At 50.7% G+C, this 57,671-nt stretch carries 51 protein-coding genes and 1 tRNA gene (1 of these 52 only partly in view); 28 read left to right on the plus strand and 24 right to left on the minus strand.

The annotated features are described in order from the left end of the window. Positions 1-979, minus strand: the 5' portion of a protein-coding gene (locus AMF_RS05565; protein WP_010267068.1) for a hypothetical protein. It extends 1,949 nt beyond the left edge of the window; only the first 979 of its 2,928 coding nucleotides appear in the window; it begins with the start codon at positions 977-979; the stop codon falls past the left edge of the window. Between the two features lie 143 nt (positions 980-1,122). Next, positions 1,123-1,851, minus strand: coding sequence for a phosphoribosylaminoimidazolesuccinocarboxamide synthase (gene purC, locus AMF_RS05570; RefSeq protein WP_010262772.1), 729 nt, complete (start codon positions 1,849-1,851; stop codon positions 1,123-1,125). A gap of 117 nt (positions 1,852-1,968) precedes the next feature. On the opposite strand from purC, the gene hisS reads away from it, so the two are divergent. Next, positions 1,969-3,261, plus strand: coding sequence for a histidine--tRNA ligase (gene hisS, locus AMF_RS05575; RefSeq protein WP_010262775.1), 1,293 nt, complete (start codon positions 1,969-1,971; stop codon positions 3,259-3,261). A 9-nt stretch (positions 3,262-3,270) separates the two neighbouring features. Here hisS and AMF_RS05580 read toward each other — a convergent pair whose 3' ends face one another. Next, positions 3,271-4,026, minus strand: coding sequence for a DsbA family protein (locus tag AMF_RS05580; RefSeq protein ID WP_012658824.1), 756 nt, complete (start codon positions 4,024-4,026; stop codon positions 3,271-3,273). A gap of 406 nt (positions 4,027-4,432) precedes the next feature. Between AMF_RS05580 and AMF_RS05585 the strand changes: the two genes are divergently transcribed. After that, the gene (locus AMF_RS05585) at positions 4,433-5,410 is read left to right on the plus strand and encodes a COX15/CtaA family protein (protein WP_241759980.1); all 978 of its coding nucleotides are present in this window, start codon (positions 4,433-4,435) and stop codon (positions 5,408-5,410) included. 34 nt (positions 5,411-5,444) lie between these two features. Then, the gene (gene panB, locus AMF_RS05590) at positions 5,445-6,278 is read left to right on the plus strand and encodes a 3-methyl-2-oxobutanoate hydroxymethyltransferase (RefSeq protein ID WP_012658825.1); all 834 of its coding nucleotides are present in this window, start codon (positions 5,445-5,447) and stop codon (positions 6,276-6,278) included. A gap of 141 nt (positions 6,279-6,419) precedes the next feature. Here the strand turns inward: panB and ccmA are convergent, their stop codons facing one another. From ccmA to AMF_RS05610, 4 genes are all read right to left on the minus strand, one after another. Beyond that, entirely contained in the window at positions 6,420-7,046 is a 627-nt protein-coding gene (gene ccmA / locus AMF_RS05595; protein WP_011114135.1) for a heme ABC exporter ATP-binding protein CcmA, read from the minus strand. 32 nt (positions 7,047-7,078) lie between these two features. Further along, positions 7,079-8,365, minus strand: coding sequence for a UDP-N-acetylglucosamine 1-carboxyvinyltransferase (gene murA, locus AMF_RS05600; protein ID WP_010267075.1), 1,287 nt, complete (start codon positions 8,363-8,365; stop codon positions 7,079-7,081). Position 8,366: 1 nt separating this feature from the next. Continuing rightward, entirely contained in the window at positions 8,367-8,924 is a 558-nt protein-coding gene (gene dcd / locus AMF_RS05605; protein ID WP_010262785.1) for a dCTP deaminase, read from the minus strand. 98 nt (positions 8,925-9,022) lie between these two features. Then, entirely contained in the window at positions 9,023-9,859 is an 837-nt protein-coding gene (locus AMF_RS05610) for an SDR family oxidoreductase (RefSeq protein ID WP_010267078.1), read from the minus strand. A gap of 395 nt (positions 9,860-10,254) precedes the next feature. Here AMF_RS05610 and AMF_RS05615 point away from each other — a divergent pair, with 395 nt between their 5' ends. Genes AMF_RS05615 through AMF_RS05625 form a run of 3 tightly spaced genes read left to right on the plus strand, consistent with a single transcriptional unit; the run spans position 10,255 to position 13,788 of the window. Beyond that, a complete protein-coding gene (locus AMF_RS05615; protein ID WP_010262787.1) occupies positions 10,255-10,530 on the plus strand; it encodes a cold-shock protein in 276 nt (91 codons plus the stop codon). A 41-nt stretch (positions 10,531-10,571) separates the two neighbouring features. After that, a complete protein-coding gene (locus AMF_RS05620) occupies positions 10,572-12,659 on the plus strand; it encodes a sensor histidine kinase (protein ID WP_011114139.1) in 2,088 nt (695 codons plus the stop codon). Further along, positions 12,640-13,788, plus strand: coding sequence for a ribonuclease D (locus AMF_RS05625; protein WP_240366685.1), 1,149 nt, complete (start codon positions 12,640-12,642; stop codon positions 13,786-13,788). Before AMF_RS05620 ends, AMF_RS05625 begins: the two co-directional genes overlap by 20 nt. A 130-nt stretch (positions 13,789-13,918) precedes the next feature. On the opposite strand, the gene ligA is transcribed toward AMF_RS05625, so the two are convergent. The 5 genes from ligA to radA form a co-directional block, all read right to left on the minus strand. Beyond that, entirely contained in the window at positions 13,919-15,940 is a 2,022-nt protein-coding gene (gene ligA / locus AMF_RS05630) for an NAD-dependent DNA ligase LigA (protein WP_010269427.1), read from the minus strand. An 8-nt stretch (positions 15,941-15,948) separates the two neighbouring features. Then, a complete protein-coding gene (gene grxD / locus AMF_RS05635; protein ID WP_010269432.1) occupies positions 15,949-16,281 on the minus strand; it encodes a Grx4 family monothiol glutaredoxin in 333 nt (110 codons plus the stop codon). After that, a complete protein-coding gene (locus tag AMF_RS05640) occupies positions 16,271-16,507 on the minus strand; it encodes a BolA/IbaG family iron-sulfur metabolism protein (protein ID WP_010269435.1) in 237 nt (78 codons plus the stop codon). The genes grxD and AMF_RS05640 overlap by 11 nt, the downstream gene beginning before the upstream one ends. A 143-nt stretch (positions 16,508-16,650) precedes the next feature. Next, positions 16,651-17,139, minus strand: a complete 489-nt coding sequence (locus AMF_RS05645) for a DsbE family thiol:disulfide interchange protein (RefSeq protein WP_010267090.1) — start codon at positions 17,137-17,139, stop codon at positions 16,651-16,653. 8 nt (positions 17,140-17,147) lie between these two features. Then, complete coding sequence (gene radA / locus AMF_RS05650) at positions 17,148-18,506, minus strand: DNA repair protein RadA (protein ID WP_010262808.1); 1,359 nt, start codon at positions 18,504-18,506, stop codon at positions 17,148-17,150. 258 nt (positions 18,507-18,764) lie between these two features. Here radA and AMF_RS05655 point away from each other — a divergent pair, with 258 nt between their 5' ends. The 12 genes from AMF_RS05655 (at position 18,765) to AMF_RS05710 (ending at position 31,976) form a co-directional block, all read left to right on the plus strand. Beyond that, positions 18,765-21,407, plus strand: coding sequence for a TRAP transporter fused permease subunit (locus AMF_RS05655; RefSeq protein ID WP_012658829.1), 2,643 nt, complete (start codon positions 18,765-18,767; stop codon positions 21,405-21,407). Positions 21,408-21,413: 6 nt separating this feature from the next. Then, positions 21,414-22,001, plus strand: a complete 588-nt coding sequence (locus AMF_RS05660; RefSeq protein ID WP_010262814.1) for a CvpA family protein — start codon at positions 21,414-21,416, stop codon at positions 21,999-22,001. A gap of 64 nt (positions 22,002-22,065) precedes the next feature. Further along, positions 22,066-22,395 carry a 30S ribosomal protein S6 gene (gene rpsF / locus AMF_RS05665; RefSeq protein WP_010262817.1) on the plus strand — a complete coding sequence of 110 codons (330 nt, stop codon included), beginning with the start codon at positions 22,066-22,068 and terminating at the stop codon, positions 22,393-22,395. Positions 22,396-22,407: 12 nt separating this feature from the next. After that, complete coding sequence (gene rpsR, locus AMF_RS05670; RefSeq protein WP_029209673.1) at positions 22,408-22,698, plus strand: 30S ribosomal protein S18; 291 nt, start codon at positions 22,408-22,410, stop codon at positions 22,696-22,698. A gap of 19 nt (positions 22,699-22,717) precedes the next feature. Next, a complete protein-coding gene (gene rplI, locus AMF_RS05675) occupies positions 22,718-23,380 on the plus strand; it encodes a 50S ribosomal protein L9 (protein ID WP_012658830.1) in 663 nt (220 codons plus the stop codon). Between the two features lie 26 nt (positions 23,381-23,406). After that, entirely contained in the window at positions 23,407-24,699 is a 1,293-nt protein-coding gene (gene glyA, locus AMF_RS05680; protein WP_010267094.1) for a serine hydroxymethyltransferase, read from the plus strand. A gap of 142 nt (positions 24,700-24,841) precedes the next feature. Then, positions 24,842-25,171, plus strand: a complete 330-nt coding sequence (locus tag AMF_RS05685) for a frataxin domain-containing protein (protein WP_010262830.1) — start codon at positions 24,842-24,844, stop codon at positions 25,169-25,171. A 7-nt stretch (positions 25,172-25,178) separates the two neighbouring features. Further along, positions 25,179-26,900, plus strand: coding sequence for an ABC transporter ATP-binding protein (locus AMF_RS05690; RefSeq protein ID WP_037349524.1), 1,722 nt, complete (start codon positions 25,179-25,181; stop codon positions 26,898-26,900). Between the two features lie 270 nt (positions 26,901-27,170). After that, positions 27,171-28,970 (plus strand): succinate dehydrogenase flavoprotein subunit, encoded by a 1,800-nt coding sequence (sdhA, locus tag AMF_RS05695; RefSeq protein WP_010267096.1) that lies wholly within the window; start codon positions 27,171-27,173, stop codon positions 28,968-28,970. 24 nt (positions 28,971-28,994) lie between these two features. Then, positions 28,995-29,783 (plus strand): succinate dehydrogenase iron-sulfur subunit, encoded by a 789-nt coding sequence (locus AMF_RS05700; RefSeq protein ID WP_012658832.1) that lies wholly within the window; start codon positions 28,995-28,997, stop codon positions 29,781-29,783. Next, positions 29,784-30,659, plus strand: a complete 876-nt coding sequence (gene thyX / locus AMF_RS05705; RefSeq protein WP_010262847.1) for an FAD-dependent thymidylate synthase — start codon at positions 29,784-29,786, stop codon at positions 30,657-30,659. 135 nt (positions 30,660-30,794) lie between these two features. After that, a complete protein-coding gene (locus AMF_RS05710; protein WP_010262851.1) occupies positions 30,795-31,976 on the plus strand; it encodes an MFS transporter in 1,182 nt (393 codons plus the stop codon). A gap of 141 nt (positions 31,977-32,117) precedes the next feature. Here the strand turns inward: AMF_RS05710 and ruvB are convergent, their stop codons facing one another. The 3 genes from ruvB to ccmC are packed head-to-tail and all read right to left on the minus strand — an operon-like array spanning position 32,118 to position 34,431. Then, the gene (ruvB, locus tag AMF_RS05715; RefSeq protein ID WP_010262857.1) at positions 32,118-33,113 is read right to left on the minus strand and encodes a Holliday junction branch migration DNA helicase RuvB; all 996 of its coding nucleotides are present in this window, start codon (positions 33,111-33,113) and stop codon (positions 32,118-32,120) included. After that, positions 33,110-33,682 (minus strand): Holliday junction branch migration protein RuvA, encoded by a 573-nt coding sequence (gene ruvA, locus AMF_RS05720; protein ID WP_010267102.1) that lies wholly within the window; start codon positions 33,680-33,682, stop codon positions 33,110-33,112. Before ruvA ends, ruvB begins: the two co-directional genes overlap by 4 nt. Continuing rightward, on the minus strand, positions 33,679-34,431 hold the full coding sequence (gene ccmC / locus AMF_RS05725; protein WP_011114153.1) for a heme ABC transporter permease CcmC: 753 nt from the start codon (positions 34,429-34,431) through the stop codon (positions 33,679-33,681). Before ccmC ends, ruvA begins: the two co-directional genes overlap by 4 nt. Before the next feature lie 316 nt (positions 34,432-34,747). Between ccmC and gmk the strand changes: the two genes are divergently transcribed. From gmk to AMF_RS05755, 6 genes are all read left to right on the plus strand, one after another. Then, positions 34,748-35,350 (plus strand): guanylate kinase, encoded by a 603-nt coding sequence (gene gmk, locus AMF_RS05730; protein WP_029209674.1) that lies wholly within the window; start codon positions 34,748-34,750, stop codon positions 35,348-35,350. Between the two features lie 125 nt (positions 35,351-35,475). After that, positions 35,476-36,588, plus strand: coding sequence for a polysaccharide deacetylase family protein (locus AMF_RS05735; protein WP_010269448.1), 1,113 nt, complete (start codon positions 35,476-35,478; stop codon positions 36,586-36,588). Positions 36,589-36,737: 149 nt separating this feature from the next. Next, positions 36,738-37,637 (plus strand): bifunctional 5,10-methylenetetrahydrofolate dehydrogenase/5,10-methenyltetrahydrofolate cyclohydrolase, encoded by a 900-nt coding sequence (locus AMF_RS05740; RefSeq protein WP_010262876.1) that lies wholly within the window; start codon positions 36,738-36,740, stop codon positions 37,635-37,637. A gap of 27 nt (positions 37,638-37,664) precedes the next feature. After that, positions 37,665-37,740: transfer RNA gene (locus tag AMF_RS05745), tRNA-Val, on the plus strand. A gap of 367 nt (positions 37,741-38,107) precedes the next feature. Next, entirely contained in the window at positions 38,108-40,378 is a 2,271-nt protein-coding gene (gene msp1b, locus AMF_RS05750; protein WP_012658833.1) for an adhesin MSP1 subunit beta, read from the plus strand. A gap of 483 nt (positions 40,379-40,861) precedes the next feature. Next, positions 40,862-43,258: an AM185 family type 4 secretion system effector protein gene (locus AMF_RS05755; protein WP_012658834.1), complete on the plus strand. Its 2,397-nt coding sequence runs from the start codon at positions 40,862-40,864 to the stop codon at positions 43,256-43,258. Between the two features lie 38 nt (positions 43,259-43,296). Here the strand turns inward: AMF_RS05755 and msp1b (AMF_RS05760) are convergent, their stop codons facing one another. The 9 genes from msp1b (AMF_RS05760) to aspS form a co-directional block, all read right to left on the minus strand. Then, positions 43,297-43,746 carry an adhesin MSP1 subunit beta gene (msp1b, locus tag AMF_RS05760; RefSeq protein ID WP_010267114.1) on the minus strand — a complete coding sequence of 150 codons (450 nt, stop codon included), beginning with the start codon at positions 43,744-43,746 and terminating at the stop codon, positions 43,297-43,299. Further along, the gene (locus tag AMF_RS05765) at positions 43,701-44,042 is read right to left on the minus strand and encodes a DUF1194 domain-containing protein (protein WP_010267117.1); all 342 of its coding nucleotides are present in this window, start codon (positions 44,040-44,042) and stop codon (positions 43,701-43,703) included. Before AMF_RS05765 ends, msp1b (AMF_RS05760) begins: the two co-directional genes overlap by 46 nt. Continuing rightward, entirely contained in the window at positions 44,029-44,820 is a 792-nt protein-coding gene (locus AMF_RS05770) for an alpha/beta hydrolase (protein ID WP_012658835.1), read from the minus strand. Before AMF_RS05770 ends, AMF_RS05765 begins: the two co-directional genes overlap by 14 nt. 82 nt (positions 44,821-44,902) lie before the next feature. Further along, a complete protein-coding gene (locus AMF_RS05775; RefSeq protein ID WP_011114159.1) occupies positions 44,903-45,442 on the minus strand; it encodes a c-type cytochrome in 540 nt (179 codons plus the stop codon). A gap of 399 nt (positions 45,443-45,841) precedes the next feature. Continuing rightward, positions 45,842-47,362 carry a proton-conducting transporter transmembrane domain-containing protein gene (locus AMF_RS05785; protein ID WP_023386572.1) on the minus strand — a complete coding sequence of 507 codons (1,521 nt, stop codon included), beginning with the start codon at positions 47,360-47,362 and terminating at the stop codon, positions 45,842-45,844. A 369-nt stretch (positions 47,363-47,731) separates the two neighbouring features. Further along, positions 47,732-50,386: a pyruvate, phosphate dikinase gene (gene ppdK, locus AMF_RS05790; protein ID WP_010267129.1), complete on the minus strand. Its 2,655-nt coding sequence runs from the start codon at positions 50,384-50,386 to the stop codon at positions 47,732-47,734. Positions 50,387-50,681: 295 nt separating this feature from the next. Then, on the minus strand, positions 50,682-51,191 hold the full coding sequence (locus AMF_RS05795; protein WP_010262934.1) for an RDD family protein: 510 nt from the start codon (positions 51,189-51,191) through the stop codon (positions 50,682-50,684). A 2-nt stretch (positions 51,192-51,193) separates the two neighbouring features. Beyond that, positions 51,194-51,817: an HAD family hydrolase gene (locus tag AMF_RS05800; protein ID WP_010262937.1), complete on the minus strand. Its 624-nt coding sequence runs from the start codon at positions 51,815-51,817 to the stop codon at positions 51,194-51,196. Positions 51,818-52,008: 191 nt separating this feature from the next. Then, on the minus strand, positions 52,009-53,787 hold the full coding sequence (gene aspS, locus AMF_RS05805; protein WP_010267131.1) for an aspartate--tRNA ligase: 1,779 nt from the start codon (positions 53,785-53,787) through the stop codon (positions 52,009-52,011). A gap of 418 nt (positions 53,788-54,205) precedes the next feature. On the opposite strand from aspS, the gene AMF_RS05810 reads away from it, so the two are divergent. From AMF_RS05810 to AMF_RS05825, 4 genes are all read left to right on the plus strand, one after another. Then, on the plus strand, positions 54,206-54,793 hold the full coding sequence (locus AMF_RS05810) for a BON domain-containing protein (RefSeq protein WP_010262938.1): 588 nt from the start codon (positions 54,206-54,208) through the stop codon (positions 54,791-54,793). Between the two features lie 14 nt (positions 54,794-54,807). Next, the gene (gene gshB, locus AMF_RS05815; protein WP_012658838.1) at positions 54,808-55,734 is read left to right on the plus strand and encodes a glutathione synthase; all 927 of its coding nucleotides are present in this window, start codon (positions 54,808-54,810) and stop codon (positions 55,732-55,734) included. A gap of 135 nt (positions 55,735-55,869) precedes the next feature. After that, positions 55,870-56,874: a D-alanine--D-alanine ligase gene (locus AMF_RS05820; protein ID WP_011114164.1), complete on the plus strand. Its 1,005-nt coding sequence runs from the start codon at positions 55,870-55,872 to the stop codon at positions 56,872-56,874. An 85-nt stretch (positions 56,875-56,959) separates the two neighbouring features. After that, a complete protein-coding gene (locus AMF_RS05825) occupies positions 56,960-57,640 on the plus strand; it encodes a cell division protein FtsQ/DivIB (RefSeq protein WP_227013330.1) in 681 nt (226 codons plus the stop codon). Positions 57,641-57,671: the final 31 nt, after the last annotated feature.

A 57,671-nucleotide genomic window follows, 5' to 3' on the forward strand; every position in this document is an offset into this window, starting at 1 on the left:
GATGTTCGACCAGTGGAAGGTGTACCTCGCTAAAGACTGCCAACTGCTCTGCATTCAGGAACCCAGAAGCGGCAATGTCTCTTCCCAAGCACACAAGTTGTTCTGATGTTGCCCGCAGTCCGGGATATTCTGTACGGTGCCGCATCAGACTGCTGATTGTAGTGCTGCAAATAATCTCAAAAAGCTTAGCCACATATAACGGGCTCATTTCCGGTTCTTGCGCACCACACGACGCAGCAATCTTGCTCCTGTGGCGCAACGATAGAGCAGTTTTGGTTACAAAGTCCAGGTACTGCAGCTGCAAACTTTCCTCGTGTGCAGACCCTTGGCGAGATGGCTCATCCACGTTTAATATGTCTGAAATGCGCGCTAACAACGCTCTTGCCAATGTGATGCGTTCACAAGTTGCTAACAGGAAGGGAGTTTTGTCCAAAATTTTTAACAAGCACTCGTGCAACCGACCTACGTACTGATCATGTTCTGCGCCGTGAACGTATAATTGCGTCACATTTTGCATGATTGTTGTGCGCACCCTCCCTACAGACGTGCCTGTGTGTGATTCAGGAAAGCACTTAACTCTAGTGGGTCGTAAAGCCTCCGTGAACTCCATAAGGAGTAGCATGTATTTTTCTGCGTTTGGGACACCACTGGCAAGTATGCGACTGATGCTCTTGTATGGGGTTGAGTACTGCTTATTCCTGTGCAGCGCGATGGTAGCGTACAGCGCCGACAATGCCCTTGCTAACACGTCTTTGACATACTTATTATAGCTGTTTAACGCGGGTGTATTATTGGTTGTTACCAGGTTGATTCGGATTTCCGTGAACGTCTCTGCGCATTGTTTCCTCAGGTCCGTTAGTTCGCTGTTTGAGAGCGTCTCCGCGACATAGCTAGACATTCTAGCGGCATGCTCTATTGTTTTCAGGTCAAGAGAATCCCGAGCATTGCGGAGTTCTGTCAAAAAGGCTTGTCTATTCATTCCAGTCCCAAACGAAGGTTACGCTAGGCTATACAGGTAGTGGTGTTCTATTAAAAAGTCAATAAATATTAACTTATTTATTAACGTACACGAGAAGTGCACGTGTGGTGTATTTGGGCGCCAATAACTTGGTAAATGGCCATCTATGCGGGTATGTGGCTCTCTATTCTTCGCAGAACTTCTGCATAACCACTAAGCGTGTCGCCTAGATTTAGTCGGTATAGGTCCTTATCCAACACCGCGTCATCTGATGCGTTGTGAAGCCTGCATGTATCAGGGCTAATCTCATCGGCGAGCACAATTTCTCCATCTGCCTGTTGCAGCCTACCGAACTCCAGCTTAAAATCCACGAGCACGATGCCGACCTCACGCATGACTTTACGAAGGATTGTGTTCACGCGCAGTGACTCCGCCTTGATGTGACCAACTTCGCCGCTGGTTGCATATCCGAGACTGACCAAATGGTCTTCAGTCATCATAGGGTCAGACAAAGCGTCGTTTTTGTAGTAAAACTCCACTACGGGTGGGAGAATCGGCGTTCCTGGCGCCACGCCAAACCTTTTGCAAAAGCTGCCGCATGCCAGGTTGCGTACTACGACCTCTATCGGGATCATATCAACCCTTCTGACTAGCTGTTCCCTGTCATCTAGAAAACCAAGTATGTGGGTTTTTATTCCATGGCTTTCTAAATGTCGCATTATAAGATAGCTTACGCGATTATTCACCGCACCCTTGCCGGGTATTATGTCCTTCTTTTGTGAATTGAAAGCTGTAATATCATCCTTAAAATGCTGCACCACAGAACTTGAATCGGGGCCTGGGAATATAATCTTGGCCTTGCCCTCGTATAAGGCCTCGCGCTCGGTATGCATTGTACCTCTCCAATCGCATCATTCTACATTCAGTTGATAATTTTGCAAAAGAATGTACAAGTAGCTATGTACCTGGGGCCGTAGCGGCGGCCTAGTTATGTCAATCTGGGGCTTTGTATGAATGTGGGTAAATTGCAGCCTGTAAGGGGCACTAGGGATCTTTTGCCGGAGGAATGCTATAAGTTTTGGCATATACGCGATGTTGCCCACGATATTGGGGAAAGGTACGGGTTCGTGCCGGTAGAAACGCCCATTTTTGAGTTTCAAGATGTATTTCTCAAAACTTTGGGGGATTCTTCAGATATCATTGGGAAGGAGATGTATTCCTTTCCCGATCGGGGTGGCGACGTACTTGTTCTAAGGCCTGAGCTTACCGCTGCAGTTGCCAGAATGTTAATATGTGAGCGGCTTACCCTACCGGCAAGGCTCTTTACTTTTGGTCCGGTATTCCGCTACGAAAGGCCGCAAAAATGTCGACAAAGGCAGTTTCATCAGATCAACTACGAACACTTTGGTGCGGGATGTACTGCAGATGCGGAGCTCATGGCGCTGGCGTATGATATTTTGGGTGCACTCAATCTTCGCAGTGAGGTGCAGCTGGAAATAAACTCCTTAGGCAACCAGGACAGCGTTTTAGAATACAGGAACAGCCTACTGAAGTATTTTGAGAAGCATGAACATGCGCTATCTGAAGATAGCCGCAGAAGATTGCAGACGAATCCCCTACGTATTCTCGATTCTAAAGATCGTGGCGACATCGCCATACTTTGTGGTGCCCCGGTTATTGCAGACTTTTACGATGACGAATCTAAAATGACGTTTAATGGCGTTATGCAGCAATTGGACAACCTTGGCATTCCATACACTGTGAATCCCAGACTTGTTAGAGGGCTTGACTATTACTGTGGAACGGTATTCGAATTTAAAACTACTAGTCTGGGCTCGCAAGATGCAGTAATTGCCGGCGGTAGATACGACAAGCTCGTTGCCTCAATGGGTGGTGGTGACGTTCCAGCAGTCGGTTTTGCCGGAGGCGTAGAAAGGTTGGCATCTTTGGCGGCCTATAGCCATAGCACACGGTTCTCGGTTGCCTTTTTGCCTCTCGGGGAAGAAGCTGCGAGGTGCGCAATGCGCTCTGCGTATGAGCTTCGGGGTAGGGGCATAAGAGTTCTATGTGATGGTGTGGTAGAGAAACTCAAAATTGGTCTCAAGCACGCTGACAGGTCTGGTGTTGATCTAGCGTTGATATTGGGAGACGAAGAAATTGCCAAAGGCGAAGTGCTCTGCAGGCATATGGACACGGGGCTACAGCAGACGGTGAGCATAAGCAACCTTGGGGACTACGTATCGGGTATGGAGAGCAACGCCCAAGGCAACAACCGGGCGGCCCTCAGCAGCGCCGGAGAGTAGATAACCGCATTATCCCTTGCCGCCCTTACTACTGCGCGTGGCGCCCTGTATTAAATCACGCAGTGTCTGCAAATCACTGACCCCGACCAACACCGTGTCTCCAATTACCACAGAGGGAGTGCCGCCAATGTTCAAGCGTTCGGCTAAGCCCCTAGTAGCGTCAATCATGGCATTGATTTTACTGCCATTCTGTTCCAGAGACTTCTTGAGATCTTCCCCTTTAACGCCTATAGATTCAGCAATCTCTACGACTCCATCATCTGTGAACCTTTTGTTGTGGCCAAGGGCCGCATAGTAAAAATCTACGTATTTTTCCGGGTTGATAAAATGCACCGCAAGCGCTGCACGCGCCGCAAGCGTGGAAGCTTCTCCAAGTGCTGGCAGATCTCTAAATACTATGCGGGCTTTCCCGTCTTCAAGCAGCTGCTTTATGTGTGAAAGCATAGACTTGCAATACCCGCAAGAGAAATCAAAAAACTCCACCAGTAGCACCCTGCTTTCTCTATTTCCGAACGAGGGGTAAGAAACATCATCCAGTGCCGCTCTATTTTCCGCCACCTTCTTCCGCATTTCGGCTTCATTCATGGCTGCCTGTCCCTTACTGAGCGCAGCTATAACTTTGTTCGGGTTTTTGTATATGTATTCTTCTATCATAGCCTCAATCTCTTCCCGATCTTGCCTCTTAACTCCAGAGACGAACTTGCTGATCAACGGGAAGCTTGCTACCAATACTACAAGACTCAACAAACAAAAAATCCTAGCCACGACGGCACCCCAGCCTAAACCCTACAACAAGGGTGCTACTAGCACAGACCTACGGCATAGTCAAGACTACCTCTCACAAGTGGCCACGCGGCTAACTTTAAAGATTAGGAATAGGTATCTCATCAAAAACATGCTCCCCTCGGAGCGGATACAGCCTTGTGACGCGCGATTGGCGCCTTAGCACTGCTGTGTGAACTCGCGCACTTGGGTTTTGTGTCGCCGCGCCTATCACTCAAACCTAGCTGTGTGTCCTCGGGTGCTGGCCAAAATGTGTGGGGTTGTGGGAAATTTCGGCCAAAATTAATTGTGCTTTGTGCGCATGCGTGTAATTATCCGGTTGTTGTGAAGTCATAAAAACATGAAGGCACATTTTGGTGTTACCGTGTGGTTAGGGGTGTGCTGCTCCATGACCCTCCTTATGGTGGTGATTGGCGGCATAACCCGCCTGACTCACTCTGGGCTCTCGATAACCGAGTGGCAGCCCATTGTGGGAGTTGTTCCCCCAATTGGTGATGAGGCCTGGCTGCGTGAAAAGGAGAAATACGCTCAAACGCCGGAGTACAGGCATAGGGCGGCAGATATTTCGCTGGATGACTTCAAGCGGATTTACATCATCGAATACATACACAGGTTGTTTGGCAGGGCCTTGGGGGCGGTGTTTTGTCTGCCCATACCGTATTTTGCCATAACCAAGCGAATAAACCGAGCCATGGTCGCGAAACTGCTTATGGTTGCGCTGCTGGGGGGCATGCAGGGAGCCATGGGGTGGTTTATGGTGAAAAGTGGGCTTGTTGATACCCCGCGTGTCAGTCACTACAGGCTAGCGGGGCATTTGTTTCTCACTATTTTGCTGTTTTCAATACTGTGGCATAGTTTCCTGCGCTGTGCAGGGGTGCGCAGCACCACGACAACAACCAATGCCAGATTCTTTACAGCGGCGGCCGTTGTTGGATTAACGGTGCTACAAATGGTTTTAGGCGCGCTAGTGGCCGGGTTGGATGCAGGGTTGACCTACAATACTTTTCCGCTGATGGACGGCGCGATAATTCCGCAGTCGCTTTTCTCAGCCAAATTATGGCACGGCGGATTTCTGCACGATGTTACTGCAGTGCAGTTTTTGCACAGACTAGTTGCTGTGCTTATCGTCGTATGTGCGGCACCACTACCGTTTTGGCTGAAGACCCGCGGTGCTTGGCTATTTCTTGCGTGTGTTGCATTGCAGTTTTTGCTCGGCGTGGCAACCTTGGTTAGCGTTGTGCATATATTTCTGGCCGCGATGCATCAGGTATTCGGCTTTGTTACGCTTGCAGCAGGTGTACATATGTTGTGTAGGCTAAGACGCGAAGGAAGTACTTGCATTTCTGGCCACGCTGGTATATCGTAACCCGGCGCGCTCCGTTTATGTGCGCTAACCAGGGGTGCTTTTGAATATACTAGACATACAGGCGAAAAAGGGGCTGGAAAAAATCGCCTGCCTGACCGCTTATACTTTCCCGATGGCGCGTATTTTGGATGAGCACTGCGATCTTATCCTCGTGGGAGATTCCGTCGGACAGACCGTGTATGGCATGGAGTCCACATTGTCTGTCACGCTAGATATAATGATTGCGCACGGCAAGGCGGTTGTAAAGGCGCGTAGTAAGGCTTTGGTTGTGGTAGACATGCCATTTGCCAGCTATTACACTCCGGAACTTGCGTACAAGAATGCATCTCGTATTTTGAGTGAAACCGGGTGCGATGCCGTGAAGCTAGAAGGCGGGGTATGTGTTGCGGAAGAGATCGCATTTTTGGTAGCACGCGGAATTCCGGTTATGGGTCACGTAGGCCTGATGCCCCAACATTTCAATCAGCTGGGTGGGTACAAGTGCCAAGGCAAGACTGACAGCTCACGTCAGCACATTAAGGAAGACGCCAAAGCGGTGTGCGAAGCCGGTGCGTTTTGCGTTGTGCTGGAGTGCATAAGCCCGTCCCTGGCTGCAGAGCTAACTCAGGAGTTGCCGGTACCTACCATTGGCATCGGGGCTTCTAACGCATGTGACGGGCAGATTTTGGTTGTTGATGATATGTTAGGCCAATCATCACGCTATCCAAAGTTCGTAAAACGGTTTGCTGACCTCGAGCACACGATAAAAGACGCCGTGGTCGGCTATGTGCGCGCAGTGAAGTGTAGTGAATTTCCCGGGGATGAACATTGCTACAGCGACGGGCCGCACTTACGTGTGTTTCGTGCACACCCTCATCACGCCCAATGACCATTTGTGCAAGTAGCTGAGGGCTGTTCGTTATCCACACGTGTATACGGCGGCTTTATAGGGGTGCTGCTCACTGATGGTGCTGCGAGGTTAAGGCAGTTCCTGGGCCACAGTGCGTAACTTCAATAATGCTAATGTTGCTCATGTACTGTGTGTGCCGCAGTCTGTGGGGGGTATTTGTACTATCTGTGCGTCGGTAAAGAGGTCATTCTTCTTATGGTCTGCTAGTATAACAATACCTCCCCGCTCCGCGCGGGTTAATATTAAATTCTGCACCAAGGCTACTGCATCTGGATCCAAATTTGAAAATGGCTCATCCACCACCCAGACGCGTGTGTTTGATACCAACAATCTCGATAGAGCAACCCTTTTTTGCCATCCTGAAGACAAATTTTTGAACCTTACGTCGAGTATTGGATACAATCCGAAAAAGCACGCTGCTGCATCAATCAACTCGCCGGTGCCCCTACACTGTGCCCAAAATTCCAGAATTTCCTGAACGGTCATATTGCCTGTGCAAGCGGACTTGTGGCCCACGTAGGTAATCTGCAAAATGCACTTACTGGAAATCGTGATGTCCTCACCATCAAGCCGGACACTGCCGGACGCTGCTGGTATCAACCCCACTATGGTTCTGAGGAGCGTTGTTTTTCCGCTACCGTTGTTGCCAACCACCAGCGTGATAGAGCCACCTTTTGCCACAAAGCTGAGATTCTCGAACAGCAGCCTGTCGCCTCGTATGCATGACACATCTGAGCATTCTAACATCTGGCGTCCCCGCAGCATCTAATATCTGTGAACTAGCGTACAAGTTCAACCTCCGCCCCGCAAGCACGCAGCTTCTCTTCCATTGCTTCATATCCGCGGTACAGAGTTTGTACGTTGCTTATGGTTGTAACGCCCTGGGCCGATAGTCCGGCTATCAGGAGCGCTGCCGATGCTCGCAAATCGGGTGCCTGAACAGATGCTCCATGCAGCTTATCAACTCCCCTAATACTGGCCGTGTTGCCCTGCACGTGTATATCAGCGCCCATTTTGGCGAGCTCCCGCGCATAGGAAAACCTGCGATCGAAAACGTGCTCATGGATCTGCGATGTCCCCCTAGCGAGGCATGCCGTTGCTGCAAACTGAGCCTGCATATCGCTGGGAAAGCCCGGGTAGGGCGCTGTGTGCAAAACCACCGGATTAATTTGTGGGCTATGCCGCAATACCACAAGACCGTCCGGCACGTCGGTAACTTTCCCTCCCATACCCTCAAGCTCATGTGCTAAGCACCCAAGCATTTCGGACGTTACTCCAGCAATGTGCACGCTACCCCCAGTTGATATTGCAGCCAGTGCGTAGGTTCCTGCCTCCATTCTGTCTCGTATTATCGTATGGCTGGGGCCGGACAGTTGTTGTACCCCGCAGATCTGCAAAGTCCTAGTGCCTATTCCGGAAATTTGGGCCCCGGCTTTGACTAGAAAATGCGCCAAGTCGGCAACTTCGGGCTCAATGGCTGCGTTACTTATAGTTGTTGTGCCATGCGCCATAACTGCTGCCATAAGCGCGTTTTCAGTGGCGCCCACACTTACGGATTGGAAGTCAATATGGCATCCAACGAGTTTACCGCTCGAGGAGCATTTTACGTAGTTCCCACACACTTCTACCTTGGCGCCCAGCTTTTGCAATGCCCATATATGCATGTCGAGCGGACGGCTACCTATGCTGCAGCCCCCAGGCAGAGCGACTTCTGCCCTGCCCATTCTTGTGAGTATAGGGCCCAAAGTGAGGCAGGAAGCGCGCATTTGCGATGTAATTTCATGCGGGATTGCCCAATTGTGCAGGTTGTCGCAGTTGATTTCTACTTTATGGTTTGCCTTCTCTTTTGTATTGCGCAAGAAGCTTATTCTCCCTCCCAAGGAGGTTATAAGCTCGCTCATAACGGTAACATCACGCAGATCAGGCATGCCAGCCAAGACAACGCTCCCATTGAGCAGGAGGCAGGCGGCCATGATGGGTAGGGCAGAATTTTTCGCCCCGTTTGCTACAATCCTGCCGCTGATGGGGTTTGTACTGCCGCTAACGCGCAATGAAGCTTCTACCACGTTAGCTCACTATAGGCAGCGTTACCCCACCTTGCCTCATGTATTTCCCATTGACCTGGTCATACGATATGCTGCACCGCTCATTCCCAGCAAGAAAGATGAACTGACACGCACCCTCAAACGCGTATACCTTAACAGGTAGAGGGGCGGTGTTGGAAAACTCTAGAGTCACGTAGCCTTCCCATCCAGGTTCTAATGGAGTTACGCTGACGACAATCCCGCACCTAGCGTAAGTAGACTTGCCCACGCATATCACAATAACGTCCTTGGGGATCCGGAAATACTCCACGGTCTTCGCAAGCATAAAGCTGTTCGGCGGCATTATGCAAACATCCGTTTCCTTATCTATGAAACTGTCTTGAGGGAAATTCTTGGGGTCCACAATGGAAGAATGTGTGTTGGCAAAGATCTTAAACTTGCTGTCAACTCTAGCATCATACCCATACGAGGAAAGCCCATACGAGAGCACTCCCGCTTCCTCCTTATGGTCCACAAACGGGGAAATCATCCCCTCTTTCAGCGCCTTTTCCTTTATCCAATGGTCGGGCATCGCCGACATAGCACACCCCCAGTGCCCAGAACAGTCCGGTACCGCACTCTACAATCAATCCTTGGTAGACGCAAGTTAAAACTCGCTGAGCGATATGGGTTATGGCTTCAGTGGCTCAACGAGGAGCTATCGCTGTGTGCGCGTAGAATGGCTTGCAAGCCGGTTTTGTAGGTGGGATACTGCAGTGAGATGCCCAACTCACGCTTGATTTTATCATTGCTAACTCTACGTTCTGGTGCAGGAAAGTGCGCATGTGCGGCGTTACTACACACACTACTCAATTCCGGCCCCATTTTGGCTTCTGACCCGAGAAGTGAGGCCCCGTATGCTATAACTTCGGCATACCTGCAAGGCAGATCATCCGCGCAATTATAAATGCTTGCCGGTTTTGGGTTTAACATTGAGGCGAGTATCGTGCCGGCTATATCTTCCACGTGCATGCGCGAGGAAAAACGTTGGGCATGGTTGGGTGATATTGTTCCCCCCAGTAGCCCTTCTATTACACTTCTACCGGGGCCATATATCGCAGAGAGGCGAAATATGTGTACAGGTAAGTCCGAGCTGAGCCACATGTTTTCATGTCGTAATCTCGCAATGCCTGAATGTTCTGCAGGGCGAGTGAGCGATGTTTCGTCCACCCATTCGCCTTCATGGTCGCCATACACGCTAGTTGCGGATAGGTATCCAACCCATTTTGCGGAACGCAGCGCGGTTGCGTACCTAGCAAGCACATCATCACCAGAAGGGGGGATTGAAACTAGCACGTGTGATGCATCACGCAGTATGTGCTCCAGCTCCGGATCTCCGTATCTAAAAAGGGAGACAAACCCTTCTTTGCGGTCTGCCGTGTGATAAGTGCCACTGATTTTCCACCGCAGCTCCAGCAGCTGTTTTGCTAGAAAACTTGCTGTGTACCCATACCCAAAACAAAATAAGTGGCTCATATAAATCAAGGACTAAACCCAGCAGTGTAGCACATTTGTTGTGGGCCACAAGTGTTGCCGCACTACGAGTCTAGTTATTTTAGCGGACTGGCTGGGCGCTAACTATTCGCGGTCTGTTGCAGCTGGTACGCCTCTGGGGATGGGTGTTGTGCAACCGGTGGGCTAAATGCGGCCAGCATACACACGTATGCCTTCCATGTGGCTACGCACAAGTACATTTCGAGCAGCTTACATTTTCATGATTTGAAGCACTGATAGCCAGAATGGTGTGGGCAAATAATATTTCGCTTGCAATACCGTACATTAGAGGCTAACCTCAGGGCGCCTAGGGTTTCAGCGGGGATGTGGTCTCCGGGTTGGCTGTGGCTGTTTGTCTGATTGTTTAAGGTTTTTTGATGTCTCAGTTAGTGGATGAGAAGGCGTTCTACACCGGTCATGTTAAGTGGTTTAGCGTGGAGAAAGGATATGGGTTCATTTGCAAGGATGGGTCTGATGATGGCAAGTCCGGTGGTGCCAGCTTTGGGCGGGGCGACAAGGATGTGTTTGTCCACATTACGTCGTTGCAGAGGAGCAGAATTGACAACCTCAGAGAGGGTCAGAGGGTGAGATACCAGCTAGACGAGAGTAATGGCAAGGTCTCTGCTGTGAACTTGGAGGTGCTGTCTGAGTAGGATGGATTTCTAGTTGCTCATGAGGTTTAAGTGGGGGGGAGTTGCAGCGTTTTTGGGTGATCCTTCGCAGCTTAGGGTCGTCCGGCGTTCTCCTTTCCCTGTTGGCGCTTGGTGCGGTACTCTTGGTCCTGTTTGCGGATCCGTTTTTTGCTTGGTATGTAGTTCCGGGTAAGGTTCCTGGATCTCTATTGGCCGGGTTCCTGCTGTTCCTGCTCTTGCTTGCCGTGCTGTCCTACGGTATGGTTCGTGCCTGGATACGGTACAGAAAGGGGGAGCTGGGCTTCAGACTCCAAGCTCGTATGGTGCTCGTGTTTGTAGTTGTGGGTGTGGTGCCGGCTGCTCTTGTGTCTGGTTTTTCGTCCTTGTTTTTCGATTATGGTGCCCGTGCGTGGTTTCACGGCATTGTGGAGCCTGCGGTTTCCTCCTGCTGCGCCGCCGCGCTCGGCAGAGAACGTGAGTACCTCGCCGCGATGCTGGCTGCTGATGCGTCGCGTTTCGTTGAATATCTAGGTGACTTGCCTTATGGCTCCGACAGTAAGGTGCGTGAGGGTGCCGCTCTGTTCGGTTTTGCAGAGGTGCTTGTTATAGGCCGAGAAGGGGTGCTCGCTTCCAGCATGTCTAGTCTCTTGCCCGATATCACTTCTCCCGTGGGTAGGTCTTACGGCGGGAAAGCCCAAGAAGCACCTGTTGAGAATGCATTAGTGTATGCAGTAGTGCCAGTACATGCTCCGTCAATAACGCACGTTGTTATGGCACGTGCCCTGCCCGGAGGCAGCGGTTGCGCCTACGATACGTCCAGCTATCGGAAAAATGCGAGGCTCCAGCTGTCTGTGCTGCAAGTTCAATTTTCACTGGCATTCCTCTTCATATTTCTCATGCTGCTATTTGTGTCAGTGTGGCTGGGTGTTGGTCTCTCCAAAAGCGTTGTCGGTCCTTTATCCCACCTGCTGTCGGCCACTAAACGGGTTCAGGATGGCAATTTTGATTGCAAAATTCACGGCAAGGCAGGCGTTGTAGACGAAGAGATGTCCACTGTGATCGAGGCATTTAACGGCATGGTTGAGCAACTTGGCGCGCAGCGGCTACAGCTCGAAAAAGCATACAAGGAAATAAGCAGCAGGAAAGAATTTATCGAGACCGTTCTGTCAGGGGTATCATCCGGCATTATGGCGCTCTCTCCCTCAGGTGAGTATGTAACCCTGATGAATAACAGAGCTCGGGAGCTGCTGTCGTTTGATGGAGCACACGGGAAAATGTGTCACATTTTTCCCGAAGCCTGCGACCTTTTGAACAAGGTTGCAGATAAGGCCAACGTGACGATTGTGAGGGAAAATAAAGCTCTTACACTCTCTGTACACATGAGAAGACTGGGCATACAAGGGCTGATCATGACCTTTGACGATATTTCTGGGCTCGTAGAGGCGCAAAGGCAAGCTGCATGGTCAGATGTGGCGAGGAGAATAGCCCATGAAATCAAAAACCCGGTTACACCCATTTATTTGGCGGCTGAAAGGTTACGTAGTAAATATGCAGAACAAATAGTATCGGGACGAGAGACATTTCTGAAGTACACTGACACAATCACTAAACACGTTTCGAGCATCAGCGAGATAGTAGATGAATTTGCGAAATTTGCTAGAATGCCCAGCGCTGTGTTTGAAATGTGTGACATTTGTTCGCTATTGCGTGAGGCAAGCTTTGCAGGGCAGTTTGGTCAGAAAGTAGTGGATTTTGATCTGCGATTTCCGGACGAGGCGGTTCCCGTCCTTTTAGACCGAGAACAAATTTCGCAAGTGTTCATCAACGTATTCAAAAATGCTTGCGAATCGATAGATGCCAGGGAAAACATTGATGGTGGCCACATTACGGTGGCCGTTACCAAAAACATTGACAGCGTGGCAGTTGAGGTTAAAGACAACGGTGTGGGGTTCCCGCCGGATTTGATCGGCCGGCTAACTGAGCCTTATGTGACTACCCGGGACCAGGGCACAGGGCTGGGACTTGCCATTGTGAAGAAAATTTTGGATGAACACGGCGCATCCATAGGCTTCCGAAATTTGGAAGAGGGGGGCGCGGTTCTTATAACTTTTGTGTTGAATGAGCGCGGCGGTGTTGGTTTGCTCGACTAATGAGTTGGCGCAGTTCTGCGCACAAATATTGCGTGATAGGCCGGAGAGTTTGGCCATAGATACGGAATTCGTTAGAAGTTTTAATGACTACTACCCAAGGCTTTGTTTGTTGCAGATGGCATATCAAGGTGGGCAATGTGTGGTTGATGTGTTGGATGAACGGCTGGACCTCTCCCCGCTGCAGGAAATTTTTGACGATGAAGGTATCTATAAGGTCTTTCACGATTGCCGCCAGGATTTAGACGCCCTATCACAGCGGTTCACGCGCCTTCCTAGGCCAATTTTTGACACTCAAACGGCTTCAATGCTATGCGAATATCATGATAATTCTGTAGGATACTCCAAGCTTGTAGAGCAATTTCTGGGCGTGAAACTCAATAAGCTGCTGTTCAAAAGGGTTGATTGGTCACACAGGCCACTGTCCGAAGGCAAAGTGCGTTACGCTCTGGATGATGTGACTTACCTGCACGAGCTTTATGAGGTGCTGCTTGGCATTTTGACCGCCAAGGAACGGCTTACATGGTTTCTTGAAGAGATGGAAAACATTGCTGAGGCATTTGTGGATAACTATGACTCCCTGCTGGAGGGCATGGATTTCTTCCCCGAACTTGGGGAGTCGGAAGCCATAATTGCCAGGTCCATAATTGAGTGGAGGGAAAAAGTGGCCAGGCTGTTTAATGTTAATCGCAATATCGTGATGCATTCCAAGAGCGTACTCCTCGCAACAAAAGACTTTCTTCGAAGCAGAGACGAGGAAGTATTATATAGGTACGTTAGCGGGTCTTACTTGGGCAACTTGCCATTTAGCCTGTGCGACATATTAGAGAGCAGTGCCGGACGGAAGCTGGGAGTATACAAACTGGTAGACCGCGACAAGCCCATGCTGAGTGCGTTGCTTATTTTACTCAACAGCATGTGCAGGGAGCATGGAATCTCGCAAAAGTTGGTTGCTTCAAAAGTTGAGCTTGTGAAACTAATCAACAAAATACATAGCAACATAATGCACGGCTGGCGGTACGAGTTTTTCGGACGCAAAGTTGAAAAATTTATTGCGGGAGAGACCAGACTCATTTTTTCTGTCGATAATTCTGGCGGGCAGATGCGGTTGACTGTCAATACAAAAGCGTAATTGCCTGATTTATAGGTGAATAAATCCCGTAGCAGTGAATCCTAGACGCGGTTCCGCGGCTATTGTTGGTGGTGTTATGCGGCTGCCTAGGGATGCAAATCCTGCTGCGGTGCTCCCACTCAACAAGTTATCAGGAGCGTGCATCCTCTACCATCTTCACCCAAGTCTGCTCGTCTATTACCCTGACGTTCAGGCTTAGTGCTTTTTCGTGCTTACTTCCTGGATTGCTACCTGCAACCAGTAACCAGGTGTTTGCGGATACGGAATTCGCCACTTTAGCCCCTAGGCTTTCCGCCTGCAGCTTCGCTTCCGTTCTTGACATGCTCTCCAAAGTGCCGGTAAACACCACGGTTTTGCCGGAAATGGCGGAGCTGCCGCGTTGCGCCGGAGATGCCTCGTCCAAAATGTTGAGCTTTGCGCTCAGCGACTCTAATACTTCCAGATTTCCCTGCACAGAGAAAAACGCCTTCAAAGAACTTATGCTTTTTTCCCCCAAACCGCGAATTTGTACAGTATCATGTGTTTCGGTGAGCGCCAACATCGCTTGGTGCCAGTTTTTATAAGATCTGTAATGTTCAGCAATAAGTTTTGCCGCGCCCACGCCTATAAACCGTATTCCCAGGGCAAATATGAAGTTGCTGAGCCTGACTGTTGCGCTGTTGCGTATTGCGGCGATGAGATTTGCGACTGACTTTTCCCCCCACCCATGTTCTGTATCCAGGTTAATGCCATGTAGCTTTTCCTCCAGGGAAAAAATATCGGCTATGCTGCCAATCAGCCCATGGTTGCAGAAGAACTCTATCTGCTTTGCCCCCAGGCCCATAATGTTTAAGCCATCTCTGGATACGAAGTGCTTAACGCGCTCTAGAGCCTGTGCTTTGCATGACAACTCTGCCACACACCGCAGAGCGACTTCACCGGGCTCGCGGTGCAGCTTGCTACCGCATGACGGGCAGTGCGAGGGAAAGACAAATTTCTGCGTCCCGCTACTGCGGAGGGTTTTATCTACGTCAACCACCTGTGGTATAACTTCTCCCGCCCGCTTTACTATGACCAAGTCTCCTATGCGCACATCTTTGCGTTCGATTTCATTGAGGTTGTGCAGACTTGCCCTGGAAACCATAACGCCTCCTATGTTGATTGGCTCCAGCTCTGCTATTGGAGTTACAACGCCGGTTCTGCCTACTTGTACGGTGATATCAAGAAGTTTTGTGCGAGCCTCAGTAGAGGGGAATTTGTGCGCAATTGCCCAACGGGGTGATTTCCCGGTTGCACCGAGAAGCTTCTGGAAATTGATGCTGTTTACCTTGTATACGACTCCGTCTATGTCATAACCAAGCGCACTTCTGGTTGTGTAGACCGAGTTATAAAATGCAATCGCCTCTTCTATTTTGTCCGTGAAAAGCACTTGCTTGTTTGTATGAAACCCCCATTCATCCAGCTGCTTTAGTATTTCCTGCTGGGTTGCAAATGTGCTGTTTACCGCGGAATAAGCCACGTAACTAAGGTTGCGCTCCTCAACAATCTTCTGGTTGAGCTGGCGTATTGACCCCGCGGCTGCGTTACGTGGATTTGCAAAATTGCAGGACCCTCGTAGCTTTTCAAAGTCTTCATGGTGCATGTATATTTCACCGCGCACTTCAAGCACTTCTGGGGCCGAATCTAGCTGATGTGGCAGCCCGCGCAGGACCATCGCGTTGGTGGTGATATCCTCGCCGAAGTGCCCATTGCCGCGCGTTGCCACTCTGGTAAGCTTTCCACCATGGTATAGCGCAGAGAATGACATGCCATCCATTTTTAACTCGCAGGAAAGCTCTAAAATGTCATCTGGCTGCAGCTCAAGGAACCGCCTCACCCTGGTGATAAATTTTTCCACATCCTGTACGGTAAAAGCGTTTTCCAGAGAGAGCATGGGCTCCAAATGCTGCACCTTGGGGAACCTGGAGTCAATTTTAGGCGTGCCCACGACGTCTGCGTAGTCATCATACTGACGAATGTCCGGGAACTCGTCCAAGAGCCTTTTTTTCTCTTGTACCAGAAGGTCATATTGGTGGTCCGTCACCTCTGGCGCATCAAGCCCGTGGTATAACATATCGTGGTGGCGGAGCTTCGCATTCAGACCAGCCAACCTGCGCCTAGCCTGCTCCAACATAGCAGCAGCTACCCCGCTATAATGCCCTTACTTTTCAGCAGTGCATGCAGCTCCCCGCTGTGGTACATTTCCCGCACTATGTCGCACCCACCTATGAACTCTCCCTTCACGTATAGTTGTGGTATAGTTGGCCAGTCTGCGAATTTTTTGATGCCCTCGCGCAGCTCTGGGTCCTTGAGGACGTCTACATCCCTGAATTTCACTCCCACATTACGAAGCGCCTCGACAACCACTCCCGAAAAGCCGCACTGCGGAGCATCGGCGGTGCCCTTCATATACAGCACAACGTCGCTGGTTTCTATTTCATTCCTAATTCTATCTGCGACAGGGTCACTGCTCATCTTGTTTACCTACCTCTGTTTGTATCTGCAACGCGTGCACGTCTATACCAGAAAGTGCACTGTAAACCATTCTGTGCTGCTCAAGTTTTGACTTTCCCGCAAAGGCGTTGGAGACGACCCTGATGGCATAATGCTCGCCATCATGGGCCAGAGGCCGTACATGCACCTCACCGCCAGGGAATGCACTGCTCAGCAGCTGTTCTATCCTAAAAAGTTCTACGCCCATCGCTCAAAGTTTGCAGCAGGCCCAGGTTATAGCATCTTTTATGTATTTGGTAAACACCGACTTTAAACTCTGACTTTGCTCCGCTCACCCGGCCACACGCGTTCTGAATCCGCTACGCCTGCATTACACGTGGTCGGACGGGGCTAGCTTACCAGCGTAAATATACGCTTCCAGAGATCTTCGGTCATGGCCCCGGAAACATGCATTACCATCTCCCCTGTGCGGCTAAACACTAATGTTTCTGGCACTCCGATTACTCCAAGTTTTTTCATGACCCTGCCGGAATAGTCCGCAGCCACCATCGCGTAGGGGTTTCCGTGTTTTGCTAGCCACTCCAGAGTTTTGTGTTGTACGTCAAGATATGCCACGCCATACACACGTATGGGTTTTTCATTGGCTATGGACATCCATATTTTGTGCTCCTCAAGGCAGGTTGCACACCACGATGCAAACACGTGAATGACGTATGCGCCCTCTATATTTTCAGTACGAAACTCCTTTTCTGTGCCGACTATAGCCGGTAATGTTATGTGGTATGACGGCTTTTTGAAATTGCGATTGTAATAAACCCCAGACAACGTGAGCGACAGCAAGCAGAATAGCGCAAGAGTCGTAATGGCAACCACACGCATAACATAACCTATGCAAAAAGCCCTTTAAGTTCCCTAATGTGCGCAACTTCCCTAACCTCAATTGGGAGTGAGTTGCCTTTCTTGCTCCCCGAAGGCGCGATCGCCTGCTTAAAACCAAGCTTGCACGCCTCCCTAAGCCTTGGGCCGACGTTTGCGACGCTTCTGATTTCACCAGATAATGCAACCTCCCCAAATATAACCGTTGAAGCAGGCGTTGGAGATCTTGTAATACTCGACATAAGAGACGCCGCTATGGCCAAATCAGATGCGGGCTCGCATATCTTCAGACCTCCAGCTATGCTGAGATACACTTCCTTGTCTGCAAGGGGCATATCACACCGTGCGTTGAGCACTGCGACTACCATGGCCAGACGATTGATATCCCATCCTACCACTGCCCGCCTTGGGCTGGGGGAGTAAGTGTTGGCGATCAGCGATTGTACCTCGACCAATATGGGCCTGGAACCTTCCATGCCTGCGAACACTACATTGCCTGTGATGCCCTTTCTGGGAGACTGGCCCAAAAAAAGCATGGATGGATCTTGCACAGGGAGCAGACCCGATCCAGACATTTCAAAAACTCCCATTTCGTTTGCCGGCCCGAATCTGTTTTTGATTGTGCGCAATATGCGCAACTGGTTCCCGTTACTGCCTTCAAAGTACAAAACTGTGTCTACCAAATGCTCTAGGGTTTTTGGCCCCGCTATGGCACCATCTTTGGTTATTTGGCCCAGCAAAAATAGCCCAATATTGCGCTGCTTTGCCAGCATTATGAGCTTATGCGCGCACATCCTAACCTGCAACACGGTGCCCGGGGACGAAGGGATCTCTTCGTCGTGCATGGTTTGTATTGAATCTATCACCAGGAACGCAAAATTGTCGGCACATGCGGCGTTCAATACCGAGCTGAGAGATGACGTGGCAACGAGTTTTATTTGGGGTTCACTAACATTGAGACGGGTTGCCCTTGCCCTTATTTGGGCCACGGATTCTTCGCCGGAGACGTATAAGCAGCTATGAGATTGCCCAGCTAAAGACGCAAAAACCTGCAGCATGAGTGTGGATTTTCCAATTCCGGGTTCGCCACCGATTAATATACTACTGCCAGCTACTATGCCTCCTCCCAGCACCCTGTCCAGCTCGTCATTTCCCACGCAGAGCCTGTGCACGGGCTCAACGCTGCTGCCGCATATTGGCATCACCAGGGGAGGCTCTTTCTGCTGTGTGCGCGCCGTGTGCTTGTTTTTAGGTGCCACTTCCTCCACAATGCTGTCCCACGCGCCGCAAGCTACACACCTACCTGTCCACCTATGCGAACTGTTCCCGCACGTTTGGCAGGCATAAATTACCTTTGTTGACACCCACATACTCGATAGCACCGCATGTTGGGATGTTACACCAAAAAGTAGACGCTTTCCAAGGGTGAGAAAGTGTTTTATGACATCAAATCACCATGCTGACCGTATGACGTGTGCATTGAGTTGCTACTTTTAGTTTATAACGCACGTGCTAGTGCTGCTGTAGGGTGCTATTTGGGCGCATTTTGGTTGACTGCGTCGCTCTATGGTGATATTTGAAGCACACGTTGGTCGGCATTCTACGGTTATTGGAGAGTTACTGGTAATATGAAGCTTCATGGTGTCGAAGAGGGGGCAAGGTCAGGGTCTGTCTGGACTTGCAGGGAATGCGTGGTCAGTTACGTGGCGTTGCTATGGGCCTTCTTCCAGATGTTTATTGCGTCCCCGGTTCCGTTTTGGCTTGCATCACAGTATGGGATTAGCGCATTCGTACTTACGGGGCTTAAGGCTAGGGCTGTGCATCTGTCTTTCGCGCTGTTGTTGCTGTATTTGGTGATGCCTGCAGTGCGCGGGAAGGGTAAAGACGGTGCCCTACCTATTGACTGGGTCCTCTCACTAGTGGGCGCGAGCGCAGCCGCATACATTCTTGTGTTCTATGATGACCTATCAGTTAGGATGGCAATGCCCACTGTTGCGGATATGGTTGCATCCGTGCTTGGCATCTTACTTCTGCTGGAAGCCGCAAGGCGAGCCGTAGGCTTCCCCATAATTGTGGTTGCCGTGTCATTTCTAATATATTCGATATTCGGGCCTTTCATGCCGGATGTGATAGCGCACAGCGGCCAAGGAATTGCCTCGATATCGTCACACGAGTGGCTCTCGTCCGAGGGGGTGTTCGGCGTGGCTCTGGGTGTGTCATGTAACTTTGTGTTCTTATACGTACTTTTCGGGGCGCTCATGGATAGAGCGGGTGCCGGTGCATTCTTCATGAGGCTCTCGTTTGCGCTGTTGCGCGGTTCAGTTGGGGGGCCTGCAAAGGCTGCCGTTGTCGCTTCTGGGTTCATGGGTATGATGTCCGGCTCGTCTGTGGCGAATACAATAACCATTGGCTCCTTCACTATTCCCCTAATGAAAAAAATGGGGATGTCTCCGGAAAAAGCCGCAGCTGTCGAAGTTTCTGCGGGCATAAACGGGCAGGTAACCCCACCGGTGATGGGAGCTGCAGCGTTTTTGATGGCAGAGTTTTTAGCGTTGCCGTATGCGGATGTGGTGAGACATGCTCTGATACCGGCGGCTATGGTTTATATAGGGCTACTTGTAATTGTGCACCTTGAAGCTTGCAGGCTGAACCATTGTGGGCAGCCCACTGAGGAAAAAACCGGCCATCCGTCGGGGAGCAGGCTGCTATCCGTCTCTACTTCATTGCTGAAGTTTGCCATATGTGCGACCTCTATCGCGCTGTTGTTTGGGATGTCATTTGTCGTGATTAACGGAATTGACGTGTGGGGGTTGCACATTCCGGGATTGAAGACAATTTTCCGCGAGAACGGCATGTATTTTGTCGCTTTGATTCTGGCGCTCGTATACATTGCGCTGCTTTGCGGGAAAGATACAAGCAAGAATGACACGACCGAAGAGGCTTTGAATTTTGCTGAAGAAAATGGCTCCAGTGCCTGGAATGTAGCCAAGCAGGGGCTGCACTACTTCATGCCCGTATTCATACTCGTTTGGTCTTTGGTGGTGGAGAGGGTGTCTACGTCTCTTGCATGCTTTTGGACCAACATGTTCTTGGTCTTTATGCTACTTGCAGAAGGTGTAGTGGCCTCACTGAAAGCGCGCAATTTTTCCGGTATACTCCCAGCGGTGTATGCTGGCGTCAAAAACGTGGGTGCGGCAATGATTGTCAGCTCGAAGAACATGCTTCCTGTTGCTGTTGCAACCGCCACCGCGGGTCTGGTCGTAGGCACTGTTGGGTTGACTGGGTTTGGTCTTACCATAGGCTCATTTGTTGATGCGCTTGCAGGCGGTAACCTGTTTGTTGCGCTCTTGGTGACTGCGTTCATATGCATAGTGTTGGGCATGGGCATGCCCACTACTGGGTGCTACATAATAGTCTCGACGCTGGTTGCTCCTGTGCTGAGTATGGTGGCGCACAAAAACGGTATAGCAGCGCCTCCTGTTGCGCTGCACCTGTTCGTGTTTTATTTTGGCCTGATGGCTGATGTAACGCCTCCGGTGGGCATAGCCTCCTACGCTGCCGCCGCCATAGCGTCTGCGAACTCCTTCAAGACGGGAGTGCAGTCGTTCTTGTACAATATAAAAACCATGGTCATTCCCTTCATGTTCATGTTCGATAGCAACATAATTCTACACGGGGTTGACAATGCCTGGGTGGCTGCTGCACGAATTGTGCTAGCTTTGGTAAGCGTGCTCGTCCTTTGTGCTGGGATGCAGGGATATTTTTTCAGGCGTAACCGGGTGTATGAGTCTGTCATACTAGTTTGTGCGGGATTAATGCTAATGGCGCCCAATTACCTTGCCGGGCTGCTCGTCGACAACCGTGAGGCGTTGTCTCTTTCCGAGATTAACAGCAAGGTTGTCACTGTTAGGCAGGGAGACAAGGTTTTGGTAAACTACGAGCGGGCAATTACAGGTGGTAACGTGGGGCCGAAAGGCGGAGGATACGTTATTGTACCGGTGCACGAGGAATTCATGGGTGACGTGTCTGAGATGATGGACAGGAAAATAGGCGTTTCTGTGGCGGCAAAGCCCGTGGATGGCAAACTTCTAGTATCCAACATCAGCAGCGAGGGATATGTCTCCGCCGACATATGGCAGGGGGACTTCATAACTGGATTATCTGTTTTACGTGGAAGTCGTGGCGGATATTACGTTATAGCCCTATCCATTCTGATAGTAGCAATGGTTGCACTTGTACAAGCGCGCAGCAAGAAGTTGCAATATAGGTGAGGGGCCATGGTTTTGGACGCCGCTATGGCGCTTGTTGTACTGTCCCTAACGGCCCTGGGGTTTTTAAGAGGGTTCATTAAGGAGGTGTTTGCCATTGCCGGAATGGTGGCGGCTGTGGCGGTAACTGCCAGCTACAGCGACTATTTCGCTGAGGCTTACGGCACGCGTGTGCACTCGGAAGTTTTGGCTAGAATCCTATCAGGGGTCACTGTGTTCGTTGGGGTTATGACTTGCGTAGTCCTGGTTAACGGTGTGATAGTGCGGCTCCTTTCACCTCTTAGGCATAATGCTTTAGATAAAGCAGCGGGGTCAATTGTAGGTATTGCGAAAGGCCTGGCGGTCGCCTACTGTGTGTTTTTTGTTATGGAAACCTTTCTATACACATTTGCCCCACGGTCTGCGGAGGATGATGCCGAGGTCGTGTTGCCTGCCTGGTTTTCTAACACGTATTCATATAATTTCTTTTCTGCTGCGAGTGAATACATGGGGAGCATAATTCCAGAACTCGCATACGACAGAATAGGCGTGGTTGCGCGTGAGTTGCTTGACAAAGAGCAGGGGGATGATTCCGAGTATGACGGAGAAAAACCGTGATATTTCTTGATTGTATCCCGCGGTCGTATATAATACGCCGGTAGAGTTTTTAGCGGGTTTTTTTGTGCCTATTTATGAGTTTGCTTTTATTGCGCAACAGGGTCTCACTCAATATGAATTGGAAGGTCTTTCTAAGGGGCTGTCTGCGCTGCTGGTTAAGATAGGCGCTGAGCTCGTTAAGTATGAGTATTGGGGGCTTCTGGATTTTGCTTACAGCATAGCGAAAAACAACAAGGGGCACTATTGCATGATGTATATTCGTGCCGAACCCGCCGCGATGGATGAGTTCCGGCGTAGGGTTAGGCTGAATGAGGATGTGCTGAGGTTTTTATGTTTGAAGGTGGACAAGGTCTGCGAGGGCAAGTCTGCCATGATGGGTTCTGATCAAGACTAGGTGGAGGTATCTGTGCTTCAAGGAGGTAAAAAAGACGGCGGTAAGGGAGATTCGGGCGGCGGTGCGCATTCTCCGTTGGTGTATCTCAAGAGGCCGTACTTCAGAAAGTCGAGGTCCTGTCCCCTAGCGCAGTGTCCCGATGAAGACATAGATTATAAAAATAGGGCGCTGCTCTCTAAGTTCGTTTCGGAGTACGGTCGGATATTGCCGAGTAGGATTACTTCGGTTTCTTCTAGGAAGCAAAAGCTTCTGGCACGTGCTGTCAAGCGGGCTAGATTTCTCGCTCTGTTGCCGTATTGCTAATTTGTGGTTTGTATATTAAATGTTATCGGTAATTCTGAAATCCAGCGTTAGGGGTCTTGGCAAAGCTGGTGAAATCGCCAAGGTCAGACCGGGCTATGCGCGGTATCTTTTGGCAGATGGCAAGGCGGTGCGTGCCACCAAGGATAATGTTGCGCTTTTAGAACAAAAGCTTGCCCTCATAGAGGAGGAGAACAGCAAGAAACTTGCGGAAGCCGAGGGGGTGGCCAAGTCCCTGGGAGCTGAGCGCCTCATCATTGTCAGACAATCCTCTGATGACGGTAAGCTGTTCGGGTCTGTGACCGTTAGAGACGTGTCCAAGTTGCTTTGTGATCTCGGGTACGATATTCAGCCGAGGTGTGTATCTTTTAGTGAGGTGATAAAGCGCACTGGAGAGTATGAGATAAACGTAGAGTTGCATGCCGATTTGGTTGCTACGTTGCGGTTGCATGTGGTCAGGAACGAATCTGAAGCTGAGAGGGTCAGACTAGGAATTGCTAAGAGCGAAGACCAAGCGGCTGCAGCTGCTGAGGTTGAGCAGGCAGAAGATGTTGCGGCTGCTGAGCAGCAGGATTCAAGCCCGGTGGATGACCATGCAGATGATGCGGATGGTGTCGCCGACGGTGAGGGCCGTGATGAGGGTGCTGGCGACGCTTCTGATGAGGAAGAAATGCCCTCTACTTGAGATACTGACGATATTTGTAGGGGTTTATGGTTGGGTACATTGGCAATGTTGATATAGGAGTGTTTGACGCCGAGGTTGCAAACAGCATATCGGCGGAACTGGAAAGGCAGAACACTCTGCTGCAGATGATCGCGTCGGAAAATTTTGTGAGTCGTGCGGTCCTGCAGGCCCAGGGTTCTGTGCTAACTAACAAATACGCTGAGGGGTATGCGGGCAGCAGGTACTACTGCGGTTGCGCCCTAGTTGACGTTGTGGAAAACCTAGCCGTTGAGCGTCTCTGCAGACTTTTTGGGTGTAAATTTGCTAATGTGCAGCCACACTCTGGCTCCCAGGCCAACCAGCAGGTTTTTATGGCGCTCTTGAAACCTGGTGATACTATTCTTGGCATGTCCCTGGATTGCGGAGGACACTTAACCCACGGTGCGGCCCCTAATGTTTCGGGGCGGTGGTTTAATGCCGTGTCTTATGGGGTCAATCGCGATACGGGGCTCATAGATATGGATGAGGTGGAGGCTCTTGCCCTGTCTGCCAAACCCTCATTGATTATTGCCGGGGCGTCTTCATACCCGCGAAGGATAGACTTTGCCGCTTTTAGGGCCATCGCAGATAAGGTGGGGGCATATTTGCTTGCGGACATAGCTCACTATTCGGGGCTGATTGCTGGGGGCTGCTATCCATCACCGTTTGGGCACGCGCATGTCGTTACTTCCACCACCCATAAGACCCTCCGGGGGCCTAGGGGCGCCGTTATAATGACTGACGATGAAGAAATACACAAAAAGATAAGGCTGTCCGTGTTTCCTGGAATGCAGGGTGGCCCGCTGATGCATGTGATAGCGGCGAAGGCGGTGGCGTTCAAAGAGGCTCTGCATCCGGATTTCAAGCTATACGCCCAACAGGTGCTAGAAAACTCCCGCGTTCTTGCTGGTGTTTTGTCTTCCGAGGGGCTGGATGTTGTCACGGGCGGGACTGATAGCCACATCGTGCTACTTGACCTGAGATCAAAGGGTGTAACCGGCAGGGAAGTATCTTCCTCCTTGGAAAGAGCCGGTATTGTGTGCAACAAGAATGCGGTTCCCTTTGACACAGAAAAACCCTGGGTTACTTCCGGAATAAGGCTGGGCTCTGCTGCTGAAACCTCGCGCGGGCTTGGAGTACCTGAGTTTGAAAGCATAGGGCGCTTGGTTGCGAAGGTTGTTAATGCTTGTTCTTTGGGTCAAGAAAAAATGTCTGCGGCGGAAGCAGAGGTTAGGCGCGAAGTAAATGGCCTAGTGCGCAGCCTTCCCATGTCGGCGTTTCCTGTGTGTGAGGTGTGCTAATAGCCTCATGTGCGTTGGTCGGGGCTCCTCGCGTTTGTGGGGTTGCTAGACGATGCAAGTGTAGCGCCGTGGCGGCTGCTCGTGGTCGGTTGCATCGCTATGGTGGCCTCTGGGGCGTTTATGGTGTGAGGTGTGTTCCGTGATGAAAAGCAGTCCGACTTCTGATTTAAAAGTTGTGGCACGAGATGCTTTGGATTCTTTGCTGTCCATGATCGAGCAAGTTGATGTTGAGGGGCGCATCGAGTGTGACGTGGGTGATGGAATAATCGAGGCTACGTGCGATGGGCTTGTATACCTGATAAGTTGGCATCAGCCCTCATCGCAAATATGGGTTGCATCTCCAATTAGCGGATCGGTGCGTTTCTCTTACAACGCAGATGATGCATCGTGGCGTGATACGCAAAATGCGCGTGAGCTGCTTTCCTTTGTTAAACAGGATATATGCGCCGCCTTTGGCCCTCGAGAGCAATAGGTGTGCCATGAAGGCGCTGCTCTCCTATATACGGCCACACTTTTTGTATTTCTTGCTGTCATACCTTGCGGTGATTACCTCTTCTGGGGCCATACTCGCCTTGGGACACAGCATGAACGCGCTGGTCGACGCCGTTGGTGCGACCTCAGACTCTAGGCCGCTGACAGTTATTTTTTTTCTGATTGCAACGATGTCGACAAGCTCGTTTTTGCGGGTTTGGCTTTCAGGGCGCGGAGCTGAGCTCGTGGTGCGTGACTTGCGAAAGCAGATATATGACAAAATCGTCGTTTTATCTCAGAGCGTTTTGGAAAATACCAGCACGTCGGTGTTAATGAGCAGATTAACAACTGACATGGCCATGCTGCAGGCCATTCTGAGCGGTAGTATGCTGGTGATTTTTCGGAACACGACTGTTCTCATAGGTAGCGCAACCATGCTCGCGCATACCAACATAAAGCTTACTGGGTATATAGTCTGCATGTTGCCGATTCTATGGGCAATTGTTGCGTTGTTAGGCAGGCGTGTGCGACATTTCTCTCGTCTTTTGCGGGGAAGGGTTGAGCAGTTAGCCCATTTTGGCGAGGAAACGTGCAGGGGTATCGGGGTTATCCAAGCGTTTACGGCCGAAGATCATGCAAGAGCCAAGTTTGCCAATTTGTTAGACGAAAACTTCCGTATTGCCGGGAAATATTTACTATGGCGGGCACTGTTGGTGACCCTGATTCTCTCCGCGGCTGCCGGGTCTGTCGGCGTTGTCTTATGGATGGGCATCAAAGAGGTGAGTGTCCAGAGCATGAGCGCCGGGTCTCTCTTATCGTTCGTTTTTTATGCAGTACTTGCCGCCGGTGCGGTGAACGGCATAGGGGACAATATCCAAGATCTGCAGAAGGCCGCCAGGATTGCCGAAGACGTACTACAGCTATTGTGCATTGATGTGGGAATGTCAGATGCCGAGGATTGTGTGGACGTTAATGCAGTCAAGGGGGCAGTCGAGATGCACAACGTCACGTTCTTCTATCCGAGCAAAACAGACACACCAGCGCTGCGGAACGTAAGCCTTACTATGCATAGTGGTGAGAGAGTGGCAATAGTGGGGTATTCTGGTGCGGGAAAGAGCACGATTACTGACTTGCTCCTGAGGTTTTATGATGTCAGCTCCGGAAGCATAACCATCGACGGGGTGGATATCAGGAAGATTTCCTTACGCAGCCTACGCTCGCTTTTCTGCGTGGTTCCACAAAGCCCAGTGATATTTTCCGGCACCATACTTGATAACATCGCCTACGGGGCCGACCGTACCTACACCAATAGGCAACTGGAGGAAGCGGCGGAAAGGGCTAGCATTGCGGATTTTATACACACTCTCCCAAACAAGTTTGACACTTTCGTTGGTGAGAAGGGAATATGCTTATCGGAGGGACAGAAGCAGAGAATAGTGATAGCCAGAGCCATATTGAGGAACCCAGAAGTTTTGATATTGGACGAAGCGACTTCGGCTCTGGATTCCGATAATGAAAGCAAGGTGCAGGCAGCATTGTGTGAGTTGATGCAAGGCAAGCTCATGATTACCATAGCGCATAGGCTCTCCACTGTAGCCAACTCGGATAAAATAGTGGTATTAGACGACGGGGCGATCAAAGAGGTCGGCACGCATGACTCACTCATACAGGACGAAAACAGCTTATATGCCAGGCTGGTTAAGCTGCAGCTTTTGCAGTATAGGGGATAGGCGGCTGTACACGCTTTTGAGTTGCGCCGGTGCAGTTGGAGGCCAGCCAAGTTTTTACGCGTTATGTCGGCAAAGTTGTGGTTGGTTAATGAGATACTGATAAAAACGTCCAAGGAAGAAAAGTCCCAGTGTGGGTGAGTTTTGTGCCAACCTAAGGCTGCTATAGCGAGCTAGCGCGGTACTGATTGCGGGCGGTGGGACCAAAGTTGTTGTTGACTGTGGGGGTTATTATGGTACGCTGAGGTCGTTTGTGATTTTGCGTTTTGCGCTGTGGGAGCACCTGGGTCGGCATATAAAATTGTAGACCACGAGTATGATGTTGTGGTTGTTGGCGCGGGGGGTGCCGGGCTACGTGCGGTTGTCGGCATGGCCGCTGCGGGCCTATCCGTGGCGTGTGTGTCTAAGGTTTTTCCCACCCGTAGCCATACCGTGGCTGCCCAGGGTGGCATCAGTGCGGCGCTTGGTAATATTTCTGAGGATGACTGGCGGTGGCATATGTTCGACACCGTTAAGGGGTCTGACTGGCTTGGTGATCAAGATGCCATCGAGTATATGTGCAAGCATGCTATGGAAGCGGTTGTTGAGCTTGAGCATTATGGGGTTCCCTTCTCGAGAACTGAAGATGGCAAAATATACCAGCGTCCGTTTGGGGGTATGACTACAGAATATGGCAAAGGCAAGATGGCCGTGCGTACCTGTGCTGCCTCGGACAAAACTGGGCATGCCATATTGCACACTTTGTATCAGCAGGCCCTAAAATATAAGGTAGAGTTTTTTGTTGAGTATTTTGCGATAGATCTGATCATGAGCGCTAACAATAGCGCTTGTCATGGCGTTGTTGCGTGGTCATTGTGTGACGGCACTCTACACAGGTTCCGCGCGCACGCGGTGGTTTTGGCAACCGGTGGGTATGGCAGGGTATACTTTTCGGCGACCAGTGCCCATACCTGCACTGGTGATGGTGGCGGTATGGCTGCCAGGGCTGGGCTGCCCATGGAAGACATGGAATTCGTGCAGTTTCACCCCACTGGTATATACGGTTCTGGCTGCTTGATGACCGAGGGTTGCCGCGGTGAGGGTGGATACCTGCTGAACTCCGAAGGGGAGAGGTTTATGGAGCGCTATGCGCCCAAGGCGCGGGACCTTGCCTCTCGTGACGTTGTTAGCAGGGCCATAACAATGGAGATACGCGAGGGTAGGGGTGTTGGGCCGAAGAAAGACCACGTGTTTCTGTCTATAGCCCATCTTGACCCTGGGGTGATAAAAGAAAGGCTGCCAGGCATCAGTGAAACTGCCAAGACGTTTGCTGGTGTTGACGTTACTAAAGATCCTATACCAGTCCTGCCTACGGTACACTATAACATGGGTGGGGTGCCGACAAACTATTATGGGGAGGTTATTCTATCGGAAAAGGGAAAGATAGTGGCAGGGCTTTTTGCAATCGGCGAGGCGGCATGTGTTTCTGTGCATGGTGCTAACCGCTTGGGCTCTAATTCCCTACTGGACTTGGTGGTTTTTGGCAGAGCGGCTGCGCTTAGGGCCAAGGAGATCATCAAGCCTGGCGCTCCCCACGCGCCGATAGAAGAATCGTTCGTAGATGCAATTGTTGATAGATTTGATAAACTGCGCTTTTCACGCGGTGGCCCCCGGGTTGCCGAGGTGCGTGATAGCATGCAGCGTGTGATGCAAGACCATGCGGCGGTTTTCCGTACCGCAGACATTCTTAATGAAGGGAAACAGAAAATCCGCGAGGTTGCCTCTATGGCGAAAGATATGTCTGTTTCGGATAGGAGCATGATTTGGAACAGTGACCTTGTGGAAGCTCTTGAGCTAACCAATATGCTGCCTCAGGCTGTGATTACCATGGACTGTGCTGCGAATCGCACTGAGAGCAGAGGCGCTCACGCCCGTGAGGATTTTCCGGAGCGTGATGATGAAAACTGGATGAAGCACACCATGGCTTGGTACGATAGCAAGACCCACGGTGTGAAGATAGCCTACAAGAGTGTTGCTACCAGCACGCTTACAAATGAGGTGGAGTGGTTTCCTCCTCAGAAGAGGGTATACTAGATAGTGGTTAATGGGGTGTAGCCAATGGTGCAGATATCTCTGCCGCGGAACTCTAAAATCAATCCTAAGGGTAAAGTGCACAACATGGCGGAGGGCGCGCAGCGTGTCGGGTGCTTCAAGATATACCGGTGGTCTCCAGATGACGATGAAGGCCCTAGGATTGACACATTCTACATCGATTTAGATAAATGCGGGCAGATGGTCCTTGATGCGCTAATAAAAATTAAGAACGAGGTGGATTCCACACTTACGTTCAGGAGGTCCTGCAGAGAGGGCATATGCGGATCCTGCGCGATGAATATTGACGGTTCTAACACTCTCGCATGTACAAAATACATCTCTGACATCAAAGGGGATGTGAAAATCTACCCATTGCCCCACATGAACGTAATTAAAGACCTAGTGCCAGATCTTAGCGACTTCTATGCGCAGTACAAGTCTGTCAGTCCGTGGCTCAAGGCTCAGGATCCTGTTTCCGGCACTAGTGAGCGTCTTCAAAGTGTTGAAGACAGGAGCAAGCTGGATGGAATTTATGACTGCATTCTGTGCGCTAGCTGCAGCACAAGCTGTCCGAGCTATTGGTGGAATTCCGACAAATACCTGGGGCCTGCGGTTCTGCTGCAAGTGTATCGGTGGTTGGCGGATAGCAGGGATGAGGCAACTGATGAACGGTTGGAGCTCCTTGATGATGCGTTTAAACTGTATAGGTGCCACACTATTATGAACTGTACAAAAACCTGTCCTAAAGACTTAAATCCTGCAAAGGCGATCTCTAAAATTAAGCAGCTGATGCTCAAGAGGTTGGAGTTATAGGTGGAAGAAGGAACGGGTGAGTACACAAAGCGTGTGGTCGTGCATGCACTTGAGGATATCCTGCATCAGGAGCTCAGGGTTTTAGATAAAGGGTTTGTAAGGGTTGTTGATTATATGGGCTCTGATGAGTCCGTGGTTCAGGCTGCGCGCGTATCTTACGGTAGGGGCACGAAGCGCACTAGCCAAGATGCCGCGTTAATTGGGTACCTCATGCGGCATGCACACACTTCCCCCTTCGAAATGTGTGAGATTAAGCTTCACGTAAAGTTGCCAATTTTTGTCGCCAGGCAGTGGGTAAGGCACCGTACTGCAAGTATAAATGAGTATTCTGCTAGGTACTCTGTATTGGATCGCGAGTTTTACATTCCGGATGAGAAGCAGATTGCGGAGCAGTCAACAAACAACGCACAGGGCAGGGGAACGCCGTTGCCTGCTGATGCCGCGAAGAGGATTATGGAGCTTTTTAGGCGCAATTCTGAGCTCATGTATGAAGATTACGAAGCCCTGCTGGAGCAGGGCTTAGCGCGGGAGCTTGCCAGAATGAACCTGACGATTAATTGCTATACCCAGTGGTATTGGAAAGTTAATCTGCACAATTTGCTGAGGTTTTTGGCGCTTAGATCTGGTGCGGGTGCCCAATATGAGATTAGAGAATATGCGAGCAGGATTCTGGAAATAGTGAGGTTATGGGTTCCCATGGTGCACGCCGCATTTGTGGAATACCACTTGGAATCCAGTACAATATCAAGAAGCGCGCTTGTGGTTGTGAGAAAGATGCTACAAGGGGAAAAGGTGAGTATGGAGGAGAGCGGACTAGGGCGCAGGGAGTGGGGCGAGCTCATGTCAGTACTGTACCCCGATGGCGAACCTGAGTAATGCGCATACTATTTGTGGTCTGTCACGCGGAAGTTCTTTTTGTAGGGGCCCTCTTGGGCTATTGAGGTCAGTCTTGTTGTTAATGTTGTGGCGAAGCGTGATGTGCTGTTCCTTAACTAGACATGTGGAGTACGTATGCTGCTGAGCTCGTTGGCATTCATACTTGCCGTGCTGTCTGTAGTACTCGTTGATATCACTAACGCTATGTATGCCAACTACCTAACGCAGGTGGGGGCTTTTTTTGGTGCGGAACAGACTGTTACTCAGTTTACAGTCAGCTGTGAGATGCTTGGCTATTCGACATCGGGGCTGATTTACGGTCCTATGTCTGACCGGCATGGACGTAGGCCTGTCATGCTCTTCGGAATGGCCGTCTTCCTTATTACCGGGCTGTGGTGCTATTTTGCAAATAGCATAACTGTTCTCATTATTGCCAGATTTTTTCACGGGGTAGGTGCGGGAGTTTCTGCAGTAGTGGGCTATGCAATTATATGTGACACCTATTCTAGTGAGGAGTGCTCTAAGAGGATATCCTTGATGTACATGTGTGCTGTTACCGGCTCCGCGTTCATTGCACCCGGCATGTCCTCATACATGATAGAACATGGATATGGTTGGAGAACAGTTTTTGTAGTGTCAATAGTCCTGAGCGCAGCACTCCTTTCCTGGTTGGTGTGCAAGCTTCCAGAGACAATATCGGAGAGACGTGCGGGGTGTAATCCGATTACAATAGTTTCCGGGTACGTCGCCCTGCTGAGGAACCGCAGGTTTCTTGCCTATTGTTTCATCAAGGTTCTCACGATGACGTATACATTGGCCTCAGTGGGAACTCTGCCATTTGTATTTATTGAGGGCATGGGGCTCCAGGCAAAGTATTATGGCTATGTTGCAGCTATTGGCGGAGTGTCATTCATTGCCGGGACTATGGCCAACGTAAAGCTGGTGGGCAGGTTTGGTATGAGAAGAATGATAGCTGTAGGTTTGGTGCTGACTGTGGCATCAGATGTGGCGGCGATTATGGCCGATTACTACTTCGCTCTTACACCTGTGCTTGTGGAGGCAATCTGGATTCCCTCCTCATTCTGCATTTCACTTATCGCCAGTAACGGCGCTGTTTTGGCCTTTCGTGAGGTCAGCAACAAAGGCGCAGCCTCTGCCTTCATTATTTTTTGTCAGACAGTTTTTGGAGTTGTAGGCATGTACGTTGTCGGCAAGTTTTACAATGGCACCATAGTCCCAATTTGTTTGCTGACTTTCACATGCTGCGGAATATCTTCAGTGATCCTGTGCGTATGTACGCCGAGGAGCGAAGCTTAGAGCTAATGGTGCGGCTGGTCAGCAGTAAATCCCTACCCTACCGGCTGGCAGGCCCCGCGCACTGTAGGATTGCAGCCACTCAGTTTAAGCTCTTAAGCTCAGCGTTGTCTCCGCGCCGTTGCATACCCTTTTTCCACGAGCCTATATGTACTTGCTGCTGAGCAGGTATTCAAAGCCTTTTTGTGTGAGCACCCTGCCGCGTGGTGTGCGCTGGATGAAGCAGGTTTTTATTAGATATGGCTCTATAGTCTCTTCGATGTTGCCTACGTCTTCTGAAAGCGCTGAGGCTATAGTGTCGATGCCCACCGGACCTTTTGCCTCAAAAACGAACTTTAGATATTTCAAGTCCATTTTGTCGAACCCAGCACCGTCTATTCCCAGGCGGAACAGCGCGCTATTTGCGAAGTTGCCATCTATTGTGCCGTGCTTCCTCTCAAACTCTAAAAAGTCTCTCACGCGCCTGAAGAGCCTTAGCGCAATTCTCGGTGTGCCTCTGGATCTGGAGGCAATCTCCCGCGCCCCGCTATCGTCTATACTAGTGCAAATCACGCCGGCGGCCCGCTTTATCACAAGCACGAGTTCGTCTACAGAGTAAAACTCCAGGTGCAGTGGGATGCCGAACCTGTCCCTCAACGGGTTTGAGATCAATCCAAACCTTGTGGTAGCGCCGATCAATGTGAAAGCGGGGATGTCGATTTTCAAAGTTCTTGCGCCACATCCCTCTCCTACCACAATGTCGAGGCAATAGTCCTCCATAGCGGAATATAGCACCTCCTCTATGTTCCTGTTCAACCTATGAATTTCGTCTATGAATAACACATCCATGGGTTGAAGATTGGTCAAAATTGCTGCCAAGTCACCTGCTTTGCTCAACAAAGGCCCGGCAGTTGACCTAAAATTCACCTTTAGTTCTTTTGCGATGATATGTGCAAGCGTGGTTTTACCTAAGCCCGGCGGGCCATACAATAAAACGTGGTCCATGGGCTCTCTTCTCTCATACGCAGATTGTATGAAGACCTTGAGATTCTTTATGACCTCAGTCTGCCCCACAAACTCTTCTATTAGGCACGGGCGGAGAGCAACATTGCGATGGTCCTCCGGCAGGGCCTCATATTTGTGTAATGTGTCGTTGCTCACTTAGATAACTCCAAAAGTGCGCGGCGTACCGCATCCTCGGTGGAGTCACACACTCCAACTTTCTGCAGCGCACCCAAGGCTGCCGTCCTTTCGTACCCCAGGCTGAGTAAGGCAGCAACAGCCTCACTGTCTGTTCTAGTGGTTGCAGCGAACCTGTTGAGCTCAAATTTCTGTACCTGCGGGGTCAACTCGGAAATTATTCTACTGATGAGCTTTTCTCCCACGCCACCAACCTTTAAAGCAGCCCTATCTTCGCTTACGATTGCAGAAAACACCTGCTCTGGGGTCAGCACGTCCAATATTGCCATGGCAGTCTTGTAGTTCACGCCGCTGACTTTAATAAGCATCCGCATGCAGTTTTGCTCTTCCCTGTTTGCAAAGCCATAGAGCTGGGAGACGCCGTCTCTGCCCACATAGGTTTCAATATACAGCCGAACATGATCTCCGTGTTGGCAGCCGCTTAGCACCCTGCCCGGCAGCTGCACCAAATACCCCACTCCGCCGACACACAGTATGATGCGATTGCTGCACACAACCTCTTCGACCGTGCCAGACAACGTCCCGATCATAGCGCCTCCTGGCTATAGACACGGGCAAGCCTGGCCCTGCACTTCCGCGCTCTGACCAAGGTGCTGATGCGAAGCAGCGTAAACACGCCAAATAGAGATGCGAGAGCGGTGAACATTGCAAATAGCGGTACCAGCATTGAGGAATCAATAGCCACGCCACCCTTCCTCAGCACACTTGCCGGTTGGTGCAGAGTTGACCATATGTCCACCGAGAACTTCACAATCGGTACGTTTATGGCGCTAAACACCGCAAACAAGGCGGCGGCCCTCGAAGCTCTTGCCTGATCTTCAAATGCATTCCACAAGCACGAATATCCCAAATATAAGAAGAGCAGAAGCAACATTGAGGTGAGCCGAGCATCCCACACCCACCAGGCACCCCACGTGTATTTGCCCCACACACTGCCAGTGACCAAACACACCATGGTAAAACACCCGCCCACAGGTGCCATCGCCCTGGACAGCAAAAAACCCGCGTTTTTTTTAATTAGTGCTACAAAGCTCAACACGGCGACTGCCGCATACGTCCCCAACGAAATCCACGCAGAGGGTACGTGCAAATACATTATGCGCACGACCTCACCCTGCCTATAATCTGGCGGTGAGGCATAAAGCGCGCAATACAGGCCCACCGCCATCGAGACGGCGCATATGCACACCAGACAGGGCAACGCCGCCCACGAGTAACGAACAAGACCCTTCACGCTACCGCACCAGAAGCTACCTACCCCATCCCCGGAAGATAGCATAGTTACTTATGAGCGACAACAGTAAGTTTACCCATGGCCAGCTGCTCCTTACCGTGGCTACGATGCTGATACACACCCACATTAGGCTCAATGAGTAAGTGCGCAGAAAAGGCAGGTGTGCAGCGGATAGCCGTGGCGGCAGTCGCTTCTATAACGTGAGCGCGCAGCTTTCGCAATAGTAGCCTTGTTGTGGGCTGAGCACACTATGCACCGGGGTTTATTTCGGTTGAAAGTTGGGCACGTTGATGATATAAGCGGCCTCTGGCACGGGAATTGCAGGGGTGTTGTGGGCCTAAAGCTGACAAGTGAAGGTATAATGCTGGTGCTCTCCTCACCCTCTGGGTGCGGCAAGACCACCGTGTCTGACCTTATCATCAAAAACAGTGATAACAACATAATACGCTCGGTTTCCGCAACCACGAGGGCTCCTAGGGAGGGTGAGGTTAACGGTAGGGACTACTTTTTCCTCAGCGAAGCGGAGTTTTTGCTGATGTGCGAATCTGGTGAGATGATGGAGCACGCGAAAGTTTTCGGGAATTACTACGGCATACCGCGGAAGTTTGTGGCAGAAAACATCAGTAGCGGGAAAAACATACTGTTTGTGATCGATTGGCAGGGGGCCTACAGGCTAATGGAAACGATGAAAGAATCAGTAGTGAGTGTTTTCATGATGCCTCCTTCCATGGATGAGTTAGAGCGTCGCATGAGCGACCGAGGCGGTATTGATGGTGTTGCGAGGGAGAGGCTTAAAGGCGCCCCATTCGAGATCAGTCACTGCTACCGCTACGATTACATAATAGTCAACGAAGATGCTGAGGAAACCGCGCGCAAGATAGGCTGTATTATTGGTGCAGAGAGCAAGAGGGTGTCTAGGCAGATGGGGTTGAGGGAGCTTATAGACAAAAACTTCCCGTTGTGATACGGGCTGTTGCGGCTTGAGAAATTTACTCGGTTCTCGCTATGCGGGTTCGTGTTCCACAAATAAGCATTGCGGCTTCCGGGGTGTCGTGCTACAAGTCTAAGACAATCAGAAGTTGAGCAAGTATGGCAGTTGTGGTTGCCCGTGTGGTTCGGGCGTGCTGTGGTGTGTTTCCAGCCAGTGGCAAGTCGGCGGTATGGCCGGTCGTTTTCGCGATATTCGCTGCTGTCTTCCCGATGTGCGGTGCCGCGCACGTGCAAGATGCCGGCCATGGTGGCAAATTTGGCTCCCGGGCCGTGATGGACGCTATCTGGACGGATGCGCAGCTCCGTGGTACGGAAGAGGAAAGCAAGGTTTCTAGTTACCACCAGCCAGATTTGGCGCTGCCGGACGGTGGATGCACGCCGCTTCGGGCCCAGGGGGAAGGCAATGGCGTATGGGGGAATATTAGGTCTGTCTCGCTGCGCCCAGATGTGGGGAAGGTTGTGGCTCTAACGTTCGATTTTTGCGAACTTTCTACCAAAACTGCGGGCTATGACGGCGGGGTAATCGATTTTCTCAGGCAACGCGGCATTCCCGCTACGCTATTTCTCGGTGGAAAATGGATGAAGACGCACCCAGAAAGGGCGATGCAGCTCATTGCGGACCCACTGTTTGAAATAGGTAATCATGCGTGGACTCACGGAAATTTTGCGCTATTGCCCGTAAGGGATGCAACCGAGCAGGTCATGTGCACTGAAAGGCAGTATGAGATACTCAGAAGCGCTGTCGGTGCGCGATTGCATGATGGCGTATCGCATGAGGAGTTTGAAAAAATTCCCAATGGTCTTAGCTTGTTCAGGCTACCTTACGGTAGGGTGGCAGACGCGAATCTTGACCTTTTGCGTAAAAGTGGGGTTAGGATTGTGCAATGGGACGTTGTAGTGCCCGAGTGGGAGCGGATCTCCGACAAATTTGTGTCAGAAATGGGCATACGCAGGGGGTCGATTTTGCTAATGCACGCAACTTCGGTTCCCCCGCACACGCTTGAGAATCTAAAGGTGATTGTGGGTTTTTTGCAAAAAGAGGGGTACAGTTTCGCTACGGTTACTGAGCTGCTTGACATGGGAACCCCAAATGTTCATACTGAGGGCTACTTCAGGCATCCTGGGGATAATGTCTTCCTGGACAACAGGTATCTGAACTATGGCACCGCGCATACGCCTCCCAATGGGCACAAACCCGCGGGCAGTGGGTAGTCCGTCCTGTGGGCGGCCGCTGTTGTGGTGGGGCAATCTGCCGTAGTGTGCTTGTCCGGGTACATTGATAGGTAGTGGGGTGTGCCCTCGGTGCAGTTTTTTGAATTCCCTGGCCCTCATGCCTGTTTTTACGGTCTTTTGGGGGTTTAGTGCGTGAAATAATAGACGGTAAACTGGTTGCACGGGGTTTGCTAGACAGGTTGCGTGTATCTGTTGATCGACTTAAGGCAGAACATGGAATAGTACCACACTTGGTGGTGGTCATTGTTGGGGATGATCCGGCGAGTAAGCTGTACGTAGGCAATAAGCAGCGCAAGGCAGAGGAGCTCGGCCTGCAGTCCCGGACTATTGCCCTTGAGCATGATACCTCCCAGGAGGAGCTGTTGCGCATCATTGATGAGCTAAACAGAGACGCGGCAGTGCACGGTATTTTGGTGCAGCTGCCCCTACCAAGGCATATAGATAAAGAGCTGGTGATTAACGCCATCAGCCCCGAGAAAGACGTTGATGGGTTTCACAATGCCAACGCTGGCAAGCTAGCCACTGGTCAGCTGGATTGCATGATTCCATGTACTCCGCAGGGGTGCATCCATCTGATAAAAACTGTAAAACAAGATCTGGCCGGTAGCAACGCGGTGGTTGTAGGCCGCTCTAACATAGTGGGAAAGCCAGTTGCATTGCTGCTCCTCTACGAAAATTGTACGGTGACTGTGCTACACTCTGCCAGCCGTAATCTTGAAGAGCATTGTTTGCGGGCAGATATAATTGTGGCAGCGGTGGGCAAGGCCCGCTTCATTAGGGCTTCCTGGATCAAGCCTGGGGCAATAGTTGTCGATGTTGGCATAAACCTTGTAGAAGAGAGCGGCAAGAAGCGCTTTGTTGGGGATGTTGAGTTCGAAGGTTTGCAGGATGTTCCATGTTCAGTCACTCCGGTTCCCGGGGGCGTGGGGCCGATGACCATAGCGTTCCTTCTGGTGAACACGGTTTTAGGGTCGTGCAAGCAATGTGGCGTTTCTTATGAAGATATAAAAAGTTCTCTGTTGCAGTAGTTGTCGTTATGGTTTAGCATTCTGCGGGGGCGGTTAGCTCAGTTGGTAGAGCGCCTCGTTTACACCGAGGAAGTCAGCAGTTCGAGTCTGTTACTGCCCACCATGTTCTAGCTGCTTATCGCTCATGTGGTGAATTTTCCATCATTTGTTGTTCTGCTCTAGGCGGCGCACTTTTCTGGCTGTAACCCCGGCTGATAGGGCCTTTGGTGTACTTTGGCGTGTAGCAAAAGTTGTATTTAACCCATTTCCAGCAGCTTTGAAGTTCATATTAAGTTAAGAAAATCACCGTTACACTTTTTACGAGCTCGGGCCCCGTTCTGCGCACGCGTCTGTGGACCTTGCTGCGGGGCGGGTGCTCTGTGAGGCGAAAATCGCCGGACAGCCGAAAATTTGGTGAAATAAAGCAATGCCGGGTGGCATGTTAAGAGCGCCTAACCGGTTATCAAGACATTGTTAAGTAGGTAGGTGCGATGACAGAAGACGACAAGCAACAACAACAGAATCAAAGCGATGTAGTACAAGCCATCTCGGCCGTATTCCAGCGCAAGAGTGCAGAGCTGCAGCGGCTGAATGACTTCATAAAAGGCGCTGATGGTACACTCAAGAACGTCCATCCCCACATGAAGTCACTGGAAGCGCTTTCTAAGCAACTATCAGAAAAGATTGCAGCTGAGGCAGCAGCGAAGGCAGATGCTAAATACGAGAGCGTGGGACTACGTGCTAAAGCAGCTGCAGCATTAGGTAATCTCGGGCGGCTTGTCGCCCGTGGTAAACTCAAGAGCTCAGATGCACCCAAGGACCTTGACCAGAGCATTGACGCACTACCGTTCATGGATGAAGCACCTGACACTGGTGAGAAGATTGAAGTACCAGCGGGTGAGGAGCAAGAATTTGGCAAGGCAGCAGCTTGGGGTCTAGCAGGCTTCAAGCGTACAGTGGATGAAAGCCTGGAGATGTTAGACCGAGGCATGCACATGCTCGCGGAAGGCCAGGCACAGATATCACAGGGGATTGACGCCAAGGATACTGCACTAGTTAGGGAAGGTCTGGAAACATCTAGACTTGGTGCAGGGTTATGTCGCAATGGCTTGGTAGAGGCCTCCTACGGCGTTGGTTATGCCAATGAGACCATGGGCAAGTATGCCGGCAAGGGTCTAGACAAGTGTAAAAACAAACTCGACAATGCATGCCACAAGTGGAGCAAGGCTCTCGAAGAGATTGAAAGCCTGCGCACAGCAATCGACGCGAAGGCAGAACAGCAAGTTGAAGGTGAAGCATGGTCTCCTGAAGGGGTCAGTGCTAACACATTCTACAAAGGACTGCATAAAATTGGCACCGCAATTGCAGTAGCAGCTCAAGCTACCTGGGAAGGCTTGGCTATGACCGGTAAGTTCATGGGTGCTGTAGCTAAACTAGCTGGTGCAGTATCCATGTGCGTTGCAGCATACACCGCAGCTATCGTGGGTATGGCCGCAGCTACACCTGCGACGCTGCTGCTGACAGCTATGGACAATCAATCCGTAAACAATGCCGTAGTTAAAGTCAGTGAGTACCTTCACAGTAACGTAGAACAAGCAACTAAAGACCTCATGGCTTCAGAGTTTGCCATGATGACATTTGGTGGCATCATGACGTGTGCCAAGCTTATGAAGGGCTCCTTCGCAGCAATCAATCAGAAGTTTGAAGAAATCAACGCCACCCTCACACGGGAGGCCACAGACATCGCTCAAGGGGTCAAGGAGACTTACCAGTCTATTGGCGATGCATTTGGCAATGCATTCAAGTCTGTTGGCGATGCATTCAAGTCTATTGGCGATGCATTCAAGTCAGCTAATGATGGCATAGCTAAGTGGACAGCAGCTCTAGCAGGTTATGCGTCAGTTGAACAGCTAGAAGAAGCAAAGGAAGCAGACAGGGTACAGGCTGAGCAGCGAGCTGAAGCACAAGCAATGACCGAGCGTGTGGCAGGGGAGCGTGCAGCAACAGTTGCTGCAGGGACTGAAACCATTAAGACCATCGTCAGCGATATGCGGAATGAGCTTGCTAAAGGGCATGAACAGCTTCAGCTCGTCATCACCGATATGTGTAATGAGCTTGCACAAATAGGTGCATTCTCCCAAGCAGAGCGCGATGCACTTGTGAAGTCCTTCACGCCTAAACCTCCTGCTAGGACAACCAAGGAGCTTATCTCACATATGCATTCGGGCCTAGAATCCGTGATGTTCCGTATGGCACGTAGTCTTGGGATCATGAGCAAAGCTAGTATAGAGGCAAACTCGCAGGACAATAGTGTAGAGGTGGCAGAGATCAGCCCAGAAACGCAGAACATGAGCGACGCTATACCTGTAGAAGAAGCCCAAATTGTCGAAACTGCCTTACTTGCAGCAGTAAATGACACTAGTAAGGACGACCAAGCAATTGTTACTGACCTTATAAACGCTACAATAGAGGTGTGCACAGAGCAGACTAATACACTTGCGGGGCATACTGCCGAGGTCCAAGCAGGGCTGGAAGCTGCGGGTATTAGATTCGACGATGCACAGGGACTACAAGAAGCTACCCCTGAAGCCAAGGGCGTGGAAGGCATTAATCAAGAGGAACTCGAGCAGGCAGCTGAAGGTCTTGCTGCTGCTGTAAATGAGGCTTCTGCAGATGGGAAGATGCAGTCCCTCAATCAGCAGGAGACCCAGATTGCACAGGGAGAACAGCAGCAACAGCAGTCTTCTGGTTGGTCTAGGTAAACCGCTACCCTACCTTTAACTGACACGGTGTAGATATGTCATGTAGAAGGAGCTCTGCCCCAATCAGGACGAAGTCCTTCACAGGGAGCACAGCGCATCGTTGCTACCACAAATCGGGGGGTGCAAACCGCACTTCTTGCAGAACCGCTGCAGTTGCCGTGCATTCAGCAAGAAGGGAGTATTGGTTTGCCGCCCGCCTCGGTGAGTGGGTAGATGCGTTCCTTGCCAGTGTTGATGATGTCAATTGTAGCATTGCGCCATCTGCGCATATTCGGCTTTTCGTTCGACGTTCAGAGGGTTGTTAACGGAAGCGCAAAACACTAATAAACTACGATGCCAAGGGAGCGTTATGCGGGGGTAATGTCTCTCCTTCCTCTTCTTTCACTTGGGTGAAAAGCCGTACCGGCGGGGCTGCAGCTTAGTACCGGAGCCCGAGGGGGTGGGGATTTTCGTCTTCCCCTTTAATTATTATGAGGTTCAGGAATGTCGTCCGGAGGTGTGGTCCCACCGAGTCCATCTGTGAAGGATAAGGGGGCGCTGAGTGCAGATCTTATAGGGCAAGAAACGCCTGCTTCTCCAGCGCAGAGAAGTCAGAGGCAACAGCCAGATTCTTCTGTTATTGCTTCAGACCGGGCAAACCTGAGCCCTGACGTAGCCCATGGCGAAGTTGCAGCTAAGTCTAAGAAGGGGGTAGATAAAGCGGCCCCAATCGGCTCTGGTGCAGACTATAGTGAAGTTGAAGCTGAACTCGAGAAGATTGGTGCTCTCTCTTCCCGGCAGCCTTCCGTCCCCGCACAAGAGCCCGTACAAGAACCTCGTGTTGGCACAGAAGCAGCGTTGCGGAAAGCATCGAAGGATAAGGGGACGCTGAGCGCAGATCTTATAGGGCAAAAAACGCCTGCTTCTCCAGCGCAAAGAAGTCAGAGAAAACAACAGGATTCTTCTGTTATTGCTTCAGACCGGGCAAACTTGAGCCCTGGCGCAGGCCATGGAGAAGTTGCAGCTAAGTCTAAGAAGAGGGTAGATAAAGCAACCCTAATCAGAAACCTAATCAGCTCTGGTGCAGACTATAGTGAAGTTGAAGCTGAACTCGAGAAGATTGGTGCTCTCTCTTCCCGGCAGCCTTCCGTCTCCGTACAGGAGCCCGTACAAGAACCTCGTGTTGGCACAGAAGCAGCGTTGCGGAAAGCATCGGAAGAGGAGGCTAAAATCTTTAGTGACAGCGTTGTGCGCCTCGCAGAAGGGCGCATACGCAACTATTTGGAACGTTACAACGCTGGGGAGGAACGTTTGGGCCTCACCAGTGACGCAATAATGTCATACAAAAGAGAATTGCAGCAGAAGGCCCGAGAGAATGGCAGGGAGTTTACCGAGACGGAGAATACCATGCTCTGGGCATGTGTGAATATGGCTGCACTTAACCCGGATGCCGCTGCGTCTCGTGAGTTTGCGCGACAAGTTAATTTGAGCCACGATAAAAGAGTTGCTAAACTGCAACTGCGTGATCAGACGCGGTGGGATGATCCCGCAACTCGGGACCCGAATAGAGCCGAGTTCTTTTTCCCCACTCCGAAGAGTATAATAGGTCTGCCAGGTGCGGACGAATATCCGCGCACCCTAGCGCGGCTGTTTCCTAACCCCGAAGCGGAAACTCCTTGGGCGCTTGAGAGTGCCGGGAGGAAGCTTGTTGCGCACATAAAAGCGGGGCTTGATGTAGATACATTCGATCCTAGCGCGCCGATAGTTGGGAAGCCTGATGCGCCTGAACAGCCACCGATCCCGACCGGGGGGTGGAGTAAACAAGAGCAAAGAAAGATGGTGGACGGCTTCCTCAAAGATATGGAGAAGGCGATGGACGCAACGCGCGAGGCGGTGCTTCGGAGTAATAAAGAAAGGGCGAAGCAACGCGAACAACGGGATGCGCAGTTCAGAAATAAAATCACTCAGCAAAGCATTGAAGCATCTATACGTTCTCTAGAGCGCCACGGAGTTACAGTTAATGATGAAGCCAGGAAGGCCATTGTGGAGCGAGAGACGGCTATCGCGGGAAGGGTACAGGTACGCGAAAACGTGCGGCGTGCAAAAGTGCGTGAAGAAGTGCGGCGCGCAGACGCGGAATTGCGCAAATTGACGGGGGTTGGCGAAACGGAAAGTGCGTTCGCGAAAATGGGCGAAATGGGGGTGGCGTCATCGCTTACGCCTGACTTCTACGAGCGCGCGAAAGTTAGCAAAGGGGCACGCGCAGCGACGGGGATGGCCGAAACGAAAGAGGTGTCACCGCCTGCGCCTGGCTTCTTTCAACGCATGCAGAAACTAATGCAGCATGTTGTCACAAGAGTAGTATCAAAATTTTTCAATAAACACGCGGAGCAGCCCCTAGCCGATCAAGTCGCAAGTGCCGTAGATAATGTCAAAGCCCAGCTCCGTACTGATGATACCAGCAAGACTGTTGAGGCGGGCGTGAAGCAGGAGAAAGCTGATCTGCTTGCAAAGGATCCACTCGCGAAAGCTGCTGACCCGCTTACAAAAACTGACCGGCGTGCAAAAACTGCTGACCCGCTTGCAAAAACAACTGACCAGCTTGTAAAAACCGATAATACATTTGCGGAGCGTACTGCCGAGGTCCAAGCAGAGCTGGAAGTTGCGGGTGTTAGATTCAGCGGGCAGCAACCAGGCGTTGCCGTAGACATAAGCGACATGTCTGCTACCGCTAATTCCAGACAGCAGCAGAGTGCCAGTGAGCGGGTGGGGCAGAGGCCCACGTTGGAAAGCGCCGTAAGGGAATTTGCAAATGCGGTGGATGCCGCTTCAAAGTTGGAGCAGCGCACGGCACGGCAGCAACCCGCGATACAACAGCCACAAAGCGCGCGTGGTAGATAACAACACAACGCAGCCACTCCTCAAAAACCAGCAAAACTTCAAACTTTGTGCATCCCAGTACGGGGGTTTCCTGCCCCGCGGCCGCCACTCTGCTGTGCTCCCAGCACACCCAAGCTCATGATATACAGTAGTGCACACGTCATGATGCCACCAAATGTCATCATGGCAAACTCTGAAGCCATGAGGTCTTTAGTTGCTTGTTCTACGTTACTGTGAAGGTAATCCGCAGCTGCTTTAGCACGTAGTCCCACGCTCTCGTATTTAGCATCTGCCTTCGCTGCTGCCTCAGCTGCAATCTTTTCTGATAGTTGCTTAGAAAGCGCTTCCAGTGACTTCATGTGGGGATGGACGTTCTTGAGTGTACCATCAGCGCCTTTTATGAAGTCATTCAGCCGCTGCAGCTCTGCACTCTTGCGCTGGAATACGGCCGAGATGGCTTGTACTACATTGCTTTGATTCTGTTGTTGTTGCTTGTCGTCTTCTGCCATCGCACCTGTGCAATCTGGCTCTCCTGCTGATTGAGGGATTGTATTTTCCCATCTACAGAAGCCTCATTTACAGCAGTAGCAAGACCTTCAGCTGCCTGCTCGAGTTCCTTTTGGTCAATGCTGTCCACGCCCTTGGCTTCAGGGGTGGTGTGTGCATCGTCTAATTTAATACCCGCAGCTTCCAGCCCTGCTTGGACCTCGGCAGTACGCCCCGCAAGTGTATTAGTCTGTTGCTGCTGTTCTCCCTGCAAGGACTTCGTCCTGATTGGGGCAGAGCTCCTTCTACATGAGATCATGCACGGCTTTGAGCATCAGACCGAGCGAGTGCTCATCTGTGAGACGATGGGTCCCGCTTTTACTCAGGTGCACGCGCACATCCCCAGATTTTACTTTACCTGCTATTTCTAGAGAAACTTGATAAGGCACGACTGTGTCATCCATACCGTGTATGAGCACCATAGGGTGCTCCACCGCGATCTCACGCTTGTTCATAAGCAGATGGGCTTTGCCGTCATCTATAAGTTTTTTGGTAATCACATAACTGCAGTTATCCGTATTTTTTATGGTCTTGCCTGTGCGCATCATCTCTGCGCGCTGCGACTCGCTCAAATCCAACGATTCCGTAAAATCTGGTGCAGGCGCCATGCCAACAAGCCCCCGTACTCTTCTGCCGTGAGATAGAGCAGTTAGCAGCATGAGCCACCCTCCCATGCTGGAGCCCACTATAACCAAAGGCGCGCTCGTCAGGGATTCAACCACGCTCACGCAGCTAGCGTACCAGTCGCTTATTGTGCATTCTTGAAACTCGCCGCTCGAACTACCATGACCAAAGTAGTCAAAAACTGTGCAGTGCACTCCGTGGGATTTGCAGTACTCGAACAAATGCTGCGCTTTTGTGCCGCGCATATCGGACATAAAACCCCCGAAAAACACAACAGACACGGGGCTTTGAACCGTGGTCTGCATGTATGATATGTAACTAGAATTGCCCAACTCGAGCCGCTTTTCCTCGCCCACAACAGCCCCAACACACGATTGCCTGTGAGCATTGTATGAGAATCGGTAATGCTTCACAATCCGAAAAATACAATCTCCTTTTGAAGAATGTGCCGCCTCCTGTTCGGAAGTTTTGACGTCTGCGAACGTGCCGGGCCTACTATTCGCCTTCCTGCTGCTTAAGCTGCTTCATATACGCAAGCAGATCTGCGATATCTTGGGGTTTTGAAAGGCCCACGAAGGACATACGAGTTCCGCTGGCATAGCTCTGTGGGCTTTTGAGGAATTTAAATAACTCTTCCTCACTCCAGTCGCCCTGCATGCTAGACAACGCCTTAGAGTATGTGAACCCGGGGGTGTTGCACTTTTTTGCACCTATAATGCCCCACAGGTTGGGGCCTACTCTGTTGGGGCCGCCTTTGTCAAAGGTGTGGCACGCGACGCACTTTTTGGATACGCTCTTCCCCCTATCCGGGCTGGCGTTTGACATCAGAGATGCTAAATCTACCTCTTGCTGGGCATCACCCGCTCCCGCGTCCGTAGCGGCAGGCTGCTTACTGCCAACATCTACGCTGTACCCTCTGGGCGGGTCTTCGTCGGGGTTATAGAGCAGATCAACTACGTTGCTCACCAATAATATCACGAAGGACGCCAACAAGATGGCAGTGGCAACTCTATTGAACCTGAAACCCACGCCCAACTTACCGATAAACCCAACTAAAGAAAGCTAGTTCAATCATGCAACGCAGTCAATACATAAAATTCCCAACACAATCAAGCCGATTTGCGTTTTGGCACGAACAACTGCATCGAGACTTAACTTATAGGTGCTGGGAGTTCTTGGTCCGCCATCATCCCGGTGGATGCCAGTTTGAGTCCCTTTGATTTCATGCCCCACTTGAGTGGTGCGTCATCAAGGCTTATGACAACGCCGTTCTGGGCCGGCTCGGCCCATTTACTGCATGAGATCTGCACTGCTTTGAGCATCAGCCGAACGATACCCATGGGAGTCTCGGCCGCAGTCATCCCGGTGGATGCCAGTTTGACCTTTGGTTTCGTTGATTGCTGCACATAGTTGGGAGCTGGTACAGGAATGCCGTTATTTGGGGAACGTGACTGCAAGCCCGATACGATCTAACACCCCGAAAACGATGTTTGGGTATAGAAACAGCGCGATCGTGCACGCGGACGTGGCCATCATGGCTGTGAGCATTGGCACTGGGGCCTCCTTTCTGCCGCTTTTCGCCGAAGGCTTGATGAAGAACGCCCTGTATATTATCGGGACAAAATACAAGGTGTTGAGCAAGGTGCTCGCCACTACTGTGAGCACTACCACAATATGTCCACTGCCCATTGCTTCTGACAGAATTGAGAACTTTCCCCAAAAGGTTGAGGCTGGCGGCACCCCAACCATCGCCAAAGCCCCGATGCAAAACGCTGCGGCTGTAAGAGGCATCGCACGCCCTATACCGTCCATTTCCTTGACGCTAGTCTTGCCCGTGACTGCGTATATTGCACCTGCGGCAAAGAATAATGTAATCTTAGCGAAAGCGTGGCACACCATCTGCAAAACAGCTGCCCTAATTGCCCCGTCGGTATACATAGAGACTGCCAGCGTTATGTAGGAGAGCTGCGAAACTGTGGAGTACGCCAGCAACTTTTTTAGATTGCTCTGTTGCATCGCCATGACCGAGCCTACAATTATAGTTGCGGCGGATAAGTACATCAGGACATTGCAGTTGTATATGGTTCCACCTGCTGAGGCGTAATATTCGCCCATTCCCCGTACGCCAAGTACGTATACTGCAATCTTTATAATTGTAAACACTCCAGACTTAACCACAGCCACTGCGTGCAGTAGCGCGCTTACCGGAGTTGGGGCCACCATAGCCCTGGGCAGCCACACGTGTACTGGTACAATTGCAGCTTTGGCAACTCCATAGCACAGCAGGATGAGCAAAATTGGTAAGAAGGCTGGGTGTGTTTCAGATATGAAACTTGCAGTGCCGAATGATCCCGCACCCCCCAGCCCGCAAATCATTATTACTGCAGGAAGAAAAAACAGCATGGAAGCGCATAGTAATGTTTTTAGGTAGAACTTGCCTCCCTCTATGGAGCTTGCACTCAGCCCGTGTATGATTAAGGGATAAGTGCATGCGGTAAGAATTTCGTATGCAACAAATAGGGTGACTATGTTACCGGAAAAAGCCACGCATAAAGTGCAGCCGACGCTGGCTGCAAAGCAGGAGTAAAAGACCGGGTGGCGTTTTTTGTTTTTTGAGTCCGTTTTGTTCATGTAGCATATTGTATAGACGTTGGTTATAAGCCACAGTAACGAGACCATGAGTGCAAATGCCACGCCAAGGGCTTCCGGTTGAAGAGCAATACACAGTGATGACGTCATTTCATAACGCAGAACCGCGCCACCCTGGCCGCCGGCGCAAAGCACATATATACGGTACAAGATTGGTACCAACGCGCACGAAGATACCAGAGTTAAAACTTCATAAGCACGGCGTACATTGCGAAATGCTAAGATCAGCACCGCCGATGCAAACGGCAACGATACCGCGCCAAGCAGCGAAGCACCTACACTGCACATGCACAGAAGCTTAGTCATCACTCACCCACAGCACGTAGGCCACAATTAATAGCAACAAAACACCCGAAAGTAAAACACTTTACTTTTGTACTCATGGAAGGTAAGTTGCCATGGAGGAGGCCTTGCACCGTTCCATGTTGCCGTCTAGTATGCAAACTTGCAGTGCGGGATGTGCCGTACACAACCGGCGCAGTGCTGCCTTGTGCTGAAGTTTTGCGTATCGGCGCTCATTATAAATGTACAAATGTACGATGATGAGTGCAGCTGGAGATAACACGCACGAGGTGTATTCAGTTGTGTATGTGGTATATCTGTGTGGCGAAAAGTGGGGGAACATTGACGCTTGATTGGCGTCGCTGGCTTGTAATCTACTCTATAAAATTACACTCACGAGCTTTGGGTGACTGCCCCGTTGGACAATGTCAGCTGCTTGCAAGCAATTGCGCACTTAGCGGCTAGAAGCTTCGCCACGGGCACCTTATAGGGAGAGCAAGATACGTAATCGATGCCCAGTTTGGCACACAGCTGCATGGCTTCCAGCGTCCCGCCGTGCTCCCCACACATTCCAGTCTTAATTTTTGCGCCGGATTCTCGCGCAAGCTTCATGGTAATCTCTATCAACTTGCCCACTCCCTGTTCATCAAGGAGCTCAAAGGGGTCAGAACGCAGTATGCCAGCGCTTGTGTAATGTTCGACGAACTTTGAAGAGTCATCCCGAGACATGCCCAGCGTTGTTTGTGTTAGGTCATTCGTGCCGAAGCTGAAAAACTGCACGTGTTTTGCCAACCTGTCGGCAAGTAGTGCAGCCCTGGGGAGCTCAATCATAACCCCGATACTATATGGTGCGTTGTTAAATTGCTCGGCAACGCGCCGCACCAGATCGCCCACCCGGGTTATTTCTCCCTCGTCCATTACAAAAGGTACCATAATTTCTGGCACGACTTCTGCTATCCCTTCCTCGCGCAGCTCCCCTACAGCTTGAAAAATCGCCCGTACCTGCATTTCGTAGATTTCCGGATAGGAAATTGCCAACCTGCAACCTCTGTGACCCAGCATTGGGTTTTTCTCAGACAATGCGGACACCCTGTTGCGTACGTGCTCCAGGGGTTTGCCGATCCTTTTCGCAATGTCTTCCAACACTTCGCGGCTGGTGGGCAAAAATTCATGTAACGGAGGGTCCAGCAACCTTATGGTGATTTGCTTGCCCTGCATACATGCGAACATCTCCTTAAAGTCGTTCTTTTGCATGATCTCTATTTTCGCCAGCGCATTGTCCCGTTCTTGCTTGTCACCTGCTACTATCATTTCCTGTACGGTTGCTATTCTCCCGTCGGAGAAAAACATGTGCTCCGTCCTGCACAATCCAACGCCGTCGGCCCCGAATTGTTTTGCAGTTTTCATATCTTCTGGGGTATCTGCATTTGCCATCACCCCTATGGTTCTGACCTCATCTACCCAACTCATCAGTTCGCTAAAGCTTTCAGGAAGTTGCGGTGTCACGGTTTTGACCGTACCTAACATCACCTCTCCGGTACTGCCGTTTATGGTAATGTTCTCCCCTTGGGCGACCTTTAACCCTTCTCCATTGTAAAAAAACTCTCCGCTCTTATCGATAAAAAGGCCACTAGTTCCGCAAATGCAGGGCTTTCCCATGCCTCGGGCCACAACCGCAGCATGAGACGTCATCCCGCCTCTCAACGTTAGTATTCCTGCAGAACTGCTCATGCCGCCTATGTCTTCCGGGCTGGTTTCTTGCCGTACCAGTATTACGTTTTTTCCCTGCTTTTTTAGTGACTCCGCATCACTTGATGTAAATGCAACGCATCCGGACGCCGCCCCCGGAGATGCAGGCAACCCCCTGCAGACCACGGCGTTGTCAGACCCACCGTCCAATACTGGGTGTAATAACCCGCTCAGTGTGGTATGGTCTATCCTGTTTATGGCCTCCTCTCTTGAAATTAACCCCTCCTTGACCATAGCAACAGCAAGGTGTACTGCAGCCTGCGCGCTGCGCTTGCCTGCTCTTGTCTGCAAAATCCACAGCTTGCCGTCTTGTACGGTGAATTCGACGTCTTGCATGTCTTTGTAGGATTGTTCTAACTTGTGGCACACCTCAACTAGCTCCCCGTAGACGCGCGGCATCACTCGCTCCATGAGGCTTATAGGGGCCGGATCCTTGTTGCCAGATACTACATCCTCCCCCTGCGCGTTTATGAGAAACTCTCCAAAAATCTCCTTAGCGCCTGTGGATGGGTTTCTTGTGAATACCACACCGGTTGCAGAGTTTTGGCTAACGTTGCCAAATACCATGGATTGCACGTTGACTGCAGTACCAATTTCGGATGAAATCCCATACACCTTTCTGTAGGCAACTGCTCTACTGTTCATCCAGGACCTAAAAACCGCTCCGATAGCGTTGTATAGCTGTTCATGTACGTTCTGGGGGAACTCCGCGCCCCCGTGTTTGAGCACTAAGTGCTTAAATTCCGTGACCAGTTCTGACAGCGCTGAAACGTCAGCGATTGGTCCACCCGGCAGCAGAGACAGCTCTCGGCATTTTCTGTCATACCCTTCTTCAAACAGGTGGTTGTCCAGCTGCATTACCGTAGTGGCGTACATCTGTATCAGCCTTCTGTAGCTGTCATACGCGAACCTTTCCGAATAAGCCCGCTTCAACCCTTCCACAATTTCGTCGTTTATCCCCACATTTAGTATAGTGTCCATCATGCCGGGCATGGACCGGACACTACCTGAACGAACGGACACCAACAGTGGACGATCGGGATTGCCAAATTCCAGCGATATTTCGTTGCCCAAATGTTGCAAAGCTTTTTGTAATTGTTGAAACAGGCCTTCAGGGAGCTTTCCATGTTTGTGATAGTGCCCACACACTGATGTTGGGATTGTAAAACCGGGAGGAACGTTGATGCCAATTCTGCACATTTCAGCCAAACCTGCCCCCTTGTTACCAAGCAAGTTTGCCAAATGCGAGCCACCATCGCACTTGCTTTTGCTGAAGTGGTAAATCAACAGTTCACTCATACACTCCTACCAGACTCCGAGAAGATGGGATAAGGACGCGACACCATACGCCCCCATCATAGGATAATAAGGCTTAACATTCGGCAGCGCAACTACACAAGCTCCAATGCTGCGCAGAATGTGTACAATGTTTTCCGCGCGCCACCATCGCACCATCGGGCAGGTGGGGCACGGGCTCTGCCGGCTGCACAGAATTTGCGTGCTACCGTGCGCCGCAAGCGTAACCTGGCCGAGCGTTGGTTTCTTGTTCTTCCCTGTGTGCATGCCGGAGCGCGGCCGCCGAAAGAGCGGAATCCTACTTGGGCTTTCTAGGAGCCTTAGGCCTCTTTACCAGTACCACAGTGTTGTAGAGCGTGTCGTGTAATGTCTGTCGATTTTTAGAGAATAAGGCAATTGCATACCAGTAAGACCAAAACAGCAGCACTGCGGCCTGAAAGAGAAACAGCACGCTCAAGATAGCCGGTCCAGCGTCAACTACATCTAATGATTGTAACAGTAAAAGAGCTACAGTTGGGCACAGAAACTGCGATATCGTTCTGTTAAATATCACGCCCGTTTTCACGACAGTGCCGTCACACGTCGCGGTAAAAATTCCCAAGATTTTTTGCCCTACAGATGCCTTTAGTGGGGATGCATACAGATACGTATGGTAGCAACATGTTACCACCATAAAAACCAGGAACAGCGCGTAGCCGTGATCATGCGTTACAGAATGTATCAGATGTGCAGAGCAAGATACCAGAGCCATGTCGATGATATTAGCCAAGATCCTTCTCGGTATGCTAGCAAGCTCAAGCTTTTTCATATCTAATTCAGCAGACCCCTAACAAATCCGCAAAGGTCGATGAAATTCCTGAATGACAACACGCCCTCAACTTCGGTGCCGCCGTACACTATGGGCAAGCACTTCGCACTCCTCGCGCTCGCAACATCTGAAACGCTGTCTCCCACGAAAAACACCTGCTCGCTAGGAGTAACGTCCAATATCTCAAGTGCCGCGATTACGGGTTTGGGGGAAGGCTTGTTTTCTGGGGTGTCACCAGAACCTATAATTGCAGAAAAATACTTTGACAACCCTGTGGCACGCACCTCCTCACGAAGCGACGGCCCGTTTTTGTTGCTCACTATGCCCATACTGATTCCATTGTCGTACAAAAGCTCCAGCAATTCCAGCACGTTGCTGCTGGGAATAAGTTTCCTGACCCTCGTGGATTTTTCGGCAAACTCCATATATAAGGCTGAGGCCTCCTTCCATCTCGATCCTAAGGAGTGCACTAAGTACCTATCGACCGTACTTGGATCTATGGAGGCAAGGTCTATGTCGCTGCGACCCATGTGCTTTAGAACCTTATCCACCGTTTCGTAGTCTAGTGCACTACCTGTCACCAAAGTGTTACACCAGTCAAAAATTACCGCTACTGGAGGACGCATAGACACTCCCTTTGTTCACACACATTCAACAATGCCGTAGTTAAAACTCGGTTAAACCAACGGAGCCAGTACTTTACGTTTTTGTGAACTGTGTGACAACCTCATAATGTAGCGTAGATTGCTTTGCTAAAGGGACTGCCCGCATCTATTGCCTATGCCAGGGTGGTGGCTGCCGTGCAGCCCACATTAGGCTATTTGCGCTTGATGTTCAGGGCGATTGAGAGCTCCTGTAAGTGTGCAGGGCTCACCTCAGACGGTGCTCCCATGAGCAGATCTTCGCCGGTTTGGTTCAGCGGAAAACATATCACCTCTCTAATGTTGGGTGCGTCGGCCAGCAACATTACTATCCTATCAATTCCGGGGGCTAGCCCTCCATGCGGGGGCGCTCCGAACTTGAATGCGCGCACCAAAGCCCCAAATTTGGAGTTTACAGTCTGTTCATCGTAGCCAACCATGGAAAATGCTTTGTACATTACGTCGAGCCTATGGTTACGTATTGCCCCACTCGATATTTCAATGCCGTTACATACGATGTCGTATTGATAGGCGATTATGTCGAGTGGATTTTGCTGCTCGAGTGCTTCCATTTCCCCTTGTGGCATGGAAAATGGGTTGTGGCAGAAATCCAATTCCCCGTCTTCGCACTTAAAGTAGGGGAAGTCTACTATCCAACAGAACTTGAAAGTGTCATGCTCAATCAAGCCCAGTTCAAGCCCCAACAATTCCCTAATCTTGCCCGCGAAATCTGCGGCTTTGTCAGCCGTGTCTGACATAAAAAACACGCTATCCCCATTTCCAACTCCCGCTGCAGATCTTATGCGTGCAAGTTCGTCTTCACTCAGAAACTTGGCTATGGGCCCCTTGGCGGTTCCATCTGCTTCGTATGTTACGTAGCCGAGGCCGCGTGCGCCGAACTCCTTTGCTCGTTCTATTTTGTCATCAAAAAAACTCCTCGGCTTCCCAGAAGTGTTGGGAGCAGGAATTGCCCTGACCACTTCACCGGCTTCAACCCCGGCTTGAAATGTTCTGAATCCGGAATTGCGAAAGATTTCAGTCACATCGGAAATTACTAACGGATTTCTAAGGTCTGGCTTGTCTGACCCGTAACGTATCATAGAATCGCGGTAAGTAATTCTCGGAAATTGCCTGTCAACTTTCTTGTCGGCACCAGCAAATTTAGCGAACAGGCCATACAGCACCGGCTCAATCGCCGCGAAGACATCTTCCTGGGTGACGAAAGACATTTCCATGTCTAGCTGATAAAACTCCCCGGGTGATCTGTCTGCTCTAGAATCTTCATCGCGGAAACAGGGTGCAATTTGGAAGTATTTATCAAACCCGCCCACCATAAGCAGTTGCTTGAAGATTTGAGGAGCCTGCGGCAGCGCATAAAACTTACCGGCATGGGTCCTGCTTGGAACTATATAATCTCTTGCGCCTTCCGGGGAAGATGAGGTCAAAATGGGAGTGTGCACCTCAATGAATCCCAGGGCTTCCATGGCTCTTCTCAGCTCTGATACGACCATTGATCTGAGCAGTATGCTGTTTTTTACTTTGTCGCACCTCAGATCTAAAAACCTGTGCTGCAGCCTTATATCTTCCGGATAGCTAAAGCTTGTTGGTACGTGTAATGGCAAGGGGGCCGCTTCTGAGACCACGGTTAGGGTGCTAACCTTGACTTCCACGTGCCCGGTTTCTATTGATGCGTTGACATTATCCTCGCTCCTCTCTGCCACAATGCCCCTGACCGTAATAACGCTCTCGAGCCCTATAGTGGCCATGCGATTAAACAATTCTGGGTTTTCAGACTCATTGAAAATCAGCTGGGTGATCCCATAAAAATCTCTGAGATCGACAAATAAAAGCCCTCCATGGTCGCGCTTTCTGTACACCCATCCTGAGAGGGCTACCTCGTTTCCTACATGGGCTACACCCAATTCATTACATACGTGAGTTCTGTATATGTTCATATGTGCCGTATTACCGGAAGATGAGCATATTCTTTACCACAATCTAGCTGAAGGCTATGAAAAAGTTGGCGCCCTGCAATTTGCGGCCTCGTCTTGCCCACGGACCAAGTATCTGGTGGCATTGAGTTAGCAATGTCTGGAATTAGTAGGCACTCATGGTGGCCAGGCTTATGTCCCGCGCAGGTTGTCCGGGGTTCTGTTGATGTAGCACGGTGCCCTACAAATTTGCGCGGGTTTACCATTAATTAGTTGTAACCCAGTTGGTATACAAATTTGCGCCTATGGATGGGGTTGTGTCGCGCTAATATTTCGCTTAATAAGCGATACCTACTCACTCATGGGTATGATTTATGTTTACATGCGGCTCCGATTTATTTATAAGTCGTCCATCATGCGTTAACTCAAAGTAGATTGTGGGATGAGGTGCAGGGCCTTGCTACTGGCGGTGCTTTTGATAAGTACCCAGACTGGCTGTAGTCTCATGGTTGCCGGCCTTGCTGTGGTGACTGGGGCTGTGGTGGCGCTACAGGAGCGTTCTGTCGGCGATGTTATCGATGATGCCGCGATATTGATCAAGATCAATAAGGAACTGTTTCAACAGGGCATGTTCTCCTCTATCACCGTCCGTGTTAGCGAAGGAAGGGTGTTGCTGACGGGCACTGTTGATTCTCCCGATAAGAGGCTAAAGGCTGAAAGGGTGGCGTGGCAGCAGAGCGAGGTTAAAGAGGTCGTCAACGAAATTGCAGTAGACAAAGACGAAGTGACCTTGAAAGAGGTTGCTATAGATAGCGCCATCAGTGCGCAGATAAAAGCTCGTATGGTGGCCCATGCGGGGATCAAGTCTGTAAACTACAGCATCAACACTGTTGGAGGGGTTGTGTACCTGATGGGTATAGCCCAGAGCCAGAAAGAGCTGAACTCCGTAATCGGGATTAGCAAAAGGGTTAAAGGCGTAAAGCAGGTAATAAGCTACGTAAGGCTGAAACACAGCAAGTTGCGTCGCTAAAGGGTTAGGTATTCGTGCTCAGAGTTGCCTTCCAGATGGATGAAGACGTCGTAGTTGGGCGTGATGTTTCTGTAAAACTTGTAGAAGAGGCCCAACGTCGTGGGCACGAGGTGTTTTTTTACCGGCCAACCAGCCTCGCATTTGCATGTGGGGAGTTGGTTGCTGAGGCGTTTTCTGTCCGCGTGGGTGCGGATTTGTTACATTTTCATGACAAAACTAGGCTTCCGCTGGGGAAGCTGGACATGCTATTTGTGCGGCAAAACCCCCCTTTCGATATGCGATACGTGACCACAACTTACTTGCTTGAGCGGCTGGATATCCTCATGATCAACAATCCTAAGGCGATTAGGGACCACCCGGAAAAGCTACTGCCGCTGTCATTTCCTAAGTTTATTCCCCCAACCTTAATCACCGAAAGTGTGAGTGAGATAAGTGCTTTCTACGCAGAGTACGGAGATATAGTGCTCAAGCCACTGTACGATTATGGAGGCAATGGTGTATGCAGAATCTGCGGCAGGGCTGATGTTGGCGCAATATCGTCGGCGATGGTTGAGCGTTACGAAGCACCCTTGGTTGCGCAGCAGTTTATTGATGACATAAGCAGCGACAAGCGGGTAGTGTTGTTGGGCGGCAAACCCATCGGGGCGGTACGGCGAAAAGTTACCGCTATGGGTGAGATCAGAACCAACCTCAGAGTGGGAGCGACGCCTGAGGCAACCGAGCTTTCGGATAGAGAGCGTGAAATATGCCACGATGTGGGGACGCTACTGTCCAGCGTTGGTATATTGTTTGCTGGAATTGATATTTTAGGAGGCCGCCTTATAGAAGTGAACGTTACCTCACCTTGCGGCATTCTTGAGATTAACCAAGTGTACGGAAAGACCCTAGAGAGGGATTGCTGGGACCACTTTGAATACGTATTGTCACATAAGTCTCCATGACGTGTGCGAGTAAATATTATAGGTGCTTGCCTTGCATAGTGCCGCGTTTTGCTTTACCATGGCCGGTGTGTCTGTGCTATTTGCGCTATTGCAGCGCGCCTTGGATGGGGGGTTTAGCTGGATGGGGGGCTTTCTATGCCGGTGAGTCTCGCGCGTAATGCGGGCATGCTGTCGGTTGCAGTGCTGTGTGGTGGCTCATCCCCTGAGCGTGAGGTATCTCTAGCAGGCGGGAAGAGAGTTGCAGATGCTCTGGGTAGGCTAGGGTACAATGCCACTGTTTTAGATTTGAACAGGGAGTCTGTGGGTCAACTGTTGGCCATGGCTCCAGATCTTGTCTATAACGCGTTGCACGGAGTGCAGGGCGAGGACGGCTGTGTTTCTGGGTTGCTGGATATCCTTGGGCTTGCGTGCACGCACTCTCATGTTGCAGCATCCTCGGTTGGTATGGACAAAGTGCTTACCAAACATGTGCTTAAGTCTCTGGGTATAGACTTTCCGAAGTTTGACGTGCTTACAAAGGAGGAGTTACTATCTGCTAAGGAGGTGTTGCCTTACCCATTTGTAATTAAGCCCGTGCGTGGTGGCTCGACGATAGGGGTGCACGCGATTTTTTCCAAATCTGAATATTTAGATCTCTCGGCTCATGCCGATACGCTAGAAGACAGGATGATTGTAGAGGAGTATGTGTCCGGACAAGAAGTGCAAACCGCTGTATTTTTGGGCCGGGCAATTGGCACCATGGAATTATTGTTTGAGGGTAGAATATACAGCTACGATGCGAAATATGTAGAGGGGCTATGCGAGCACATATTTCCGGCTAATCTTCCCTATGACATATATAATTTAACGCTGGAATGGGCGTTAAAGCTGCACCAGTGCTTGGGGTGCAAAACTCTATCCAGGGTAGATTTCAGGTACGATGTAGCAAACAAGGCGCTGAAGCTGCTGGAGATCAATACCCACCCTGGGATGACTGTTTCCTCGACGCTGCCGGAAGTTTTATGGCTAAGATGTGGGTTGAACTTTGACCACGTTGTGGATCTGATAGTACAAGATGCGCTGGGTATTGATGATAGCCGTAGGGCATACATTGATGAGCTTATGGGAAAAACCGTGAGCCGTGAGCCAAGCCATGTGTAAAGATGCAGCCGGCAATCGCGCGATTGCAGCTCACAGCGCACCGCTTTGCATGCGTGTAGTGAGGCGCATATTCGTGGTGGGTGCGGTGGTTTTTGTTGCCGGTTGGGGCGTGCCAGATTTTAGCATAAAGTCATGGTTAGGGGGCCTCTCCTCGGCGGTTTCTAGCGCACTCATTGAGGCAGGGTTTTCCACAAGGGAGGTTGTGATTAGGGGTAACAGCGTAGTTTCTACGGCAGAGATTTTAAATATGATCAACAAAGACAGCTCGATAATTTTGCTGTCACTACGCACGCTTAGGAGTCGAATAAAATCTCACAGTCCCTGGGTAAAGGAAGTTGCTGTGCATAGAGAATTGGCCAATGGTATATTGCGCATAACGGTTGAAGAATACGTGGCCTTTGCTAATTGGCGTCACCATGGGATGAACTCAATAATTGACAACACCGGACATGTGATTGTGAACTCTGACGAGCGCCTTGACAATTTAGTGTCAATTTATGGCGATGAGGCCCTGGAAGGGCTACATTTTGTGCGCGAAGTGCTCAATAATGGGGGGATGCTCAGTACCATGGTTTCGTCTTTTTCCTGGCTTGGCAATAGGCGTTGGGATGTTGGCTTTTCCAGTGGGTTGCAGGTTAAGCTGCCAGAAAATAATCCTCAAGCCGCGTGGAATTACCTAGCGCAGCTGTACAAATCTTCTGGAGAATTACTGATGTGGAAAGTTGTTGACATGCGAATTCCAGACAAAATCTTCATAAAGAAGTAAGCGTGGTCGAATTTTTGAAAATTTTTGCCTG

The organism is Anaplasma marginale str. Florida (assembly GCF_000020305.1).
GTDB classification, from domain to species: domain Bacteria; phylum Pseudomonadota; class Alphaproteobacteria; order Rickettsiales; family Anaplasmataceae; genus Anaplasma; species Anaplasma marginale.

Bases quoted from the DNA above. Each gene is read 5' to 3' on its own strand.
- dcd (WP_010262785.1), bottom strand. From the start codon at position 8,924: ATGTCGGCGATGCCCGACCATTGGATAAAGGAAAAGGCGCTGAAAGAG.
- AMF_RS05710 (WP_010262851.1), top strand. From the start codon at position 30,795: ATGCTGCTGAGCTCGTTGGCATTCATACTTGCCGTGCTGTCTGTAGTA.
- radA (WP_010262808.1), bottom strand. From the start codon at position 18,506: ATGTGGGTGTCAACAAAGGTAATTTATGCCTGCCAAACGTGCGGGAAC.
- rplI (WP_012658830.1), top strand. From the start codon at position 22,718: ATGTTATCGGTAATTCTGAAATCCAGCGTTAGGGGTCTTGGCAAAGCT.
- gmk (WP_029209674.1), top strand. From the start codon at position 34,748: ATGCTGGTGCTCTCCTCACCCTCTGGGTGCGGCAAGACCACCGTGTCT.
- AMF_RS05585 (WP_241759980.1), top strand. From the start codon at position 4,433: ATGACCCTCCTTATGGTGGTGATTGGCGGCATAACCCGCCTGACTCAC.
- ppdK (WP_010267129.1), bottom strand. From the start codon at position 50,386: ATGAGTGAACTGTTGATTTACCACTTCAGCAAAAGCAAGTGCGATGGT.
- AMF_RS05660 (WP_010262814.1), top strand. From the start codon at position 21,414: ATGGTTTTGGACGCCGCTATGGCGCTTGTTGTACTGTCCCTAACGGCC.
- msp1b (WP_012658833.1), top strand. From the start codon at position 38,108: ATGACAGAAGACGACAAGCAACAACAACAGAATCAAAGCGATGTAGTA.
- AMF_RS05810 (WP_010262938.1), top strand. From the start codon at position 54,206: ATGAGGTGCAGGGCCTTGCTACTGGCGGTGCTTTTGATAAGTACCCAG.
- msp1b (WP_010267114.1), bottom strand. From the start codon at position 43,746: ATGGCAGAAGACGACAAGCAACAACAACAGAATCAAAGCAATGTAGTA.
- AMF_RS05640 (WP_010269435.1), bottom strand. From the start codon at position 16,507: ATGGGCGTAGAACTTTTTAGGATAGAACAGCTGCTGAGCAGTGCATTC.
- AMF_RS05610 (WP_010267078.1), bottom strand. From the start codon at position 9,859: ATGAGCCACTTATTTTGTTTTGGGTATGGGTACACAGCAAGTTTTCTA.
- AMF_RS05645 (WP_010267090.1), bottom strand. From the start codon at position 17,139: ATGCGTGTGGTTGCCATTACGACTCTTGCGCTATTCTGCTTGCTGTCG.
- AMF_RS05800 (WP_010262937.1), bottom strand. From the start codon at position 51,817: ATGCGTCCTCCAGTAGCGGTAATTTTTGACTGGTGTAACACTTTGGTG.
- ruvA (WP_010267102.1), bottom strand. From the start codon at position 33,682: ATGATCGGGACGTTGTCTGGCACGGTCGAAGAGGTTGTGTGCAGCAAT.
- purC (WP_010262772.1), bottom strand. From the start codon at position 1,851: ATGCATACCGAGCGCGAGGCCTTATACGAGGGCAAGGCCAAGATTATA.
- AMF_RS05785 (WP_023386572.1), bottom strand. From the start codon at position 47,362: ATGACTAAGCTTCTGTGCATGTGCAGTGTAGGTGCTTCGCTGCTTGGC.
- aspS (WP_010267131.1), bottom strand. From the start codon at position 53,787: ATGAACATATACAGAACTCACGTATGTAATGAATTGGGTGTAGCCCAT.
- AMF_RS05690 (WP_037349524.1), top strand. From the start codon at position 25,179: ATGAAGGCGCTGCTCTCCTATATACGGCCACACTTTTTGTATTTCTTG.
- AMF_RS05700 (WP_012658832.1), top strand. From the start codon at position 28,995: ATGGTGCAGATATCTCTGCCGCGGAACTCTAAAATCAATCCTAAGGGT.
- grxD (WP_010269432.1), bottom strand. From the start codon at position 16,281: ATGAGCAGTGACCCTGTCGCAGATAGAATTAGGAATGAAATAGAAACC.
- AMF_RS05615 (WP_010262787.1), top strand. From the start codon at position 10,255: ATGTCTCAGTTAGTGGATGAGAAGGCGTTCTACACCGGTCATGTTAAG.
- ccmC (WP_011114153.1), bottom strand. From the start codon at position 34,431: ATGCTATCTTCCGGGGATGGGGTAGGTAGCTTCTGGTGCGGTAGCGTG.
- glyA (WP_010267094.1), top strand. From the start codon at position 23,407: ATGGTTGGGTACATTGGCAATGTTGATATAGGAGTGTTTGACGCCGAG.
- hisS (WP_010262775.1), top strand. From the start codon at position 1,969: ATGAATGTGGGTAAATTGCAGCCTGTAAGGGGCACTAGGGATCTTTTG.
- ccmA (WP_011114135.1), bottom strand. From the start codon at position 7,046: ATGTTAGAATGCTCAGATGTGTCATGCATACGAGGCGACAGGCTGCTG.
- ligA (WP_010269427.1), bottom strand. From the start codon at position 15,940: ATGTTGGAGCAGGCTAGGCGCAGGTTGGCTGGTCTGAATGCGAAGCTC.
- AMF_RS05685 (WP_010262830.1), top strand. From the start codon at position 24,842: ATGAAAAGCAGTCCGACTTCTGATTTAAAAGTTGTGGCACGAGATGCT.
- AMF_RS05735 (WP_010269448.1), top strand. From the start codon at position 35,476: ATGGCAGTTGTGGTTGCCCGTGTGGTTCGGGCGTGCTGTGGTGTGTTT.
- AMF_RS05655 (WP_012658829.1), top strand. From the start codon at position 18,765: ATGAAGCTTCATGGTGTCGAAGAGGGGGCAAGGTCAGGGTCTGTCTGG.
- AMF_RS05765 (WP_010267117.1), bottom strand. From the start codon at position 44,042: ATGATCTCATGTAGAAGGAGCTCTGCCCCAATCAGGACGAAGTCCTTG.
- AMF_RS05755 (WP_012658834.1), top strand. From the start codon at position 40,862: ATGTCGTCCGGAGGTGTGGTCCCACCGAGTCCATCTGTGAAGGATAAG.
- AMF_RS05820 (WP_011114164.1), top strand. From the start codon at position 55,870: ATGCCGGTGAGTCTCGCGCGTAATGCGGGCATGCTGTCGGTTGCAGTG.
- AMF_RS05795 (WP_010262934.1), bottom strand. From the start codon at position 51,191: ATGAAAAAGCTTGAGCTTGCTAGCATACCGAGAAGGATCTTGGCTAAT.